This is a genomic window from Mycobacterium sp. NGS45 (assembly GCF_059812645.1).
Genome location: NZ_JCALDB010000029.1, coordinates 1 through 43566 on the forward strand (window position 1 = coordinate 1; position 43566 = coordinate 43566).

Here is a 43566-nt window from a genome sequence, read left to right on the forward strand (position 1 = left end):
CTCAACCCTCTCGCTGCATGATTCGTGCATTAGATACACGATCCGGGTCAAGATAGCAGGTGGGGAGGCTACGTGTAAGGTTTGGAGCGGTTGGAGTTGGTTCCATCGGGACAGGTCACGAACGACCGAATCGTGCATTGGATGCAATTCCGCGTGGTCCACGCCGCTGACCGTGTTCGCCACCGACGAGGGCGTCGCGATCCTGCTGACCTACGGTCCGGACCGGGACTGGTTGAAGAACCTGACCGCGGCCGGTGGCGGCCGGATGACACGGCGCGGCCATACCTTCGAGGTGCGCAACCCGCGGGTGGTCAGCAAGGCCGAGGCAGCCGAGCACGTCACCGGTCGGACCAGCCGGGTGTTCGGCCGACTGCCGTTCGAACAGGCCGTGCTGCTGCAGCGCGGCTGATCCGCCGGCTTCCCGTCGCGCTGCGGGGTCAGTGCGCCGACCAGGTCAGCGGGGTGCCGTTGCCGGCCAGCACGGCGGCCGGTTGCACCCGCAGCCGGTGCGGGCGCAGCCGCCAGCCGGCGAACGCGGGCGCGGTGGGCCCGGTCCATTGCGGGATGATCGCCGGCTCATACCCGACCGGCGCCGGCGCGGACTTGAGCTTGTCCCAGACCGCGGCGCGGCCGTCGTCGTCGAGAATCCACTCGACGTTGGCTTCGGCGCTGCAGGTGTCCTGGCTGGGCGCCCAATAGTTCAGCGAGATCTCGGGGTGCGCGGCAATGTGCCGATGTTTCAGCGGCGTGGGCGCGACACCGATCCAGCCCACCAAGTCGGTGCCGTCCCATTCCCAGAGCGGATGCAGCACCCGGCTGCGGGGGCGTCCGGCGTCGTCGACGGTGGCCACTGAGGCCCACACGATCGAATGCGCCATGTCCAGGAAAGCGGGAGCTACTTCGGCGAGTTCGGCCATCCGGTCATTGTGCCGTCGTCGACCGGCGCGGCGAGCGGAAACCGACGACACCTACCCAGCGGCCGGGCTCAGCCGGCGAAATACCGCTGGCCATCCGCCGGGATCCGGCCGAACCCCGCCTTCAGCACCGGTGCCAGCAGCCGAACCGGTAGCCGCAGTGCCGGTTTGGCGGCGATGGCCAGCGTCCAGGTGAAGCTGGTGCCCGGACCGTCGGCTGCGAGTTGGTAGTCCTCGGCGAATTGCCGGAACAGCGGGGCATTGGATTCGTAGACGTAGAACGAGTATCCGCGGCCTTCATCCCAGCGGAAGAAGCGTTCTCGGAGTTTGGGTCCACCGGGGGCAGCCACTTCGCGGGTCGACCCCACTCCGAACGGTCGCGGTGAGGTCCACGTGACCGACTTGACCGTCGGCCCCCAGGCCGCCAACGAATCGTCGGATTGCAGTGAGTCCCAGACCTGCTCGGGTGGTGCGGCGAAGTGTTTCTGATAGCGGAAGACGTGCGGGGCGGTGTCGAAGGTGCCGGCATCGGCCGAATCCAGGGCATACCAACGCGTCATGAGGCACAAGCATGACGACTCGAGGGCGGCCTGACAACGCTCAGAATCAACCCGCCGGAAAGTTGATGCGCCGCGCCTGATTGCGGCTTTCCCGACTACCTCAATTGAATCGGTGCTGCACCCGAAGCCGATCTGCCGTAACGATCACCCCGTGGGTAGCGGTAACCTCCCTAGCACTACGACTGTCCAAAATGACCGAAAACGGGGTGCTTCGTGTCCTTCAAACACCGATTCAAGACTGCTCTGGTGATCGCCGGCGCAGCAGCCGCATCTTTGACCATGCTCGGCACCACCACGGCTTCGGCGTTCTATCCGCAGGGCCACGACCTGATCACCCGCAACGCACTGCCTGCCGATCAGGTCGACCCCGCCGCCCTGCTGCAGATCGAGGGCGATCTGACCGTCGGCGCCGGCGCCGTCGGCAGCGACTTCTTCGCCAACGACTCGTTCCGGCACTTCGACAACGCCAAGAACCCGGTCGAGATCTGTCAGCGCGCCACCGAGGCGTGGGACTTCTTCACACCGATCATCCTCGACGGCGCCCGCGCGGCGGGTCCCGATGGCACCGAGTTGATCGACGGGCACGCTGCCCGTTCGGCGTTCGGCGGCCTGCTGCACTCGGTCCAGGACTTCTACTCGCACACCAACTGGGTGCTCAACAACGTCGAGGCCAACACGCCGGAGGCGCTGGCCCCGGTGTTCCCCACCTGCAACCCGGCTGATCTGCCCGACAACCTGTACTCCGGGTTCTTCTCGCTGGATTACGGCACCGAGGGCTGCCCGCCGGAGGGCCCGCCGGCCGGATTCCCGCAGTGCCATTCGACGCTGTCGATGGACGGCCCGAACACCCCGCAGGGTGGCCAGTTCTTGCCTGCGGGCGTGGGCGTTCCGGGTGTGCCGCTGCTCAACTACTACGACTTGGCGGCACTGCTGGCCACCCGCGCCAGCACCGACACCTACTACCTGGTGCGCGGCATGGTCGTGGACTCGGTGAACAACAACGGTGGCAACGGAGAGTGCGTGGCCAACAACCTGTTCCAGGCCGATCGTCATGAGGCGTGCGGCGGTTCCGTCGGAGATCCGGCGCCGGCCCCGGCCAAGGCCCTGATCGGCGGCTGATTGCCCGTTTCAAAGGTCCCCGGAGCGCCGCTCCGGGGACCTTCGTCTTGAGTCAGTCGTGTTGCTGCGCCGAGTTTTTCGAAAGTGCGGGGTCAGCCCGGGTCAAACGCCGACGGTGCGCAGCGCGGCCGGCAGACTCGGCAGGAAGTGCGTGGTGGCGAAGGTCCGGATGTCGTCGGCGCTGTCCAGCGGTTGCAGACTGGGCAGCAACAGTGCCATCAGCGAGTAGCGCAGGATCGCGTCGGCGAGCCCGGCCACCGTTGGCGCACCGACACGTTCGGCGAATCCGGCCGGGAAGATGACGTGCAGCGCGGCGACTACCCGATCGACCGCCGCCGCGTAATGCTCATGCGCCAACTCCAGTGCGAGCGCCGGGTCGTCGACGATCAACCGGTTCAGCACCCGATGCTCCCGGAACTGCACGATGGCCGCGGTGAAAGCTTCGACATAGAGATTCGCCGGTGCCGCAGCATCTTTGATATGCGCAGCGATCTCCTGGAACAGGCCGAGGTTCTCCCGGTCGATCACGGCCGCCACCAATTGGTCGCGGTTGGCGAAGCGGCGGTAGATCGTGGTGCGGCTGACCTTGGCCCGTTTGGCGACGTCGTCGAGCGCGACCCGGCGGAAGCCGTGCCGCTCAAACTGCACCACCGCGGCGTCCAGAATCGCGGTGGTGACCGGGTCTGACGTCGCTTCGACTATGGCGTCACGCCCTCTCGGGCGTACGCGGTGCGTGCATACTTGTTGTAACGCACTGACATTGGCAGCCGGTCCCACACCCAGTTGACCGGGCGGGACCGCCAGAACGCGGCGAATCGCTGGTAACGCCGTTCCTGTTTGTCGGACCACGGCAGGCCCAGCAGGTCACGCGCACGCGGCGGCAGCCCGCCGGTGGTGAGGAACGCTGCCACCGGATTGAACACCGGCGCAACGAGTTTCCACACCCACGGCTTGACGGCTTTGGGCTTGGGGAAACCCTTGGTGACGTAGCCGACGCCGTAGGCAGCCGACTTGTGCGGGACCACGACGTCGGCCATCATGCCGTCCCAGTATTCGACGAACTCGGCATAGGTGTTGGGCAGGATCTTGTCGCTGACGCCGTAGCGGCGATACCAGGTCTTGCCCTCCTCCCAGATCTGCTCACGCTCGTCGTCGGTGAGCGGTCTGACGAAGGTGTCGGCGAAGTAGATGATCTGCTCGACGAAGGTGGCGTGCGCCCAGAAGTAGGTCTCGGGGTTCAGCGCGTGGTAGCGGGCACCGTCGGGCATCTCACCCTTGATGTCGACGTGGAAGTCACGAACCTGTCGGCCGGCGTTTTCGTCTTCGGAGCCGTACACCGTCCGGAAGATCGGCGGAATGGTGCGCTTGAGTCGCTCGGCGGTGTCGGCGAAGAACACCGAGTGGTCCAGCACGCCCTGGCCCAGCTCGGCCAGCATGTTCTGCAGCACCGCCGGGCGCGGGCCGATCAGGTACATCCGGTTGTCGCCGAACCAGCGCCAGGTCAGTGAATTGCCGTCCAGAGGCGCACCGTCGGTGCGCGCCGGGGTTTCGGCCAGCTCAGTCATGCCTACAGTGTTACAGATTCTGCACTTTGTTCCAAGGCAGTGTGGGCGGGTTCACTGCGTCCCATCTCGTTCACCTAGCGTCCAGGTAGGCGTTTTGCGCTCAGACACCTACGTCAGTTCTGGATGAACGCGGGGGCGGAGGGTTGTTCATGACGTAGTAGTCGCGCCAGGCGGCGATCTTGCCGTCCGCGATCTCGAAGACGCCCATCAGCGGCTGCGTGACACGGATCCCGTCGTAGTCGAACGAGTCAATGCGTTCGGTCATCACCACATCGCCGTTGACCGCCAGATGGATCACTCGCAGCTCGGCCGAAACCATCCGGGCCACCCAGTCGATGACCGCGGGCCGGATCTGATCCAGACCGTGCAGCGTGGTGGTCGGCGCTGCCACCCACACCGCATCGGGAGCGAAGTGCGTCACGATCTGGTCGACATCCAGCGTCGACCAGGCATCCAGTTCGGCACGTACCACCTGCTCGGGCGTCATGGACATCAAGTAGACCGCGGTCGGCTGACCGGCAGGCCGGTTTCGGCCAACTGCGCACGCCATCCACCTAGCGTCCAGGTAGGCGTTTTGGGCTCAGACACCTACGCCAGTTCTAGATGAACGCGGGGGCGATCAGCGGAAGGACTTGAGCCGCAGGCTGTTTGCGACCACCAGCACCGAGGATGCGGCCATGGCAGCACCGGCGATCATCGGGTTGAGCAAGCCCAGCGCAGCCAGCGGGATGGCGGCCACGTTGTAGAAGAACGCCCAGAACAGGTTCTGCTTGATCACCCGCAGCGTGCGCGCCGACAGCCGCAACGCGGTCGGCACGGTGCGCAGATCACCGCGCACCAGCGTGATGTCGCCGGCCTCGATCGCGGCGTCGGTTCCAGTGCCCATCGCCATGCCGATGTCGGCGGTGGCCAACGCCACGGCGTCGTTCACACCGTCGCCGACCATCGCCACCCGCCGCCCCTTGGCCTGCAGCCCGGCGATCACCTCGGCCTTGCCGGTAGGCAGCACCTCGGCGTACACGTCGGCGTCGGCGATGCCCACGTCGGCGGCGACCCGCCGAGCCACACCCTCGGCGTCGCCGGTGAGCAGCACCGGCGTCATACCCAGGGCCTTCAGTTCGACGATCGCCCCGGCGCTGGACGGCTTGACCGCATCGGCCACCCGCAAGGTGCCCCGCACCTGACCGTCCCATTCGACCGCGACCGTGGTGTCCGCGCCGGATACCGCTGCGCGCGTCACCCGCACCCGGACCCCGTCGACCACACCGGATACCCCGACCCCGGGTTCGTTGGCGAAGTCGACGACGTCGACAACCGGTACGCCCCGTTCGCGGGCCGCGGCCACCACGGCGGCCGCGATCGGATGCTCAGAGGCCGCTTCGACCGCAGCGGCCCGGGCCAACACCCGCTCGGAGTCCTCCCCCGGTTCGGCGATCACCTCCGACAGCGTCATCGCGCCGGTGGTCACGGTGCCGGTCTTGTCCAGCACGACGGTGTCGATGCCGCTGACCGTCTCCAGCACCTGCGGGTTCTTGATCAGCACGCCAAGCTGGGCGCCGCGGCCGGTGCCGACCAGGATCGCGGTCGGCGTCGCCAAACCCAGCGCACACGGGCAGGCGATGATCAACACCGCGACCGCGGCCGTGAAGGCAGCGGCCGCCGAACCGCCGAACAGCAGCCAGCCCAGCAGCGTCAGCGTCGCGATCACCAGGACGACCGGGACGAACACCGACGAGATCCGGTCGGCCAGCCGTTGCACCGCGGCCTTGCCGTTCTGCGCATCGGCCACCATCCGGCCCATCCGGGCCAGCTGGGTGTCCGCGCCGACGCGAGTGGCCCGCACCACCACCCGGCCGTAGGTGTTGACCGCGCCGCCGAGTACCTCAGCACCGGGCCCGACGTCGACGGGCACGGACTCACCGGTCATCGCGGCGAGGTCCAACGCCGATTCACCGGAGACCACCACACCGTCGGTGGCGATCCGCTCACCGGGCCGGATCACGATCTGCTCGCCCACCGCGACCTCGCCGACCGGAACCCGGACCTCAGCGCCGTCGCGCAGCACGACGGCGTCCTTGGCGCCCAGGGACAGCAACTCGCGCAGCGCTGCCCCGGCCGAACGCTTGGCCCGGGCCTCGGCCAGCCGGCCGAACAGCAGGAACACCGTCACCGCGGCGGCCACTTCGAAGTACAGATGCTCATGGAAGTGCGGTTCGCCGACGGCTCGCAGCACCAGGTACGTCGACCACAAGAAGGCGGCCACCGTCCCCAGCGAGACCAGGGTGTCCATCGTCGACGAGAAACGTCGTGCCGAGCGCAGCGCGGCGCGGTGGAACGGGTAGCCGCCCCACACCACGATGGGCGCGGTCAACGCCAGCATCAGCCACTGCCAGCCGGTGAACTGCCAGGCCGGGACCATCGAGATCACCACCACCGGCAGCGCCAGCAGCGCCGATCCGATCAGCCGCGGCCGCAATCCGGCGCCGGAATCGTCGTGCACATGCTCGGCCGGGTCGGCATCGGGCTCGATCACCGCGGCCCGATAACCGGCCGACTCCACCACGCCGACCAGATCGGCGGCCGACACTTCGGGTCCGTGCTCGACATGCGCACGTTCGACCGCGAAGTTCACCGTCGCGGTCACCCCGTCGAGGCCGTTGAGGTCGCGTTCGATCCGGTTCGCACACCCCACGCAACTCATGCCGTCGAGGCGCAGATCGGTCACCGAGGTAGTTTGCATACCTCCAATATACCCCTAGGGGGTATAAACCGCGAGGCTTTCGATCTGCCGGCGGCCCCGTCGCCAGCGGGCCCCGGCCAGCACCACCAGCACACCGGCGACTGTCGCCAGCAGCAGCGCCAACAACAACAGCGGCGGATAGTGCGCGATCGACGTGGTCGACGGCTCCCCCTCGGCGACGGGAGCGACCTCGACCAGCGTCCGTGCCGCGAGCCAGCTGTACACCGCGCCGGCCGTGGCCAGCACGGCCAGCACCAGCTGCACCACGACCACCACACCCGCCGGCTTGGCCATCATGTCCGGGGCTACCGGCTCGCCGGAGCGGGAAATCACCCGCGCTCCTCGAGCAACGCGGTCAGCGCCGTCCGCAGGCCGCGGTGATTGCGGGCCCAGGCCTGGGTGGTCCGGCCGTCGGCCAACTTGATCCCGATCCCGGTCCGGCCGCGCGGCACGCCGGTCAACTCACCCAGCGCGCGCGCCGATTGCCACTTGAGCACCTCGGCTTCGGAGGTGCCGGGCTGCGGGGTGGCTTCGGCCTTGGCCTGCGCCTCGACTTCGGCCGGGTCGATACCGGCCTGCCGCATGGCGCGGTTGGCCAGCGCATTGCGGGCCGGACTGGGACTCTTCCAGGGCCGCGCCGCGGAGTCCGGGGGTTCCGGGTAGATCCGGACGATCTCGTCGACCCCGATCACCTGGGTGCCTTCGCGCAGCGTGGTCGGCGTGAGTTCCACCGAGGTGTGGATGCGCGCGGCCGCGACCTGCATCCACACGAACAACGTCACGAGCACCAGGAATGCCACCGGCACCGCCCACTGCACGCCGGCGCCACTCCAGACCTGGATGCCGAGCATGATCAACGCCGAGATCGGCCCGGACAGCACCCACAGCCAGGACGCCCCGGATTCGTAGAACAGCCGCTCGGGCTGGGGTTCAGTCATTGAATTGCTCCAAACTGGGCAGGCCGAACCACTCCGCAGCAGCCGGCCGGCTCAACAACACGGCACCGACGATGATCGGCAGCAGCGCCAGCACACACAACACATGGGTTCCGATGAACACCGCGGCCGCCGCCACCAAGAACACCAGGACCACCGACAAAACCATGGTGGACCGCCGGAACCGCGGGTCCCCGTTGCGCATCCGGCCGGACAGATACGCCAGCCCGAGTGCGGCCAGCGCGCACAGCACGCCGACCCCGCGGTGCATGCCCAACGCCTGGTGCAGCGCGGCATCGGAGATCGAGCTGGCCGCCACCTCGCGGACCGCGGCGAAACTCAGCGTGGCCGCCAGCAGTCCGCCGAGCAGCAACAGCACGGCACCGACCAACAGCAGCCAGAAGGCGAGGTCGACGACGCGCGGACGCGGCTGGGCGGTCATGATCGGGCCAGCCTAACCCGCACGCTCACCGAGTGAAGTAGACGTGGGCGTCTTTGCGGTGCAGCAGGAAGATCCCGCCGGCGATCAACACCACGCCCAGGATGCCGGTCAGCGCGTAGACCACCGCAGCGGCCGGTTCCCGCTGCCCGGCGAACAGGCTGATCAGGGTCGAGACGATGGACGCCAGCCCGCCGGCGGTCAGGCCGGTGCGGGCGAGTTGGTAGCCACCGCGCAGCAGCATCAAGAAGGTCAGCACCACCGCCGCCAGCACCAACAGGAAGAACACCCCGATCACCTTGATGACCGGGGGCACCGCTGGTGCAGCGACCACGTCGACGATGGACCCGACCGTGAGCAGCACCAGCGCCGTGAGCCACAGGCCGAAACCGGTGCCGACGTCTTCGGGGCGCGTCCCGGGTTCCGCCGGCGGCTGGGTCCCCGACGACTGCGGTCCAGACGGCGGCTGCGGTCCAGGCGGCGGCGCGCTCACGCCAGCCAGCCGGCGGCCTCGGCCGCCCAGTAGGTCAACACGATGTCCGCGCCGGCCCGCCGGATCGAGGTCAGCGACTCGAGCGCAGCCGCCGGCCCGTCGATCCAGCCGTTGGCCGCGGCGGCGCTGATCATCGCGTACTCCCCGGAGACCTGATAGGCCGCCACCGGAACCGGTGAGATCTCGGCGGCAGCGGCCACCACGTCCAGGTAGGCCATCGCCGGTTTGACCATCACCAGGTCGGCCCCCTCGGCGATGTCGAGTTCGAGTTCGCGGCGAGCTTCCCGGGCGTTGCCGGCGTCCTGCTGATAGCTGCGCCGGTCACCGGACAGGCTGGAGGCCACGGCTTCTCGGAACGGCCCGTAGAACGCCGAGGCGAACTTCGCGGCGTAGGCCAGGATCACCACGTCGGTGAAACCGGCGGCGTCCAGGCCATCCCGGATGGCGGCCACCTGACCGTCCATCATGCCGCTCGGGCCCACCACGTGCGCGCCCGATTCCGCTTGGGCCACAGCAAGTTTCACGTACTGCTCGTTGGTGGCGTCGTTGTCCACCCGACCGCGGGAGTCCAGCACGCCGCAATGCCCATGGTCGGTGAACTCGTCCAGACAGGTGTCGGCCATCAAGACGGTGGCGTCACCGAGGTCCTTGTTCAGGTCCCGCAGCGCGACGTTGAGGATGCCGTCGGGGTGGGTGCCGATCGAGCCCGCGGCGTCCTTGTCCTCGTCGCGCGGCACGCCGAACAGCATCAGCCCACCGACACCGGCGGCCACCGCCTCGGCAGCCGCCCGACGCAGCGAATCGCGGGTGTGCTGCACCACGCCGGGCATCGAAGCGATCGGCCGGGGCTCGTCGATGCCGTCGGCGACGAACATCGGCAGCACCAAATGCCTTGGCTGCAACGAGGTTTCCGCGACCAGTCGACGCATCGCCGGGGTGCTGCGCAGCCGACGCGGACGCTGCCTGGGAAATGCCACGAGCGAGCGCCTCCTTCTCCGCGAGCTGCTACCTGCGACGGCTCTTCTTGCGCGGCGGCGGCAACGCGCCCTCGGCGCGCAACCGCGCAGCGTGCTCGGCCAGCGCCTCGACCAACGGCCCGATCGCGGCGGTCTCCGGCTGCACGTCGACCCGCAGACCGAACTCCGCGGCGGTCTCGGCCGTCTTGGGTCCGATGCAGGCCACGATGGTGCGCGCGTGCGGCTTGCCGGCGATGCCGACCAGGTTGCGCACCGTCGAGCTGGACGTGAAGCACACGGCATCGAAACCGCCGGTCTTGATCATCTCGCGGGTGTGCGCCGGCGGCGGTGCGGCCCGCACGGTGCGGTACGCGGTGACGTCCTCGATCTCCCAGCCGCGTTCGCGCAGCCCCTCGGCCAGCGTCTCGGTGGCGATGTCGGCGCGCGGCAGCAGCACCCGGTTCACCGGGTCGAACACGTCGTCGTATGGCGGGAAGTCGGCCAGCAGGCCCAGCGAGGACTGCTCACCGGAGGGCACCAGCTCGGGGCTGATCCCGAAGGCCCGCACCCGATCCGCGGTGGCCTCACCGACACAGGCGATCTTTACGCCGGAGAACGCGCGGGCGTCCAGACCGAATTCGCCGAACTTCTCCCACACCGCGCGCACGGCGTTGGTCGAGGTGAACACCACCCACTGGTAGCGCCCGTCGACCAAACCCTTGACCGCGCGCTCCATCTGGGTTGGGCTGCGCGGCGGCTCGACGGCGATGGTCGGCACCTCGATCGGCAGTGCGCCATGGGTGACCAGCCGATCGCTCATCTCGCCGGCCTGGTCCTTGGTGCGCGGCACCAGCACGGTCCAGCCGTACAGGGCGCGGCTCTCCCACCAGTTCAGCTTGGCGCGGTGCGTCACGGTGCGCCCGATGGTGACCACCAGCGGCCCGGTCAACGGACCGGCCGGGTCGGTGCCGCCGATGGCGGCCCGATCGGTCAGCGCCACCAGCGTGGTCTCGACGCTGCGCTGCGCGCAGGTGGTGCCCTGCGCGGTGACCACGCACGGCGTCGAGTCGACCAAGCCGTGCTCGATCAGAGTGCGCGCCGAATCCGCCAGATGCTGCGGGGTGGCGTGCAGGATCAGTGGGCCGGGGGCGGCGGCCAGCGCCGCCCAGTCGACGTCGCCGCGCACGTCGGCCACGGTGTGCGACGAGCCCAGCGGCAGCCCGGCGTAGGTGGGGACGGCGGTCGAGGCCGGCAGGCCCGGGAGGATCTCGAAGACCAGACCGGCCTTGGCGACCGCGTTGACCTCGGCGAGCACCGAGTCCACCGACAGCGGATCGCCGGCCACCAACCGCACCACGTCGGTGCCCAGCTTGGCTTCGGCGATCAGGTTCTTGGCCACCTCGGCCGGGTCACCCAACGCCGGACGGACGTCGGGACCCATCTCGACCACCGGAGCGGCGGTCTTGTCAGCGTCGTCCTTGCTGCCCGGCTCGGGTGCCGGCGCGGGCCCGGAGGCCGGCGGCAGGTCCGTGCCGATCAAGGTCAGCACCGCTTCGGGGACGTCGGGGTCGACCAACGCCAGTGCGGCATTGGCCAGCACCGCGCGCGCCCGCGTCGTCAACAAACCCGGGTCGCCGGGACCCGAGCCGACGAACATGATGCGCCCCGGCTTTGGCTTACGCCCTCGAGTCATCGTTAACTCCTGCCCTCTGCACCTTGGTGACCCAGCAGTTCGCGCGCACCCAGCTCGAAGAGCTCCGCGGACACCGAGAGCCCCAGCTCTCGAGCCCGATCGGGAGTCCCGATACCGGACGCGCGGATCACGTCGGATCCGTCCACCGCCGCCACGCATGCGCGCAACGACAGTTCGTCGAAGACGTTGCCGTCCTCATCGATCGACTCGACCACTTCCGCGATCGCACCGACCGGTGCGGAACAACCCGCCTCCAGTTCGGCGAGCAGGGTGCGCTCCGCGGTGACCGCGGCCCGGGTGTCGGCGTCGTCGATCGTCGCCAACAGTTCGGCCAGGCCGGTATCCCCGGCACGGCACTCGACCGCCAGTGCGCCCTGCGCCGGTGCCGGCAACATCTGTACCGGCTCCAACGTCTCCGTCACCACGTCGAGGCGTCCGATCCGAGCCAGGCCCGCTCGGGCTACCACGACGGCGTCGAGTTCGCCGCTGCTTACCCTGTTCAACCTGCTGTCTAGGTTGCCTCGTAGGGGGCGGATTTCCAAACCGAGACCCAGTGCTCTAAGCTGTGCCACCCTGCGCACGGCCGACGTGCCGATGGTCGAGCCGGCCGGCAACTCCCCGAGCACCATGCCGTCGCGCGCCACCAGCGCATCTCGGGCATCCACCCGGGTCGGTGTGGCGGCCAGATGGAAGCGCGGATCCGGCGCGGTGGGCAGGTCCTTGAACGAGTGCACGGCGACGTCGGCGCGGCCGTCCACCAGGGCGTCGCGGATCGCGGTGGTGAACACCCCGATGCCGATCTCGGCGATCGGGGCGCTGGATCGATCGCCGGGCGTGGCGATGATGACCAGATCGGCGGAGTAGCCCTGGGCGCGCAAAGCGTCGCGGATGGTTCCGGCCTGTGTGGTGGCCAACAGGCTGCCGCGGGTCGCGATCCGGATGGTCTCGGGAATCGAAGTCAGGGGCAAGAAGTTACTCAGGCTGTTCAGTCGAGGCGTCGAAATCGCCAGCCACCAAAGGCAATTCGCCTGCCGTGGCCACCGCGTCGACTGCCGTGGGATCAAGTTCGAAGAGTTCGCGCAACGCCTCGGCGTAGCTGTCGCCACCCGGGGCGCTGGCCAGCTGCTTGACCCGCACCGTGGGGGCATGCAGCAGTTTGTCGACCACCCGCCGCACGGTCCGCGCGACTTCTTCGCGCTGACCGAGTTCGAGGTCGGGCAGTCGGTTGTCCAGGCGCAACAACTCCGATTCGACGACGTCGGCGGCGCGTTGCCGCAGCGCGGTGACGGTCGGGGTCACCTCGGCCATCCGCTGGCCGGCCAGATAGGTGGCCACCTCGGTGGCGACGATGGTGCGGGCCGCGTCGGCGTCACCGGAGGCCGCGCGCGCCGAGGGCTCGCGCTGGATCCGGTCCATGTCGACGACGTAGACGCCGGGCAAGCCGGCGACCGCGACGTCCACGTCCCGGGGCATGCCCAGATCACAGATCACCAGCGGCCGCGCCCCGGCATCGACCACGGCGCGCTGCGCGAGCACGGTGTGCACGTCGGCCAGCGACACCACCGGACGTACCGCACCGGTGCTGCTGACCACGACGTCGGCGTGGACCAGGGCCTCAGCCACGTCATCGAGATCCCAGGCGGTCGCCTCCACGCCCTGCGCGCGCAGGTTCTCGGCAAGCCGCCGCGCACGCGGCAGCGAGCGGTTGACCACCTGCACCGAGGAGATCCCGGCGCGCACCAGATGCGCCCCGGACAGCGCGCCCATCGAGCCGGCACCGACCAGCGCGGCGTTGCGGCCGGCCAGTCCGGCGAGATTCTTGGCGGCCATGTCCAACGCCACCGACACCACCGAGGCGCCGGCCGCGTCGATGCCGGTCTCGGAGTGCACCCGCTTCCCGACCGACAGCGCACGCTGGGACAACTCGTGCAGGGTGCGCCCCACGGTGCAGTTGGCTTCGGCCGCGGCGTAGGCGCGGCGCACCTGCCCGAGCACCTGCTGTTCGCCGATCACCGCCGAATCCAGGCCCGAGGCCACCGAGAACAGGTGCTCGACGGCGGCCTCGGCGTAGCGCACGTAGGCGTATCTGGTCAGGTCGCCCATCGGCATGCCGGAATGTTCGGCCAGCACCTGCCCGATCACCGACAGACCGCCGTGGAAGGCTTCGACCACCGCGTAGACCTCGACCCGGTTGCAGGTCGAGAGCACCATTGCCTCGGTGACCAGCGGCGACTGCATCAGCTGGTCGATGATCTTGGCCTGCTCGGCCTCATCGGTGGAGAGCTGTTCGAGTACGGAGACGGGCGCACTACGGTGCGAAACCCCAAAGAGCAGAACACTCACGGCGCCGAACCTCTGGCCATCGCCCAGCCCGCTCCCTTGCGTCCGACAAATGACGAAAACTGGCTACAACCGTAGTCGCCTACCATTGTGCCCACCAAATCCTCGAACCGGGTCACGGTTCGCTCCGAGCGGCCAGATCGGCCCGTAATTGCGGCTCATCGACGTCCCAATAGCTGTGCTCGACACCGTCGAGCAGCACCACCGGCAGCCGATCACCGAACTCGGCGCGCAGCGCGGAATCCCCGGCGGCCGCGGCCGCATCGACGTCGGTGCTGGACAGCTCGAAATTCAGTTCGGCGGCCAACTGCTCGAGCCGACCGAAGACCCGCTCGCAGACCGCGCATCCCGCCCGCGTCAACAACTGCACTCGTGCCCGGCTCATCTGCACGATTCTGACATTTAGTTAGGGTTGACGGGCAATCCAGTGCAGGCGTGCTGAAAGGGGGCCCGATGGGCGAGAACGGGTCGGCACCCGAACCCGCGGCCGCGGCGGCCCGCCCGCCCGGCGAGGCCAGCGCCGCACGTGCGCTCGAGGATCTGGCCGGCGCGACGGCACCGCCGTCGCCACCGGCGGACCTGACCGCGGCGGCGTTCTTCGACGTGGACAACACGCTGGTGCACGGCTCGTCGCTGGTGCATTTCGCACGCGGCCTGGCAGCCCGGGAGTACTTCACCTACCGCGACATCCTGGGCGTGATCATCGCGCAGGCGAAGTTCCAGCTGACCGGCCGGGAGAACAGCGACGACGTCGCCGAGGGCAAACGCAAGGCGCTGTCGTTCATCGAGGGCCGCTCGGTGGCCGAGTTGGAGACGCTCGGCGAAGAGATCTACGACGAGATCATCGCCGACAAGATCTGGCCCGGCACCCTGGATCTGGCCCGCATGCACCTCGACGCCGGCCAGCAGGTGTGGCTGGTCACCGCCACGCCGTACGAGCTGGCCGCCACCATCGCGCGCAAGCTCGGGTTGACCGGCGCGCTGGGCACGGTCGCCGAATCGGTCGACGGCGTGTTCACCGGACGGCTGGTCGGCGAGATTCTGCACGGCCCGGGCAAGGCGCACGCGGTGCGTGCCCTGGCCATTCGTGAAGGGCTGAATCTGCGCCGCTGCACGGCCTATTCGGACAGCTTCAACGACGTGCCGATGCTCACCCTGGTCGGCACCGCGGTCGCCATCAACCCGGACGCCGACCTGCGCGACGTCGCCCGCAAGCGGGGCTGGGAGATCCGCGACTTCCGCACCGCACGCAAGGCCGCCCGGATCGGGGTGCCCTCGGCGCTGGCGCTCGGGGCGGCCGGCGGCGCGCTGGCGGCCATCGCTTCGCGGCGGCGCTGATAGGCTGCGGCGCGGGGCGCAGGCGCCCCATCCGCCTGTCACCTCGAGGATGCACCACCAGCCATGGCCATTGCTGAAGAGATCATCGGTACGCACTACCACTACCCGGACAAGTTCGTGGTGGGCCGGGAGAAGGTGCGCGAGTACGCCGAGGCGGTGTTCGACGGACATCCCGCGCACCACCACGAGGACGCCGCAGCCGAGCTGGGTCACGATGCGATCATCGCGCCGTTGACCTTCGCCGCGGTGGCCGGTCGGCGGGTGCAGATGGAGATGTTCAAACGGTTCGACGTCGGGATCAACATCGCCCGCGTCATTCACCGCGACCAGAAGTTCAAGTTCCACCGCCCGGTGAAAGACGGCGACGAGCTCTATTTCGACTCCTACCTGGACTCGGTGACCGAATCGCACGGCGCCGTGATCGTCGAGTTGCGCGCCGAAGTCACCGACGGCGCCGGCCAGCCCGTACTCACCAGCGTGGTCACCATGCTCGGTGAGGCAGCCAGCGACTCGGAGGCCGACGAGCAGGTGGCTGCGATCGCAGCCCGACTCGGGATGTAGTTCGGGCTCAGCCGAAGAACATGTTCCTCCGGCTGGCCAGCATCTGATACAGCGTGTGCTGGATGGTTTCGCGCACGTGGTCGGTGAGCTCGAAGGTGACCATCGGGTCGTCGGCGGCACCGTCGTCGTACTCGGCGGTGGGAATCGGAGTGCCGAACGTGATGTGCCACTTCGACGGCAGCGGGACCAATCCGAGCGGGCCGGCCAGCGGGAACAGCGGCGTGACCGGGAAGTACGGCAGCCCCAGCAGTCGGGCCAGCAGCTTGAGGTCAGCAATCATCGGGTAGATCTCCTCGGACCCGACGATCGAGCACGGGATGATCGGCGCCTTACTGCGCAGCGCGGCCGCGACGAACCCTCCACGGCCGAACCGCTGCAACTTGTACCGGTCCTCGAACTTCTTGCCCAGCCCCTTGTAGCCCTCCGGGAAGACTGCGGTCAGCTCGCCGTTGCTGAGCAACCGGTGGGCGTCGGCGGTGCAGGCCATGGTGTGGCCGGCCTTGCGCGCGGCGTGTCCGAGCACCGGCATGTCGAACACCATGTCGGCAGCCAGCGCGCGCAGATCCCGGTTGGTCGGGTGGTGGTCGTGCACGGCCACCGACAGCATCAGCGCGTCCATCGGCAGCACACCGGCGTGGTTGGCCACCACCAGACCGGCGCCGTCGGTGGGCAGGTTCTCGATGCCGGAGACCTCGACCCGGAACCAGGACCGGAACAGTGTCCTCAGCAAAGGCAGGAAGACCGCTTCGTTGAGGTGTGGATCGAACCCGAAGTCGTCGACGGTGTAATCGCCGGTGAGTCGTCTGCGGGCAAACTCGGCGATCCCGGAGATCCGCTCGGCGAGTTCGTTGGGCGGCTCGGCGTGCGCACCGCCGACGCCGCGGTGCGCGTCGATCTCGCTGACGACGGCGGCTACCTGCTCGGCGGTGTCATGCGCGGACGACTCGGTGTACAGGGAGGGGTGCCGGCGCGCGGCGTCAGCTCGCTGACCAGACCGTCGCGCATTCGCTACACGGGCTGAATTACCGTGTAGCGGAATGACTTTCGCCTTCGATTCACCCGCCACGTTTACTACCTTCTCCCCCTTGGAACTCTTGCGAGACTAACTTCCGCACCGCTGCGCGACCGCCGTCGCCCGACTCTCCACCGAGCGTACCCACCGCGGATCGACTATTGGAGTCAAACCACGGCCACGCACGTAGTCGTCGAACGCCTCAAGCGTGGTCCACTTCGGCTGATAGCCCAACTCGGTGCGCATCCGAGTGGTGTCCATCACCCGGCCGTAGACCATGTAGGCGACCTGGTCGCGATTGACCGCCCCGCCGCCGGTCGCCTTCAGCAGCGAATCCACCAGCCGCACTCCCACCGACGGCAGCGGCAGCGCCAGTCGACCCGACCGGCGGACCGCCTGGGACATCATGATGATGCCGTCGGCGCCGACGTTGAAGGTGCCGGGCTTGCCCACCATGGTGGCGTGTTCCAGGGCACCGAGCGCGTCCTGCTCGTGCAGCAGCTGCAGTCGGGCGTCCCTGCCGAACGTGGTGGGCACCAGCGGCCCGGCCAGATACCGGGACAGTTGGGTGTCCATGGCCGGGCCGATCATGTTGGCCAACCGCAGGATTGTCACGCTGATGTCCGGCCGGCGCCGACCGAGTCCGCGGGCATAGCCCTCGATGTCGATGCTGTCCCGGGCGAAGCTCTCTCCGGGCGGCCGGCGCGCGCTGGTCTCCTCGGTGAACATCACCGGATCGAACGCGCTCGAGCCGTACACCTCGGAGGTGGACTTGAGGATCACCCGACGCACCATGGGCGCCTTCTGGCAGGCGGCGAACAACTGCATCGCGCCCATCACGTTGAGTTCCTTCAACGTGGCCCGGCCGCCACTGCGCGGCGCGTAGGACGCGGCCGCGGCATGCACCACGGTGTCCACGTCGCCGTTGCGGATCACCTTGGCGATGAAGGGGTTACGGATGTCGGCGCGCACGAATTCGGCGCGCCCCATCCGACGCTGCAGATCCTTGCTGGGTGTGACCGCATCCACCGCGATCACGCGTTCGATATCCGGATTGGCCGCCAGCCGGGCCGTCAGGTATCCACCGAGGAACCGACAGGCACCGGTGACGAGAACGACCTTCGGGGTGGCGGGAGCTGCACCGTCGCTTCCCGAGTCCATCGGCTCAGGCTACCGTCGGATGCCCGCGTAGGCATGTCGACGCGAACGCACGGGTGCGCCTACGGCTACTTACCGAGTTTTCTGCGCTGCACCCGGGTGCGCCGAAGCAGCTTGCGATGCTTCTTCTTCGACATGCGCTTGCGCCGCTTCTTGATGACTGAACCCATGTACTCCGCTGCCTACCTACCGATGCGCTGCCCGGACTCAGCTGGTGAATACACCGCGGGTCCGGGGAGACCGTTGACACGACTTAACCCGGCCACCTTACCGAAATGGCCCGGCAAACCGAAAACCGGTGGGGCCATCTCGGCTCGGTACAGCCGCGCACCCCTGCGGTGCGCGGCGCTGCCGTTCGTGCGCCGTCAGCCAGCGTCGAAGTAGGACGTTTCCAACAGATCGTGCACGGCCTTGGCGTGCACCCGGAAGGAACGACCGACGCGGACGGCCGGAAGTTCACCGTTGTGCACCAGCCGGTACACCGTCATCTTCGAAACCCGCATCAGGCTGGCGACTTCGGCCACGGTCAAAAACTGCGTCCGAGCGACGGGTCCGCCGTCGGCGCCTCCACTGTCTTTCTTGTTTCCGGCGGAATCCCGCGCCGATGGCCCGTTCATAGACGTCATCGCAACCCAATCAATCAGGCACGGCCAGTTCCAGCGGCTTCCCCTCCGCTGGCGCGAACACGTGCTTACAAGGTAGGAGAATAGCGGGGCGGGTGTGGTTGCTGCGACGGGTGTGGGGTTTTCGATCGGAAAATTCTGAAACCCCGGCGAACTACTCCGATGTTATTCCGAGCTGCTCTGAGCGCATCCGGGCGGCATTCACCGCTTCGGCCACGGCCGCCCGCAAACCTCCACGTTCGAGTTCGCGCAGGCCGGCCGCGGTGGTCCCGCCCGGCGACGTCACGGTCGCCCGGAGCTGCGCTGGTGTGGTGTCCACGCCGAGACCGCGAGCGCCGTCGGCGGCCGCGCGGCGGCTCTCGTCGATGGTCTCCAGCAACATCGCCGCCGAGCCGGCCATGGTCTGCACGGTGAGGTCGGTGGCGACGGTCCGGGACAGGCCGGCGGCCACGCCGGCGTCGATCAGAGCCTCGACCATCAAGAAGAAGTACGCCGGGCCGGAACCGGACAGCCCGGTCACTGCGTCGAGCTGACTCTCGGTGACCGTGATGGTCGCGCCGACGCTGTCCAGCAGTCCCGCCACATCCTTGAGTTGCTCGGGACTCACGAAGCGACCCGGTGCCAACGCACTGACGCCGGCGCCGACCAGAGACGGCGCGTTGGGCATCACCCGCACCACCGGAGACCCAGCCGGCAGCTTGTTCTCGTAGAAGGCCGACGAGACGCCCGCGGCGATGCTGACGAAGACCTGCTCGGCGCTGTCGGATTCGGCCTGCGCGGCCGCTTCGGCGATGTCGCCGATGACGAGTTCGACGTCGCCGGGCTTGACCGCCACGATCACGAAGTTGGCGTGCTCGGCCGCATCGGCGACCGGGGCGATCTGCACGGCGTACTTGTCAGCCAGATACTTGGCTCGTTCGGGCATGCGTTCGGCGACCACCAGGTCTTTGACGTGGCGGCCCGAGCGCAGAAGTCCGGACAGCAGAGCCTCGCCCATGCTGCCGCCACCGATGATCGCGATTCTGGCCATGCGGGAACACTAGCGGCCGACCGCCGGGACCGAAGAACGCGGCGCGCCTCGGCGGTGTGGGTTGGCTGGCCGGCGCGCCTCGGGGGTTGCGGGTTGGCTGGCCGGCGCGCCGCGTCGTTCTGGCAGACGGCGGTGAGTGGAGCCGCGGCGGTCTCGGCTCGGGCGGTCTGGCAGACCTTCTGCGCACGGGTTCTGCAGGTCAGGCCCGCCGAGTGAGGAATCACGCAGGTCGTGCTGTCCCGAGTGAGGAACCACGTAGATCGACGGCCCCGAGTGAGAAACCACGTACAGTTTCGCCGTCCAGTGAGGAACCAGGTAGGTCGATAGCGCCGAGTGAGGAACCACGCACAGGTCTACTCGCACTTCTTGTACGTAGCTCCTCACTCGACACCCCTGGCGTACATGAGTCCTCACTCGACAGGGAAGACCTGCAGGATTCCTCACTCGGCAGAAACCCACCTACGGCATTCCTCACTCGACGCGAACGCCACCAACATCCGCCCACGGCCCGCAGCACTGCCTGCCATCCACACCCGCGGGTTCGCCCGATCGGCTCCGCCACGCCCGACGCGGGAGCATCATGGCCGCATGCGTTGGTCGGACTCGCTGACGGCGTTCACCGAACGGCTCGCGAACTCGGGACTGGAGCCAACTTCGCTCACCCCGATCGCGTTGGCGCGGGTGGCCGCCGACTGGTATCGCCGAGAACGCGTCGACGGGGTGCTGCCGTTCGACGACTACGGCGACATGCTGCTGCTGCAATGGGGCCGACGAGCTCTCCGCAGCCCGGCACCGGCCCTGTTCACCTTCCAGGTCGCCCGGCAGTTCATCGTTCCGCGCCGCGACCGCAGCACCATCTGGCGGCTGTCGACCACGCTGCACTTCGCGGCAGCGCCGACGCTGACCTGCGATCACGTCTGCTGCGCCAGCCCGGATGAGATCGACGAGGCGATGGCCTTCGTGCTGGCCGCACCGGAGTTGGCCGATGTGCGTGAGCTGCCGGCCGACCGGGTCGACGTCGGCTTGGGCCCGGCCGCCTGACCACAGGCCAAGCAGCCTGACCACGCGGCACGGGCCTAGTTGACCGGCACCAGCGCAAGTTGGCGGGTCTGCACCACGATCCGGCCGGCGGAGTCCAGCACGGTGTGGTCTTCGTCGAACCAGTCCTGCCCGATCTGCGTGGTGGTGCACAGCACCCGCAACCAACCGTCGGCCGGGGCCGCCCGCAGGTACGCGGTCAACTGCACGGTGGGCGCCCACCCGGTGCGCCCGACCGCGAAGGTCACCGGCATCGAGATGTCGCCGCACATCAGCGCGAACAACGAGTCCGGGGCCTCACCGCGGGGCCGCACCCAGATCCGGGCGTGCGGCGGCCCGTCGCCGTGCGGGACCAATCCGGCCAGGTCGGGCCGAATGTCGCACCCGGCCGCCAGGTGGTTGATCTCGGCCAGCCGATGGCCCGGCCCGATCGGCTCCATCTCGGCCGGTGGCTCCGGCGTCATCCCGGCGGCCGGGTCGCCCACCAGCAGCGGCGGCGCGTCGTGCTCGGGACTGCCCAGCGTGACGGCCGCACGCACCGCGGTGCGACCGCCCTGGGTCAGTTCGACGTCCACCAGGCCGATCCGCCGGCCCTGCTTGCGGACCGTGGCGACCAGGTGCACCGGTCCCGGATCCGGCGCCCACAAGAAGTTGGCCGACACCGCAACCGGTTCGGCATCTGCCAACGGACCGGTGGCCCCGGCCAGCCGGGCAGCCTTGGCGCACAACGACAGCATCACCCCGCCATGGATCTTGGGCCCGATGGTCCAGTGCAGGTTGAGCTCACCGGCGAAGACCACCTGGGCCGGATCGGCGGTGTCGGTCTCGACCCGGACCAACTCCATGGCATGCGAAAACGAAACGGGGGCCACCGGGTTCCCTTCAGCGCAGCAGATGGGTGCGCGCGAATTGGAGCGATTCGATCAGCAACGCCTCACGCTCGACTTCCGAGCGTGCCGCCGAGGTGGTCACTTCCAACACCACGTGGCCGTTGAACGAGCCGGCCGCCAGCATCTGGCAGATCTCGACGGTGGGTTGGGTTCCCCGCCCCGGCACCAGGTGCTCGTCGGCCGAGGCGCCCATGCCGTCGCACAGATGCAGATGCACCAGGCCGTCGCCCATCCGGTTGGCCATCTCCAGCGCATCGGTTCCCGCGGTGGCGGTGTGCGACAGGTCCAGGGTGTAGTGCGCGTGGTCGCCGTCCAGCGGGTCGTAGGACGGTGCGAATGCCGAGATGCCCGCCCCGGGACGGCCACCGCGTTTGCGCATCCGTTCGATCGACTGACCCGCCCCGAACAGCCGGTCGGCTCGGAACGGAAACATGTTCTCCACCGCAACCAGCACGTTGCTGCTCTGCTCCAATTCGGCCACCTGAGCACTGAACCCTTCGGCGTAGCGGCGCTGCCAGCGGAACGGCGGATGCACCACCACGGTCTGGGCACCCAACTGCTCGGCGGCGCGCACGCTGCGTTCCAGCTTGGGAATCGGGTTGGACCCCCAGACCCGCTGGGAGATCAGCAGACACGGCGCGTGCACGCTGAGCACCGGCACGCCGTAGTGCTCCGACATCCGCTGCACGGCGTCGATGTCCTGGCTGACCGACTCGGCCCACACCATCAGCTCGACGCCGTCATACCCGAGGCGGGCGGCGTATTCGAAGGCGGCTTCCGTGCGCAGCGGATACACCGAGGCGGTGGACAGACCGACCTTGATTGCGGGGCGCACGAGCGGCTAGTTCGCCTGCTGCAGGGCCAACGGACCGAATGTGACGATCAGACCGACCGCGATCGCGATCAGCGTGCTGCCGATGTCCTCGGTCTTGCGCACGATCCGGACACCGACCACCAGCGCCACGACCACCAGCCCGCCGAGCACCAACGCCACGATCCGCTGCCACTGCCACAGCTGCACGAACGCCAGGAACAGGCCGGCGCCGAACCCGACGGCGAGCAGGCACTGCAACAGCACCAGGGTCCCGTGCCAGACCTTCTGGACTCGGGTGAGGGGCTCGGGTTCCTCGTCGCTGAGCGCTTCGGCGGCTTCGCCTTCCTCGGTGAGCAGGTCGGAGTCGGCGTCCACGTCACCGCGGCGGGCCAAATCGTCGGCGACGGTCTCGCCGCCGAACAGGGTGTCGTCGGCCGAACGCAGATAGCTGGCTTCACCGAGACCGAGTTCATCGGGGACGACGGTGTCGTCGAGGTCGGCCGACCCGCCCAACCCGAGATCCAGTGGCTCCGAGATCGGTGCGTCGAGGTCGATCGGGTCCGGGCTCATCAGCTCGGCGCCGGCCGGCCTACGCACCGGCCGACGCGGCTGGTCGTTCTTGCGGACCGGACGCGGATGGTGGGTGCGCTCCGGGGCACCGCTGCGACCGCGACGCGGCAGCGGGGTGTCGGCCCGGCGCAGCGGGCGGCGACGCTCCGGCTCCGGTTCGGCTTCGGGTTCAGCAGGTGCGGCTGGCGCCTCGGCCTCGGCTTCCGGCGCCGCCGGCTCAGCTGCGACGGGTTCGGGTAACTCGTCGCTCGTGGTCTGCTCGGCGGTTTCCTCGGGGGCCGTTGCGGTGGCTTCGTCGTCGGTCACCACCGGCAGCTCACCGGTGCGCACGATCGGGATTTCACCGGTGAGTTCGGCGACCGTCACCGCATCGCTGTTGCCGCGACGCCGACGTCGTCGGCCGCCACTGACCGGCGCACCGATCGTGCCGTTCTTTGCCAGCAACTCGGCCACCGAAATGGGCCGGGTGGCGTTGCCGTTATCTGGTCCAGTCATGGTCTGTTGCCTCTCGGCCGGTCCGCGAGCCGGTCCACACCGCCGGTGATCAGGGGTCGAGATCCAGAATCCCCCACGGCAGTGGGCACCAAAGCGGTTCCGGCGGCTTCGCTATCGAGCTTGCGCAGAATGAGACCTTCCCGCAATGCCGGCGAGCAAATGTTCCCGGTTCCGATTCCCAGCGCATGCATGCTCGATTCCGCCACCGCGCACCCACCTGCAACTGCAGGGCGCGCTCGGCGCTCACTCCTTCCCATTCCGCACGGTCAGCCGCGGTCATCCTAGAGATGAATGCTATGAGCTGTCTGAGACCGCAGCGTGTGCGTCCGCGCGCGACACGCCCAAGTCCTACCCTCCCCCAACCTAGCGGTCCGGACCGCGCCGGGCCGCACCGGCAGCCGCGGATCGACCGCTGGTCGGTGCGCACCGCAAACCTCGTCTACCGTTGAGCAGGTGACAGCATGGTCGCATCCCGGTGAAGTGGAACTGGACTTCCCCCGCGAGTGGGTCGAGTTCTACGACCCGGACAACCCGGAACATTTGATCGCTGCCGACCTGACCTGGTTGTGCAGTCGCTGGACCTGTGTCTTCGGCACGCCGGCCTGTCAGGGCACGGTGGCCGACCGCCCCGACGATGGTTGCTGCAGCCACGGCGCGTTCCTGTCCGACGACGACGACCGGGCTCACCTCGACGACGTGGTGTCCCAGCTGACCGCCGAGGACTGGCAGTACCGCGACAAGGGGCTGGGCAAGAAGGGCTACCTCGAGCTCGACGAGTACGAGGGCGAGCCGAACTGGCGGACCCGCAAATACAAGGGCGCCTGCATCTTCTTGAACCGGCCCGGATTCGCCGGCGGGATCGGCTGCGCACTGCACAGCAAGGCGCTCAAGCTCGGCGTGCAGCCGTGGACCATGAAACCCGAGGTGTGCTGGCAGCTGCCGGTCCGGCGCACCCAGGAGTGGATCACCCGGCCCGACGACACCGAGATCCTCAAGACCACGATCACCGAGTACGACCGGCGCGGCTGGGGTTCCGGCGGTGCCGACCTGCACTGGTACTGCACCGGCGACCCGGCCGCGCACGTCGGCAGCAAACCGGTGTACGAGTCCTACGCGCCCGAGCTCACCGAACTGCTCGGCGAGAAGGCCTACGCGGAGTTGGCGGCGATGTGCCGGCGCCGGGCCGGACTGGGCTTGATCGCCGTGCACCCGGCCACCCGCGCGGCCGAGTAGCCGGCGCGCGCCGGCAGCCGGCGGGTCAGCCTTCCAGCTTGTAGCCCAGGCCGCGCACCGTGACCAGATGCACCGGATTGGCCGGGTCGGCTTCGATCTTCGAGCGCAGCCGTTTCACGTGCACGTCCAGGGTCTTGGTGTCGCCCACGTAGTCAGCACCCCACACGCGGTCGATCAACTGACCACGGGTGAGCACCCGGCCACTGTTCCGCATCAAATATTCGAGCAGGTCGAACTCCTTGAGCGGCAACGTGACCGGTTCGCCGTTCACACTCACCACGTGCCGTTCCACATCCATCCGCACCGGTCCGGCCTCGAGCACGCCGTCAGCGACGCCGGCTGCTTCGGCGTCGGCGCCGCGGCGCAGCACTGCCCGGATCCGGGCGATCAGCTCGCGCGCCGAGTACGGCTTGGTGACATAGTCGTCGGCACCCAACTCCAGGCCGACCACCTTGTCGATCTCGGAGTCCCGCGCGGTCACCATGATCACCGGGACCCCGGAGCGGGCCCGCAGCTGCTTGCACACGTCGGTACCGGACATACCCGGGAGCATCAGGTCCAACAGCACGATGTCGGCACCGGCCCGATCGAATTCGGCCAGCGCCGACGGGCCGTCGCCGACCACGGTGGTCTCGAAGCCCTCCTTGCGCAACAAGAACGCCAGGGGATCGGCCAGCGACTCCTCGTCCTCAACGATCAGCACACTGGTCATCGACGTAACCATTCCTCTCCCTCACTTACTCGACGCCGCTGCGGCAGCCTGCGTCCTGCTTTGCCGTTCGGCATCACGCCGCCCCGACGTCGTCGTCGATACCCGGTTCTTCCGGGTCGGCGGGAATGACCAAGGTGAACGTCGATCCGGTGCCGGGCTGACTCCACAGCCGGATCGATCCGTTGTGATTGGCGGCGACGTGCTTGACGATCGCCAACCCGAGTCCGGTGCCGCCGGTGGCGCGCGAACGGGCCTTGTCCACCCGGAAGAACCGCTCGAACACACGCTCCTGATCGGCCGGCGCGATGCCGATGCCGCGGTCGGTGACCGCGATCTCCACGGTGTCACCGATGCGACGGCGACTGATCGAGACCGCCGACCCGCGCGGCGAGTAGGCGATCGCGTTGGAGATCAGATTGGCCACCCCGGTCACGAGCAGCGGGCGGTCACCGAGCACCGAGAAACCGGTCGGGTCGTCGGTGACGACTTCGATGTCGGCGTTGTCAGCGGCCACCTTGTAACGTGAAATAGCTTCGGCCACAACGGTATCGACGTCGACACCGGTCAGTTCGGGGAGCCGTTCGGCGCCCTGCAGCCGGGACAGCTCGATCAGCTCGCCGACCATGTTGGCCAGCCGCTTGGATTCCGCGAGCACCTTGGTCCCGAAGTGCCGCACCATCTCGGGGTCGTCGGGTGATTCCAGGATGGCTTCGGCCAGCACGCCCATCGCGCCCACCGGGGTCTTGAGTTCGTGGCTGACGTTGGCGACGAAGTCGCGCCGGGTGGCCTCCATCCGCGCCTGCTCGGACTGGTCGTCGACGAAGACGACGGCGAAGCGACGGTCGTCCTCAGTCAGCAGCCGAACGTGGCCACGCACGGTGGGCGCCGGCCGCGCGCCGGGCGACTCCGCGCTGCGTCGCCGCGGCGTCAACTCGACCTCGGCCGGGGCACCGGTGGACAGCGTGCGCTGCGCGGCCAACCAGGCCTGGTCGTCGAGCAGCCGGTCGCGCACCAGACCCAGTTCGGCAGCCCGCCGATTCAAGAACACCACGTCGCGGTGCGCATCGACCACGACGATGCCCAGCGGCGCGGACATCACCACGTGCTGCAGCAGCTCCGAGACCGTCATCCCGGCCCGCTCAGCGAACCGCCGGCGGCGGCGCGCCTCGATCCGGGGTACGACCCAGGTGCCGAGCGTGAACCCGACCAGCACCGCGACCACCGCCACGAGGCCAGCGACGGTCAGCACCGACACCATGCTCACGGTCGAATAGTAAGCGTGCGGCGAACGTCATCCCAGCAGCGTGCGGCCAAATCGACACAAGTCACACCGCACAGACCAGGTGTTCGGCCGCCGTTCACCCAGGTTCAACCGATGTTCAACCGGTGGTCAGCTCGCTGCTCGGGGCACGCTTTCTACTTGTTGCCCTGGCCGGCCACAGCAGCCGCGCCGGCGGCCGCGGCCTCCGGGTCCAGGTAGCTGCCGCCGGGAACCTTGGGACGCAGATCGGCGTCCAGGTCGTAGCGCAGCGGAATACCGGTCGGGATGTTCAAACCGACGACGTCTTCGTCGCTCATCCCGTCCAGGTACTTCACCAGGGCGCGCAGCGAATTGCCGTGCGCGGCGATCAGCACGGTCTTGCCGGCCGCCAGGTCGGGCACGATGGTCGATTCGTAGTACGGCACGAACCGGGCCACCACGTCGGCCAGGCACTCGGTCAGCGGCCCGCCGTCGATGTCGGCGTAGCGCGGGTCGGAGTCCTGGCTGAACTCGCTGCCCTTCTCGATCGGCGGCGGCGGGGTGTCGTAGCTGCGTCGCCACGCCATGAACTGCTCTTCGCCGTACTTTTCCTTGGTGGCGGCCTTGTCCAGGCCCTGCAGCGCGCCGTAGTGCCGCTCGTTGAGCCGCCAGTCCCGGTGCACCGGGATCCACAGCCGATCGGCCGCATCCAACGCCAGGTGCGCGGTGGTGATGGCGCGGCGCAGCAGCGAGGTGTAGAGCACGTCCGGCAGCAGGTTCTGCTCGGCCATCAGTTCCCCGCCGCGGACCGCCTCGGCGCGGCCGCGCTCGGTCAGGTCGACGTCCACCCAGCCGGTGAACAGGTTCTTCTCATTCCAGTCGCTCTGGCCGTGCCGGAGCAAGATCAGTGTGGCGTCTCCCATGGCAGGCATCTTCTCATGACTGCTCAGGATTGGTCGTCGTCGATCAGGTGCTCGAAGGCACGCAGGTTCTTCAACGATTCACCGCGGGACACCCGCCACTCCCACTCTTTTTGGATGGAGGACCGAAAACCCAACTCCAGCAAGGTGTTGAAGTCGGTGTCGACGGCCTCGAGCACCTGGCCCAGCACCCGGTCGAGTTCGTCGGGCGTCACCGATTCCAGCGCCATCCGCCCGACCAGATAGATGTCGCCGACGTTGTCCAGGGTGTAGGCCACCCCGTAGAGCCGGCGGTTGCGTTTGAGCAGGAAGCGGTAGACCCCTTCGAGGTTCTCATCGGGCCGCCGGCACACGAACGCTTCCACCCGCACCGAATGCTCGCCGATGCTCAGCAGCGTGTTGGTCTTCAGCTTGCGTTCACCGGGCAGTTCGACCACCAGCCCCGGCAGCCCGCCGTGCGCGCCGGGAAACGGTGAATAGCTCAGCCCGTGTTCGTCGAGGGTGGTCGCGATCAGCGTGTGCACGTCCTGACTCACGTACGAACCCCTTTTCGTCGGCCCCACAACCGGCCGTTGCGGCGGGCGGCGGCATCCACGCCCGCCGGACGGCGCAGCCGCGGGTGGGTTTGGCGATAGTCGGCGATGGCCCGCCGGTAGGCGCTGAGCAGCGCGTCCACGGTGTGGTCCCAGGAGAACGTCGCCGCATGCGCCACCGCGGCCTGCTGCAGTTCTGCCCGGCGGTCCGGGTCGGCGCTCAGCAGGCTCTCCAGGGTGGCCGCCCACCGATCCGGGTCGTGGTCGTCGACCAGTGCGCCGCTGACGCCGTCGCGCACCGCGACCGGCAGGCCGCCCACCGCGGCCGCCACCACCGGGGTGCCGCAGGCCTGCGCCTCGACGGCCACCAGACCGAAGGACTCCGAATAGCTCGGCACCGCAACCAGATCGGCGGCCCGGTAGACCTGCACCAAGCGTTCCCGCGGCTGCGGCGGCAGGAACGTGACCCGGTCGGTGATGCCGAGTTCGTCGGCCAGCCCGATCAGACCGTCGGGAGCAGCCAGCCCGTTGCCGGACGGACCGCCGGCGATCAGCACCCGCACCCCGGGCAGCTTGGCCGCGGCCCGCAGCAGCACATCGGGCGCCTTGAGCGGCTGGATGCGCCCGACGAACGCCACGGTGGGTTCATCGGGCAGCCCCAATGCCGCACGCGCGGCACGCCGATCGCCCGGCGTGAAGGTGGCCAGGTCCACCCCCGGGTGCACCACGTCGATCCGGTTCGGGTCGGCACCGTGCAGCGAAACCAATTGGCCGGCTTCATCTTCGGTGTTGACGATCAGCCGGTCGGCTTCGTCGACCACCTGTTGTTCACCGACGGCGCGCAGCGCCGGCTCGGGGATGTCCCCCTCGGCCAGCGCCGCATTCTTGACCGCGGCCAGGGTGTGCGCGGTATGCACCAGCGGCACCGCCCACCGGTCGGCGGCCAACCAGCCCACCTGACCGGACAGCCAGTAGTGCGAATGCACGATGTCGTAGTAGCCGGGTTCGTGGGTGGCCTCGGCGCGCAACACACCGGCGGTGAACGCACACAGCTGGGTGGGCAGGTCGTACTTGTCCAGGCCTTCGAACGGGCCGGCCACCACGTTGCGCACCAGCACGCCGGGCGCCACCGGCACCACCGGGGCGTCCGAGGACGACGTGGCGCGGGTGAAGATCTCCACCTCCACCCCGCGACGTGCCAGATGCAACGCGGTCTGCAGGACGTAGACGTTCATTCCCCCGGCATCACCGGTGCCCGGTTGGGCCAGCGGCGAGGTATGAACCGACAACACGGCAACGCGCACCGCTCCATCCTTGCACCACCGCAACGCGGTGGGCATCGGTGGTGGTCAGGCGATCGCGCGTGGCCGGGTCGCACGCCGCATAGAGCCCAGCGGGTCGTTGTAGAGCGCGCTGAGCGAGGCCACCCCGGCCCCGGCTTCTTGCACCCGGTTGCCGAACCCGGTGACCCGCAGCTCGCGCGGACCGAGCGCCGAGTGCGCCGCGATCGCAGCCTCGACGTGCGGAAAGCCTTCCGGGTATTCGGTGAACGCCTGCCCACCGACCACCAGATCGTCGGGGTTGAGCAGGTCGCCCAGCAGTGCCACCGCCTCACCGAGCACCCGGGCCCGTTCGGCCAGCAGTTGCGTGGCGACGGTGTCGCCACGGCGCGCGGCGGTCACCACGGCGGCCGTGGTGGCCGGCTCGGAGTTCAGCACGGCGAGCCGGCGGGCCGCCGAGACGACCGCCTCGTCACTCACGGTGGTCTCCAATTGGCCTGTGCCGCCCAGCAATTCGGAGTGTGCCGGTAGGTTGGCGATGGTGCCCGGGCCGCCGGACGGGCTGTGCACCCGACCGTCGATCACCAGGGCGTAGCCGACCGTTTCGCGGGCGTAGACGTACAGCCCGGTGGCCGGGGCGTCGGGGCGGCGCAGGCCGAGCAGCAGCTCGGCGCCGGCGACGGCGTCGACGTGCGCGGCCACCGACACCGGCAGCCCCAAGGTGGCGGCCAGCACCGGCCCGACCGGGGCCTGCGACCAACCCAGCCGCGGGTGGTCGACGTAGCCGCGGCTGGTGTCCACCACACCGCCGATCGCCACGCCCACCCACAGCGGGCGGCGGCGATGCCAGCGGCTCAGATAGCGCTGCGCGCTGGCGGCCAGCGCGTTCAGGGCCGCGCCCTGATCCCCGCGCGGCGTCGGGGTCTCCACCGCATCCAGGGTGCGACCGAACAGATCGGCGGCCACGATGCTGGTCGAGCGTGCCCCGATGTGGATGCCGAGGGTGACGAACGGCTCGTGGTTGACCTCGACCGGCACCCGGGGCCGGCCGATCGCGCCGGACGGCGCCAGGTCGGCGCGCTCGCGCACCAGACCTGCCTCCAGCAGGGCGGTGACCTGGCGGTTCACCGTGGCAATCGACAGTTTGGTCAGGCCCGCGATGGCGTCGCGGGCGACCGGGCCGCGTTGGCGCACCGCAGCGAACACCGCACCGGCGGCGTTGTCGGGCAGCCGCAGTGCCGGGGCCAGCACCTGGTGCCCGGCGCGCAGCGGGTGCGGCGGTCGGGGGCGGCCACTGCCCAACGTGGCGACGTGCGAAGCGGCGGGGCCGGCAACCGAACCCGGGATGGAATTGGGGGCAGAAATGACAGAAGAGCTGGCTGTACGCACGGAAGTGTCCTCACAGGAGAGAGAGCCGGAAAAGGGCGGGACTCGGGCCGCGCTGCCGAGGAGTCGCTCAGTCGAAAACGAAAGCGCTCAGGCGCGGCAAGAACTGGGACAACAACACAGCCACGACGCACACATCATGGCGTGCGGCGCAGTCGCGTATTCCAGCTGCCGTTCGGACACGAACGAGAATTTAGCACGGTTACTAGACTTCGTCTGATGACCCAGGGTGCAAAGCAGTCCAACAGCAAGCTGGCGGTGGTCACCGGAGCCAGCTCCGGAATCGGCGAGGCCACCGCGAAAACCCTTGCCGCGCAAGGTTTCCATGTCATCGTGGCGGCCCGCAGAACCGACCGGATCGAAGCCCTGGCGGCCCAGATCTCGGGCACCGCGGTGCCGCTGGACGTGACCGACGACGCATCGGTGGAAGCGCTGGTCGACCGGGTCGCCGAGCTGGGGGGCACGGTGTCGGTGCTGGTGAACAATGCCGGCGGCGCCAAGGGCCTGGAAACGGTGTCCGACGCCGACCTGGACAACTGGCGCTGGATGTGGGAGACCAACGTGCTGGGCACGCTGCGGGTCACCCGCGCGCTGCTGCCGGCCTTGGTGGCCTCCGGGGACGGCCTGATCGTCACGGTGACCTCGATCGCGGCGTTCGAAACCTACGACGGCGGCTCCGGCTACACCGCCGCCAAGCACGCCCAGGGCGCGTTGCACCGCACGCTGCGCGGCGAGCTGCTGGGCCAGCCGGTGCGGCTGACCGAGATCGCCCCGGGTGCAGTGGAGACCGAGTTCTCGCTGGTCCGATTCGCCGGGGACGAGCAGCGCGCCGATCAGGTGTACGCCGGCATCACACCGCTGGTCGCCGAGGACGTCGCCGAGGTGATCGGTTTCGCCGCGTCGCGGCCGGCACACGTGAACTTGGATCAGATCGTGCTGCGCCCGCGGGATCAGGCCCCGCACGGCCGGTTCAACCGCCAGGCGCCGTAGCCGACGGGGTCGGCGCGTCGGTCGGGGTGGCCGGCGCGGTCGACGGCAGTCCGGCCGGCGCGTCCTGGTCGGTCAGCGCCGACATGGCGCGCCATTCCGACCAGTCCACCGCCCAGTCCCAGATGTCGCCGTCGGCGTAGGACAGCTGGATGCGGGTACCGCTGACCTCGACCGGGTCGCCGTAGATCGCCGAGTAGAAGTACTGCTCGGCATCCCCGGGTGCGAGGTTGATGCAGCCGTTGGTGACGTTGGTGTTGCCTTGCGCGTCCAGGCTGGCCGGGTTGGCATGGATGAACTCGCCGTTGTTCGAGATCCGCACCGCCCAGCGCTCGTGGATGTTGGCGTAGCCGGCCGCCGGGTTGGTCATCCAGAAGTCCTCGTACTTCTCGGTGACCACGTGGATGCCGCTGCGGGTCACGTTGCGGTCCAGGTCGCCTTCGCCGTAGCTGCACGGGAAGTCCATGATCACGCCCTCGTCGGTGATCACCTGGATGCGGTGACTGGACGCCTCGGCCCGCACCACCTGGCGGCGTCCGATCGCGAAGTCCAGGGTGGAATCGGCTGCGCCGTAGGCGCCGTCACCGAACGGCAGGCCGTAGAAGGTGGCCTGCACGTGCACCGTGGTGCCGGCCGGGTAGTACTCGCGGGTGCGCCAGTGCACCCGCGAACCTGCGGCCTCGTCGGGCAGCCAGGCCCAGCTGCCCTGCACGGGCGGTTCGGTGCGCACCGTCAGGGCCCGCTCGACAGCGGCCTTGTCGGCGACCGGGGCGTCGAACTGCAAGATGATCGGCGCTGCCACCCCGACGGTTTGGCCGTCGGCGAGCTGGAATTGGGCGCTGACCACCTGGGTCGGGGCCAACGTGGTGAAGCCGCCCTGCACCGCGAGCGGGTTGCCGTCGGTACCGACCACCTGCCCGGTCCAGGTGTAGCGCGCGCCGTAACCCAACGGTTCGGTGGTGGTGAACACGGTGCGGTCCGGGCTGAGCGCCCCGGCGACCGGTTGGCCCTGCGGGTTGGTCAACGCGATCCGCTGGAAGAACCCGTCGCGCACCTCGGCGCGCACCGGCTCGATCGGTGAGAACCCCGCGGTGTCGGGTTCCGGGTGCAAGCTCAGCGTCGGGGCCGGTGGCGGGCTGCCGGCCGGGTTGCCGGAGTCGGCGAAGCAGGCGGCCAGCGCCCCGGGCGCGACGACGCCGAGGGCGACCGCGCCCAATGCCTGCCGACGGCTCAGCGCCGGGGACGCGACGCGCTTGGAGCTCACGTCAACCGAGGATACGGGGCGAACCGCGCGTGCCGCGTTACAGCGCGGCGCCGAGCAGGACGGGTTCCGGATGCAACTGCACCCCGAAGGCCGCGCGCACACCGTCGCGCACCGTGCGGGCCAGCGCCAGCACGTCGGCGCTGGTGGCGGCGCCGCGGTTGGTGATGGCCAACGCGTGCTTGGTGGACAGCCGGGCCGGGGCGTCGGGGCCGGGGAACCCCTTGCCGAAGCCGGCCTGTTCGATCAACCAGCCAGCGGCCAGTTTGATCTGAGCACCGGCCGGATAGTGCGGGACCGGTCCGGCGCTGCGCCGCTGCAGCGCCTCGAAGGCGGCCCGGTCGACCACCGGGTTGGTGAAGAACGAACCCACGCTCCAGGTGTCGTGGTCCTCGGCGTCGAGCACCATGGCCTTGCCGCGGCGCAGCCCCAGCACGGCGTCGCGGACCCGGGCCGGGTCGGCGCGCTGCCCGGGTTCGACGCCGAGCGCCGCGGACAGTTCGCCGTAACGCAGTGGCGCGCTGCGACCGGATTCGTCGAGCTCGAACTCCACCTCCAGCACCACCTGCCTGCCGGCTTCGGGGCCGTGTTTGAGTGCGCTGGTGCGGTAGCCGAACCGCAGCCGTTCCGGTCCGACCCAGCCGACCTCCCCGGTGTCGCGGTGCAGCAGCCGCACCCGGCGCAGCGTGTCGGCCACCTCGGCGCCGTAGGCGCCCACGTTCTGTACCGGGGTGGCGCCGGCCGAGCCCGGTATCCCGGACAGGCATTCCAGCCCGCCCAGTCCGGCCGCCACCGCGGTGGCCACCACGTCGTCCCACACCGCACCGGCTTCGGCGCGTACCCGGTTGCCCTCGACGACGACGCCGGTGGTGCCGATGTGCAGCACGCTCAGATCGGTCAGATCGTCGGCGATCACCAGGTTGGATCCACCGGCCAGCAACAGCGGCTGCTCGGCGCGCAGTTCGGCCAGCGCAGCGATGATCTGCTCGGTGCGCACACACCAGACGACCCGGCGCGCAACGGGTCCCACGCGCAGGGTGGTCAGCGGTGCCAGCGGCTCCTGCTCGGAAACCACGGCGCCCGCAAATCGCGAACCGGTCACGGCCGCTAACGGTAGCCTCACTAGCCATGTCGCGTTCATTCGACGTCGCGGTCGACTACCAGGGCACTGTCGCCTCGGTGCACCGGGCGTTCGGCGACCAGCAGTACTGGCGGGACCGGCTGGCCGCATCCGGGGCCGACGCGGCCACGCTGGATGCCCTGGAGGTGGGCGCCGACGGCAGCATCGTGGTGGTCACCACCACGGTCCTGGTGCGGGAACGGTTGCCCGGGCTGGTCACCCAGTTTCACCGCGGCGACCTCGAGATCGAGCGCCGGGAGATGTGGGGTCCGGTCAGCGCCGGGCAGACCGCGGCCAAACTCGATGCCAGCATCCCGAATGCGCCGGTGAACGTCGTCGGTGACGCAACATTGGCTCCGGGTGATACCCCGGGCCGCTCCAAGTTGCAGCTGCGCGCCGCGGTGGAAGTGGCGATTCCGTTGGTGGGCGGCAAGATCGAATCGATCATCGGCGGATACCTCAGTGACGTGATGATCGCCGAGCAGCGGTTCACCGCAGCCTGGCTGGCCGGCAACCACTAGGGTCCGGTTCCTACTCGCATGGATCAGCGACCGCTGGGTTCGGTCACGCGCGGCACCACCGGACACAACCGGTTGCGCCGCGCCGACCGCTGGCTGATGCATGCACCGCAGGTGCGCACCCTGCTGGGATCGGCCGCCGACCCGCTGGTGGTCGACCTGGGTTACGGCGCGCTGCCGGTGACCACCTTGGAGTTGGCCGGCCGGTTGCGCACGCTGCGCGCCGACGTCGAACTGGTCGGACTCGAAATCGACCGTGCCCGGGTGGAATCCGCGCAATCGGCCAGCCAAGCCGGGGTCCGGTTCGCGCACGGCGGGTTCGAGCTCGCCGGTCTGCACCCGGTGCTGATCCGAGCGTTCAACGTGCTGCGGCAGTATCCGGTCGAGCAGGTGCCGACCGCGTGGGCGACCCTGCGCGCCGGCCTGGCCGACGGCGGTTTGATCATCGACGGCACCTGCGATGAGCTGGGCCGGCGGTGCGCCTGGGTGTTGTTGGACCAGACCGGACCGGTCAGCTTGACCCTGGCCTGCGACCCGGCGCACATCGAACGACCTTCGGATTTGGCCGAGCGGTTACCGAAAGTGCTGATCCACCACAATGTTTCGGGTCAACCCATCCACGAGCTGCTGCTGGCCGCGGACCGGGCCTGGGCCACGGTGTCGGGGCAAGGCGTGTTCGGCCCGCGGGTGCGCTGGCGCGCGATGCTGACCGTGCTGCACCACGCCGGTGTGCCGGTGGCCCCACAGCGCCGGCGACTGCGCGATGCGGTGCTGACCGTGCCGTGGCAGGCGGTGGCTCCGCGCTGACCCGCGCGCGGTCCACGTACCCTGAACCGCATGCGCCTCGCGCTGGCTCAGATCCGCAGCGGCATCGACCCGGCCGCCAACCTGGAGTTGGTGGCCGAGCAGGCGCAGCGCGCCGCCGACCGCGGCGCCGCGCTGGTGGTCTTCCCCGAGGCCACCATGTGCCGGTTCGGGGTGTCGCTGCGCAAGGTCGCCGAACCGATCGACGGTGCCTGGGCCGACGCGGTGCGCGGTATCGCCGAACGCGCCGGATTGACCGTCGTGGTCGGGATGTTCTGCCCGGCCGGCGACGGGCGGGTGACCAACACGCTGCTGGCCACCGGCGCGGGCGTGGAGGCCCGCTACGACAAGATCCACCTCTACGACGCGTTCGGGTTCGCCGAATCCAAGACCGTCGCGCCCGGGCACGCCCCGGTCCTGATCGAGGTCGACGGCGTCAGCGTCGGACTGACCACGTGCTATGACATCCGTTTCCCCGAGCTCTACGTCGAGTTGGCCGGCCGCGGCGCGACGGTGCTCACGGCCAGCGCCTCCTGGGGTTCGGGACCGGGCAAGCTCGACCAGTGGACATTGCTGGCCCGGGCCCGGGCGTTGGACACCGCCGGGTTCGTGGTGGCCGTCGATCAGGCCTACCCGGGCGACGAGGTGGCCGCGGTCGGACCGACCGGCGTCGGCGGCAGCCTGCTGGCCTCCCCGTACGGCGACGTCCTGGCCGCGGCGGGTGCCGATCCGGAACTGCTGATCTGCGACCTGGACCTCGATCAGGTCACCGCGGCCCGGGACAGCTTGGCGGTGCTGCGCAACCGCCGCATCGAGAGCTTCGGCCGATAGGGCAGAATCAGCAGAGTGACGAATCCGCCACAGGGCACTGACCCCTGGTCGCGCCCACCTCAGCAGAACCAACCCACCGAGCGACTGCACAACGCGCCGGGCGCTGAAGCCCGACCCACCGAGCGGATCGAACTCCCCAACCCGGCGCCGTCCGATGCCGGCCGCGGTGGGTCCGAGTCGCCGACCGTGGCGGTGCCGGCCGCGTCGGCGCCGCCGCCACCGTCCGGATCTGCTCCGCCGCCGCCGCCCCCACCGAACGGCGGGCCGCCGCCGCCGGCTCCGGGCACCGAGGCGAAGGTCCGGCGCTGGTTCCGCGACCCCATGTCGATCGCTTTGGTGCTGGTCATCGTGGTCGCGCTGGCGATCGCGGGCCTGCTCGGCACCGAACTGTATGCCCGCAACAAGGCCAACAGCATCGTGGCTGGCATCGCCAAGTGCGTCGTCGAGGACGACGTCGAGGTCTCGTTCGGGGTGACCCCGCCGGTGCTGTGGCAGCACCTCACCGACCACTACAGCGACATCTCGGTACGCACCGCGGGTAACAACATCCGCGAGGCCCAGGGCATGACCGTGGACCTGGACATCGAGGATGTCCGGTTGGAGGACACCGGCGACTCACGCGGCACGCTGGGCTCGCTGGTGGCGCGCATCGACTGGACCACCGAGGGCATCAAGACGACCGTGCAGGACGCCATCCCGGTGTTCGGCGGCGTGGTCTCCGGGGTGCAGACCAACCCGTCGGACGGCACCATCTCGTTCGACGCCGGGTTGGGCGGTGTGACGGTCAAGCCGGTGGTCTCCGACGGCGGGCTGGCACTCGAGGTCACCGAGCTGACCGGGCTGGGTTTCATCCTGCCCCGGGAGACCGTCCAGCCGGCGCTGGATGCCTTCACCGACCGGCTGACCAAGGGCTACCCGCTGGGCATCAAAGCCGACAGCGTGCAGGTCACCGAAAGCGGTGTGGTGAGCCAGTTCTCGACGCAGGACGCAACCATCCCGTCCAGCGGCAGCAACCCCTGCTTCCAGGGGCTGTGAGCTGAGGTCTGCCCGACTCAGTCGGGCAGACCGTCGAGCACCGTGCGCGAACCGGACAACCCGAGCCGGGTGGCGCCGGCGTCCAGCAGCGCCACCGCATCTTCCGCGGTGCGGATGCCGCCGCTGGCCTTGATCCCGAGCCGTCCGCCGACGGCGTCGGCCAGCGCGGTGACCGCGACCACCGAGGCCCCGCCGGCCGGGTGGAATCCGGTGGAGGTCTTGACGTAGTCCGCGCCGGCATCACCTGCCGCCTGACACGTGGCGACCAGGATGTCCGGGCCGCCGAGCGCCAGTAGCGCGGCCGACTCCAGGATCACCTTGAGCTGCGCGTCCGGCACTGCGGCGCGGACGGCGGCGACCTCGTCGCGCACCGCGGTGAAATCACCGGCCAGTGCCGTCCCGACGTCGATCACCAGGTCCACCTCGCGGGCGCCATCGGCGACCGCGAGTGCGGCCTCCTGCGCCTTGACCGCCGGTAGGTGCTTACCGGACGGGAAGCCGGCCACGGTGGCCACGGTCAGCCCGTCGGGCGCGACCGCCGCCGCGGCGGCGACCAACGGCGGGGACACGCACACCGCGCCGACACCCAGCTCGGCGGCCTCGGCCACCAGCGCGCGCACATCGTCGGCGGTGGCTTCCGGTTTGAGCAGGGTGTGGTCGATCAGCGCGGCAACCCGCGCACGCGTCCAGCTCATCAGAAGGGCTCCTCGGTGCCGCCGGGATTACAGCCGGCGGTGAGCATGGTGGCGCCGTCCACGAGCGGCCGCCAGGGTTCCAGGTTCCAGCTCGTCTTGCCCGGCTCGACCAGCTCGGCCCACTCCCAGTGGCAGATGAACTGTTCACGCATACCGGGCAGGTCGGCGTCGGGGGCAGCGATCAGCACCTCGGCCCAGGCCTGTTCGGCTTGCGCCACGCTGCCCAACCGAGCGGCCTCGGCACGTCCGGTCGCCGTGGGATAGACCCGCAGGCTGGACAGACCGCCCCAGTGCACCCACTGGGTGCGTTCGACGAACACCGGCTCGACCGGCTGCGGCTCGGGCTCGGCGGCCGCGGGTGCCGAACTCAACAGCGCCAACCCGGCCGCCGCGGCGGCCACACCCCAACGCAACATCGCTCAGCGCGACTTTCCCTGAACTTCGAGCAGTTTCGGCCGGACGTCGACCAGGTACACGCCGGCCGCGCCGGCGCAGATCGCGGCCGCGATGATGTGTCCCCACAGCACCAACAGCAACAGTAGTGACAGACCCAGGATCGCCAGCCAGACCGGCTTGGTCAGCTTGTCGGCAGCCGGGTAGGCGTCGGCCCGCTGCAGTGCGGCGTGCACGAACGCGTACAGGACGGCAATGCCCGCAGCGGCGGTGACGACCAACAGGATGTAGGCCATGAGGTTGGGGATGAGCACGAGCACCCAGCCAGGGTATGCGGGAACCAGCCCTACAGTCGACTGTGGGCCGCCCGATGACCGGGCGGCCCACTGCCGAACTGTGTTGCGAACCTACTTCTGGGTGACCTTCTTGGCCGGAGCCTTCTTGGCCGGGGCCTTCTTGGCAGCCGGAGCCTTCTTGGCCGGAGCCTTCTTGGCGGGCGCCTTCTTGGCGACGTTCTCCACGGCCACCTCGGCGTCCAGCACGGCCTCGTCGACCCGCTTGGGGATGTCGACACCGACCAGCTTGGCGGCGCGCTCACCGACGGCGCGGGTCTGGCTGGCCACGCTGCCCAGAGCTTCCTGGGTCAGCTCGACGGCCTGCTCGACGTAGCCCTCGGCGCGGTCGGTGGCACCTTCCAGGGCCGGCTGGGTGCGCAGCCGCTCCAGGGCGGCCTCGCCGCGCTCGACCAGCTTGTTGTAGGTGGCCTGAGCCTGCTCGGCGTAGCTCTCGGCCAGCTTGCGCAGCTCCTCGCTGGACAGCTTGTCGCGCAGGTCGTTGAGGTCCTTGGGCAGGTCCTCCTGCAGCTTGGTGAGCCGCTCGCGGGCCTCGTCGACGCGCTCGTTCAGCTTGGCGCGGCTCTCATCGACTCGCTCGGTGAACTTGGCGCGACCTTCCTCGGCACGGGAGGTGGCGTCGGTACGGGCCTCTTCGGCACGCTCACGCAGGGTGGCGACGATCTCGTTGACGGTAGCCAGGGCGAGATCGGCGGCGCCGATCGCGGCGAACAGCGGGGCCTTGAGTTCTTCCACAGTCTGGTTCTCGGCCATGGTGACTTCCTTTCATGGGGGGTTCTGTTGGCTAGTGGGTAAACGGGTGCGGGATGTCAGTCAGATGTCGACTCCTCACCCGCAGCGTCCTCGGAGGTCGAGGTTGCTGCTTCGTTCTGCTGAACGAACGTGGCATAGATGTCGAGCAAGACCTGCCGCTGCCGTTCGGTGATCGCGGTGTCGGTGACGAGGGCGTCCCGCACCGCGCTGGTTTCACCGGGTTCGAGGATTCCGGCACGGACGTAGAGCACTTCGGCCGACACCCGCAACGCCTTGGCGATCTGGTTGAGCACCTCGGCGGACGGCTTGCGCAGCCCACGCTCGATCTGGCTCAGGTAGGGATTGCTGACACCAGCCTTCTCGGCGAGCTGCCGCACCGAGACCTGCGCAGCCTCGCGCTGGGCCCGGATGAAGCTGCCGATGTCGGATGCGGCGGTGCTGACAACGGTCGCCAGGTTCTCGTCCTGCGACATGGCTGTCCCCTTTCCGCGGTGTTGATTCGGGCTCCCCATCGGACGTCTCAGGGGTGCCCGACGACGCCAAAATTCACACTACGCGGCAGTGCTAACAATTGCAAGCACTTGTTAGCGCAGTTCAGAATATGATTTGCGCCACTGTGTAGATGACCAGACCGGCCAGCGCGCCCACCACGGTGCCATTGATCCGGATGAACTGCAGATCTCGTCCGACATGCAGTTCGATGCGCCGACTGGCGTCGTCGGCGTCCCACCGCTCGATGGTCTCGGTGATGATCGAGGTGATCTCCACGCCGTACTGACCCACCAGGTGCTGGGCGCCGCGCACCAGCCACTCCTCGACCTTGTCGCGCAGTTCACCGTCGTCGCGCAGCGACTCCCCGATCGTCACCACCGAATCGGAGATCCGGGTGCGCAGCGCCGAGTCGGGGTCGTCGACGCCGTCGAGCACCAGGCGCTTGAGTGTCTTCCATGCGGTTTCGGCGGCCCGGGCCACCTCGTCGCGGGCCATCAGCTGTTCCTTGACGTTCTCGGCCTTGGCGATGGTGGCCGGGTCACGCTGCAGGTCGTCGGCGAACTCGAACAGGAACCGGGTGGCCGACTGGCGCAGCTCGTGGTGCGGGTTGCGCCGCACCTTGTCGGTGAAGTCCATCAGCTCGCGGTGGATCCGGTCGCCGACCAGTTGGTCGACGAACCGCGGCGACCAACTCGGCGAGTCCCGGGTGACGACGCGTTCGATGGTGTCCCCGGCGTTCAGCGCCCACTGAAAGGCCCGGTCGGCCAGCAGCTGGATCAGCGCCTCCTGCCGGTGCTCGGCCAGCAGCTGCGCCAACACCCGGCCCACCGGCGGACCCCACTGTGGTTCGGCGACCCGCCGCACGATCATCTTGTCGATCACCTGCTGCAGGTCCTCGTCGTTGAGCAGTTCCACCACCACCCGCAGCACGGTGGCCGCCTCACCGGCCACCCGGTCGGCGTTGCGCGGCTCGCACAGCCATTTGCCCAACCGGCCCGGGATCTCGGCGTCGCGCAGCTTGGTCTCGACCACGTCGGCGGACAGGAAGTTCTCCCGCACGAAGGTGCCCAGTCCCTGCCCGAGCTGGTCCTTCTTGCGCCGGATGATCGCGGTGTGCGGGATCGGGATGCCGAGCGGGTGCTTGAACAGCGCGGTGACGGCGAACCAGTCGGCCAGCGCGCCGACCATGCCGGCCTCGGCCGCGGCCCGCACGTAGCCCACCCAGGCCGGCGCGTCGGCGGTCTTCTGCGCCCAGGTGCAGACCAGGAAGATCACCGTGGCTGCCACCAGGAAACTGAGCGCCACGAGTTTCATCCGGCGCAGTGACCGGCGCCGCTCGGCGTCGGCGGCGGCGTCGGCTCCGGCAAAGGATTGGGCAAGTGAGGCCGTCCGCTCGGCAAGCGACGGCGTGTGGGTCAGACTCACTTGCGACGGCGGGCGCACGGGGGCGCCGGGCGGGGTCTGGCCACCTGGGGGAGCTACCACTCCTTCATCATCCGCCATCCCGGTGGCAAACCGGTCGCGGACCGCCGCGCCAGTTACTGTGACCGTCGCCGCGACAACCTCGATCCGACCCGTATGATTTATCTGTAACTAGCGAACGGAATTCGGTGACGGTCAGTCAAAATTCGCAGCCCTCCGTACCCAAGGTCGACGGTCGGAAGCGGCGCTGGCACCAGCACAAGGTGGAGCGACGCAACGAGTTGGTCGACGGCACCCTGGACGCCATCCGGCGCCGCGGCCGAGACGTCAGCATGGACGAAATAGCTGCTGAGATCGGTGTCTCGAAGACCGTGCTGTACCGATACTTCGTCGACAAGAACGACCTCACCACAGCCGTGATGATGCGCTTCGCGCAGACCACGCTGATCCCCAACATGGCCGCCGCGCTGTCCTCCGATCTGGACGGCTACGACCTGACCCGAGAGATCATCCGGGTCTATGTCGAGACCGTGGCCGCCGAGCCGGAGATCTACCCGTTCGTGTTCGCCAACAGCTCGGCCAGCAAAAGCAAAGTGATCGCTGACAGCGAACGGATCATCGCCGGCATGCTGGCCGTGATGTTCCGTCGCCGCATGCAACGGGCCGGGATGAGCACCAAGGGTGTCGAGCCGTGGGCGTACATGATCGTCGGCGGGGTGCAGTTGGCCACGCACTCCTGGATGTCGCATCGGCGGATGGATTCCGATGAGCTGATCGATTACCTGACCATGCTGGCCTGGAGCGCGCTGTGCGGCATCGTCGAGGTCGGTGGCTCGTTGGAGACCTTCCGGACCCAGCCGCATCCACAGCCGGAGTTGCCCGACAGCGAAACGCACACCTAACCCGGTTGCCGTCGGCCACAGCAGCCGCGCCCGCACGTGAACCACAGGGCCGCCCCCACAGCAGCCGCGCCCGCACGTGAACCGCCGGGCCGCCCCCACAGCAGCCGCGCCCCCGCGTGAACCGTGAATTGTTAACGCATCTACTCGGGAAATGCGTACACAATTAACGGTTCACGCAGGGAGTAGCCCAGCACATCCCGGTAGGGTCGCGCACTATGTCGCTGCCGTCACTGTGGACCCATCGCCCGCACGAGAAACTTCGATTTCAGCCCGGCCATTCGATCTCCGAGCTGGACACCAACTCCAGTCCCGGCTTCGACGGTGAGAAGGACGACGCCCCCCAGATCCAGGCCGAGCGCAACGAGCGGTTCGCCGAGTTGCAGGAGATGCTGTACGCCAACGGCCGCAAGGGCGACCACCGCTCGGTGCTACTGGTGCTGCAGGGTATGGACACCGCAGGCAAGGGCGGGATCGTCCGGCACGTGGTCGGCGCCGGCAGCCCGATGGGCATCCAGTACACCGGGTTCGGCAAACCCACCGAAGAGGAGCTGGCCCACCACTACCTGTGGCGGATCCGCAAAGCGCTGCCGACCGGCGGGCAGATCGCGGTCTTCGACCGGTCCCACTACGAGGACGTGCTGGTGGTGCGGGTGCACAACCTGGTCCCGCCGGACGTGTGGGGGCAACGCTACGACGAGATCAACGCCTTCGAACGTGAACTGGTCGACGGCGGCATGACCATCGTGAAAGTCGCGATGTTCATCTCGCTCGAGGAGCAGAAGGGTCGGCTGGCCGAACGTCTGGAGCGACCGGACAAGTACTGGAAGCACAACCCCGGCGATCTGGACGAGCGAGCGCTGTGGCCGGCCTACCAAGAGGCCTATCAGGCGATGTTGGAGAAGACCTCGACCGATTACGCGCCGTGGCACGTGATCCCGTGCGACAAGAAGTGGTACAGCCGGCTGGCGGTCACCGAACTGCTGATCGAGGCGCTCAAGGGGCTCGACCTGCAGTGGCCGCCGGCCGACTTCGACGTCGAAGCCGAAAAGGCCCGCCTCGCCGAAGCCTGATCCTGATTGGGACGAGCCCCGGGTCAGGTGAGCGGACGAAGACGGGCCTGCGGCTGCAACCCGGCGCGTGGCGGGTTGCGGCGGTCGGTTATTTGACCAGGGTGAATTGGCCGACGTTGGTGATGCCGCGTTTGAAGAAGTCCGCACAGCCGGTGAGGTAGTGCATGTAGCGGTTGTAGACCTCTTCGGACTGGATCGCGATGGCCTGGTCGCGGTTGGCTTGCAGGTTCTCGGCCCACAGGTCCAGGGTGCGCGCGTAGTGCGGTTGCAGCAGGTGGGTGCGTTCCAGGGTGAACCCGGAATCGGCGGCGAGCTTTTCGATGTCCTCGACGGCGGGCAGCTG

51 protein-coding genes and 1 pseudogene are annotated in these 43566 nt (G+C 68.9%); 13 read left to right on the forward strand and 39 right to left on the reverse strand.

Going from position 1 to position 43566, the window contains the following annotated elements; all coding sequences use genetic code 11:
• The first annotated feature begins 28 nt into the window (after positions 1-28).
• On the forward strand, positions 29-409 hold the full coding sequence (locus AC5Y3P_RS20430; RefSeq protein ID WP_500047808.1) for a nitroreductase family deazaflavin-dependent oxidoreductase: 381 nt from the start codon (positions 29-31) through the stop codon (positions 407-409).
• A gap of 28 nt (positions 410-437) precedes the next feature.
• Here the strand turns inward: AC5Y3P_RS20430 and AC5Y3P_RS20435 are convergent, their stop codons facing one another.
• Positions 438-917: a pyridoxamine 5'-phosphate oxidase family protein gene (locus tag AC5Y3P_RS20435; RefSeq protein ID WP_500047764.1), complete on the reverse strand. Its 480-nt coding sequence runs from the start codon at positions 915-917 to the stop codon at positions 438-440.
• 68 nt (positions 918-985) lie between these two features.
• A complete protein-coding gene (locus AC5Y3P_RS20440) occupies positions 986-1474 on the reverse strand; it encodes an SRPBCC family protein (RefSeq protein WP_500047765.1) in 489 nt (162 codons plus the stop codon).
• A 213-nt stretch (positions 1475-1687) separates the two neighbouring features.
• Between AC5Y3P_RS20440 and AC5Y3P_RS20445 the strand changes: the two genes are divergently transcribed.
• Positions 1688-2593, forward strand: a complete 906-nt coding sequence (locus AC5Y3P_RS20445; protein ID WP_500047766.1) for a hypothetical protein — start codon at positions 1688-1690, stop codon at positions 2591-2593.
• A 102-nt stretch (positions 2594-2695) separates the two neighbouring features.
• Here AC5Y3P_RS20445 and AC5Y3P_RS20450 read toward each other — a convergent pair whose 3' ends face one another.
• The 13 genes from AC5Y3P_RS20450 to AC5Y3P_RS20510 form a co-directional block, all read right to left on the reverse strand.
• Positions 2696-3295, reverse strand: a complete 600-nt coding sequence (locus AC5Y3P_RS20450) for a TetR/AcrR family transcriptional regulator (RefSeq protein ID WP_500047809.1) — start codon at positions 3293-3295, stop codon at positions 2696-2698.
• Positions 3292-4158: an oxygenase MpaB family protein gene (locus AC5Y3P_RS20455; RefSeq protein ID WP_500047767.1), complete on the reverse strand. Its 867-nt coding sequence runs from the start codon at positions 4156-4158 to the stop codon at positions 3292-3294. Before AC5Y3P_RS20455 ends, AC5Y3P_RS20450 begins: the two co-directional genes overlap by 4 nt.
• A gap of 100 nt (positions 4159-4258) precedes the next feature.
• The gene (locus tag AC5Y3P_RS20460; protein WP_500047768.1) at positions 4259-4645 is read right to left on the reverse strand and encodes a limonene-1,2-epoxide hydrolase family protein; all 387 of its coding nucleotides are present in this window, start codon (positions 4643-4645) and stop codon (positions 4259-4261) included.
• A 132-nt stretch (positions 4646-4777) separates the two neighbouring features.
• On the reverse strand, positions 4778-6898 hold the full coding sequence (locus AC5Y3P_RS20465; RefSeq protein WP_500047769.1) for a heavy metal translocating P-type ATPase: 2121 nt from the start codon (positions 6896-6898) through the stop codon (positions 4778-4780).
• Between the two features lie 15 nt (positions 6899-6913).
• A complete protein-coding gene (locus tag AC5Y3P_RS20470; RefSeq protein WP_500047770.1) occupies positions 6914-7231 on the reverse strand; it encodes a hypothetical protein in 318 nt (105 codons plus the stop codon).
• The gene (mce1N, locus tag AC5Y3P_RS20475; RefSeq protein WP_500047771.1) at positions 7228-7836 is read right to left on the reverse strand and encodes a transport-regulating membrane protein Mce1N; all 609 of its coding nucleotides are present in this window, start codon (positions 7834-7836) and stop codon (positions 7228-7230) included. The genes AC5Y3P_RS20470 and mce1N overlap by 4 nt, the downstream gene beginning before the upstream one ends.
• Positions 7829-8275, reverse strand: a complete 447-nt coding sequence (locus AC5Y3P_RS20480) for a hypothetical protein (RefSeq protein ID WP_500047772.1) — start codon at positions 8273-8275, stop codon at positions 7829-7831. The genes mce1N and AC5Y3P_RS20480 overlap by 8 nt, the downstream gene beginning before the upstream one ends.
• 25 nt (positions 8276-8300) lie before the next feature.
• Positions 8301-8765 carry a hypothetical protein gene (locus AC5Y3P_RS20485; protein ID WP_500047773.1) on the reverse strand — a complete coding sequence of 155 codons (465 nt, stop codon included), beginning with the start codon at positions 8763-8765 and terminating at the stop codon, positions 8301-8303.
• On the reverse strand, positions 8762-9742 hold the full coding sequence (hemB, locus tag AC5Y3P_RS20490) for a porphobilinogen synthase (protein WP_500047774.1): 981 nt from the start codon (positions 9740-9742) through the stop codon (positions 8762-8764). Before hemB ends, AC5Y3P_RS20485 begins: the two co-directional genes overlap by 4 nt.
• A 28-nt stretch (positions 9743-9770) precedes the next feature.
• Complete coding sequence (locus tag AC5Y3P_RS20495) at positions 9771-11414, reverse strand: bifunctional uroporphyrinogen-III C-methyltransferase/uroporphyrinogen-III synthase (protein ID WP_500047775.1); 1644 nt, start codon at positions 11412-11414, stop codon at positions 9771-9773.
• Positions 11415-11416: 2 nt separating this feature from the next.
• Positions 11417-12355, reverse strand: a complete 939-nt coding sequence (gene hemC / locus AC5Y3P_RS20500; RefSeq protein WP_500047810.1) for a hydroxymethylbilane synthase — start codon at positions 12353-12355, stop codon at positions 11417-11419.
• 31 nt (positions 12356-12386) lie between these two features.
• Entirely contained in the window at positions 12387-13757 is a 1371-nt protein-coding gene (locus AC5Y3P_RS20505; protein WP_500047776.1) for a glutamyl-tRNA reductase, read from the reverse strand.
• Between the two features lie 112 nt (positions 13758-13869).
• A complete protein-coding gene (locus AC5Y3P_RS20510) occupies positions 13870-14139 on the reverse strand; it encodes a glutaredoxin family protein (RefSeq protein ID WP_500047777.1) in 270 nt (89 codons plus the stop codon).
• Between the two features lie 68 nt (positions 14140-14207).
• On the opposite strand from AC5Y3P_RS20510, the gene AC5Y3P_RS20515 reads away from it, so the two are divergent.
• Both AC5Y3P_RS20515 and AC5Y3P_RS20520 read left to right on the forward strand, forming a co-directional pair.
• Positions 14208-15092 carry an HAD family hydrolase gene (locus AC5Y3P_RS20515; RefSeq protein WP_500047778.1) on the forward strand — a complete coding sequence of 295 codons (885 nt, stop codon included), beginning with the start codon at positions 14208-14210 and terminating at the stop codon, positions 15090-15092.
• A gap of 63 nt (positions 15093-15155) precedes the next feature.
• Entirely contained in the window at positions 15156-15653 is a 498-nt protein-coding gene (locus AC5Y3P_RS20520) for an FAS1-like dehydratase domain-containing protein (protein WP_500047779.1), read from the forward strand.
• A 7-nt stretch (positions 15654-15660) separates the two neighbouring features.
• On the opposite strand, the gene AC5Y3P_RS20525 is transcribed toward AC5Y3P_RS20520, so the two are convergent.
• From AC5Y3P_RS20525 to proC, 5 genes are all read right to left on the reverse strand, one after another.
• Positions 15661-16719 (reverse strand): lysophospholipid acyltransferase family protein, encoded by a 1059-nt coding sequence (locus tag AC5Y3P_RS20525; RefSeq protein WP_500047780.1) that lies wholly within the window; start codon positions 16717-16719, stop codon positions 15661-15663.
• A 36-nt stretch (positions 16720-16755) separates the two neighbouring features.
• Positions 16756-17826 (reverse strand): SDR family oxidoreductase, encoded by a 1071-nt coding sequence (locus AC5Y3P_RS20530; RefSeq protein WP_500047781.1) that lies wholly within the window; start codon positions 17824-17826, stop codon positions 16756-16758.
• 65 nt (positions 17827-17891) lie between these two features.
• Entirely contained in the window at positions 17892-17993 is a 102-nt protein-coding gene (locus tag AC5Y3P_RS20535) for a 30S ribosomal protein bS22 (protein WP_003402602.1), read from the reverse strand.
• A gap of 195 nt (positions 17994-18188) precedes the next feature.
• Entirely contained in the window at positions 18189-18449 is a 261-nt protein-coding gene (locus AC5Y3P_RS20540; RefSeq protein ID WP_500047782.1) for a helix-turn-helix domain-containing protein, read from the reverse strand.
• Between the two features lie 151 nt (positions 18450-18600).
• Positions 18601-19476, reverse strand: a complete 876-nt coding sequence (proC, locus tag AC5Y3P_RS20545; protein WP_500047783.1) for a pyrroline-5-carboxylate reductase — start codon at positions 19474-19476, stop codon at positions 18601-18603.
• A 588-nt stretch (positions 19477-20064) separates the two neighbouring features.
• Between proC and AC5Y3P_RS20550 the strand changes: the two genes are divergently transcribed.
• Positions 20065-20517 (forward strand): hypothetical protein, encoded by a 453-nt coding sequence (locus AC5Y3P_RS20550; protein ID WP_500047784.1) that lies wholly within the window; start codon positions 20065-20067, stop codon positions 20515-20517.
• 35 nt (positions 20518-20552) lie between these two features.
• Here the strand turns inward: AC5Y3P_RS20550 and AC5Y3P_RS20555 are convergent, their stop codons facing one another.
• The 4 genes and pseudogenes from AC5Y3P_RS20555 to AC5Y3P_RS20570 all read right to left on the reverse strand — a co-directional run.
• Positions 20553-21359: a thioesterase family protein gene (locus AC5Y3P_RS20555; protein WP_500047811.1), complete on the reverse strand. Its 807-nt coding sequence runs from the start codon at positions 21357-21359 to the stop codon at positions 20553-20555.
• 37 nt (positions 21360-21396) lie between these two features.
• Complete coding sequence (locus AC5Y3P_RS20560; RefSeq protein WP_500047785.1) at positions 21397-22239, reverse strand: sugar phosphate isomerase/epimerase family protein; 843 nt, start codon at positions 22237-22239, stop codon at positions 21397-21399.
• Positions 22240-22245: 6 nt separating this feature from the next.
• Complete coding sequence (locus AC5Y3P_RS20565; protein WP_500047786.1) at positions 22246-23283, reverse strand: Rv0497 family membrane protein; 1038 nt, start codon at positions 23281-23283, stop codon at positions 22246-22248.
• Positions 23280-23668 (reverse strand): annotated as a pseudogene (locus AC5Y3P_RS20570) (Ppx/GppA phosphatase family protein); the annotation flags it as partial. The pseudogene AC5Y3P_RS20570 and the gene AC5Y3P_RS20565, both read right to left, overlap by 4 nt.
• A 68-nt stretch (positions 23669-23736) precedes the next feature.
• On the opposite strand from AC5Y3P_RS20570, the gene AC5Y3P_RS20575 reads away from it, so the two are divergent.
• On the forward strand, positions 23737-24516 hold the full coding sequence (locus tag AC5Y3P_RS20575) for a DUF3109 family protein (RefSeq protein WP_500047787.1): 780 nt from the start codon (positions 23737-23739) through the stop codon (positions 24514-24516).
• Between the two features lie 25 nt (positions 24517-24541).
• Here the strand turns inward: AC5Y3P_RS20575 and regX are convergent, their stop codons facing one another.
• The 6 genes from regX to AC5Y3P_RS20605 all read right to left on the reverse strand — a co-directional run bounded on the left by regX (position 24542) and on the right by AC5Y3P_RS20605 (position 30503).
• Positions 24542-25228: a two-component sensory transduction protein RegX gene (gene regX, locus AC5Y3P_RS20580; RefSeq protein ID WP_500047788.1), complete on the reverse strand. Its 687-nt coding sequence runs from the start codon at positions 25226-25228 to the stop codon at positions 24542-24544.
• 73 nt (positions 25229-25301) lie between these two features.
• A complete protein-coding gene (locus AC5Y3P_RS20585; RefSeq protein WP_500047789.1) occupies positions 25302-26492 on the reverse strand; it encodes a sensor histidine kinase in 1191 nt (396 codons plus the stop codon).
• 152 nt (positions 26493-26644) lie between these two features.
• On the reverse strand, positions 26645-27391 hold the full coding sequence (locus tag AC5Y3P_RS20590; protein WP_500047790.1) for a phosphoglyceromutase: 747 nt from the start codon (positions 27389-27391) through the stop codon (positions 26645-26647).
• A gap of 23 nt (positions 27392-27414) precedes the next feature.
• Positions 27415-27924 (reverse strand): type III secretion system chaperone family protein, encoded by a 510-nt coding sequence (locus AC5Y3P_RS20595; RefSeq protein WP_500047791.1) that lies wholly within the window; start codon positions 27922-27924, stop codon positions 27415-27417.
• Complete coding sequence (gene mshA, locus AC5Y3P_RS20600) at positions 27921-29261, reverse strand: D-inositol-3-phosphate glycosyltransferase (protein WP_500047792.1); 1341 nt, start codon at positions 29259-29261, stop codon at positions 27921-27923. Before mshA ends, AC5Y3P_RS20595 begins: the two co-directional genes overlap by 4 nt.
• A 9-nt stretch (positions 29262-29270) precedes the next feature.
• Positions 29271-30503 (reverse strand): ROK family protein, encoded by a 1233-nt coding sequence (locus AC5Y3P_RS20605; RefSeq protein WP_500047812.1) that lies wholly within the window; start codon positions 30501-30503, stop codon positions 29271-29273.
• Positions 30504-30806: 303 nt separating this feature from the next.
• On the opposite strand from AC5Y3P_RS20605, the gene AC5Y3P_RS20610 reads away from it, so the two are divergent.
• The gene (locus AC5Y3P_RS20610; RefSeq protein ID WP_500047793.1) at positions 30807-31577 is read left to right on the forward strand and encodes an SDR family oxidoreductase; all 771 of its coding nucleotides are present in this window, start codon (positions 30807-30809) and stop codon (positions 31575-31577) included.
• Here AC5Y3P_RS20610 and AC5Y3P_RS20615 read toward each other — a convergent pair.
• Together AC5Y3P_RS20615 and AC5Y3P_RS20620 are read right to left on the reverse strand one after the other, a co-directional pair.
• On the reverse strand, positions 31558-32838 hold the full coding sequence (locus AC5Y3P_RS20615) for a L,D-transpeptidase (protein WP_500047794.1): 1281 nt from the start codon (positions 32836-32838) through the stop codon (positions 31558-31560). The genes AC5Y3P_RS20610 and AC5Y3P_RS20615 overlap by 20 nt on opposite strands.
• A 37-nt stretch (positions 32839-32875) precedes the next feature.
• Complete coding sequence (locus tag AC5Y3P_RS20620; protein ID WP_500047795.1) at positions 32876-33937, reverse strand: UDP-N-acetylmuramate dehydrogenase; 1062 nt, start codon at positions 33935-33937, stop codon at positions 32876-32878.
• Positions 33938-33963: 26 nt separating this feature from the next.
• On the opposite strand from AC5Y3P_RS20620, the gene AC5Y3P_RS20625 reads away from it, so the two are divergent.
• From AC5Y3P_RS20625 to AC5Y3P_RS20640, 4 genes are read left to right on the forward strand one after another with little or no spacing between them, the layout of a single operon-like run.
• A complete protein-coding gene (locus AC5Y3P_RS20625; RefSeq protein ID WP_500047796.1) occupies positions 33964-34476 on the forward strand; it encodes a DUF2505 domain-containing protein in 513 nt (170 codons plus the stop codon).
• Positions 34477-34494: 18 nt separating this feature from the next.
• A complete protein-coding gene (locus tag AC5Y3P_RS20630; RefSeq protein ID WP_500047797.1) occupies positions 34495-35280 on the forward strand; it encodes a class I SAM-dependent methyltransferase in 786 nt (261 codons plus the stop codon).
• Positions 35281-35310: 30 nt separating this feature from the next.
• On the forward strand, positions 35311-36108 hold the full coding sequence (locus tag AC5Y3P_RS20635) for a carbon-nitrogen hydrolase family protein (protein ID WP_500047798.1): 798 nt from the start codon (positions 35311-35313) through the stop codon (positions 36106-36108).
• A 15-nt stretch (positions 36109-36123) separates the two neighbouring features.
• The gene (locus AC5Y3P_RS20640) at positions 36124-37143 is read left to right on the forward strand and encodes an LmeA family phospholipid-binding protein (RefSeq protein ID WP_500047799.1); all 1020 of its coding nucleotides are present in this window, start codon (positions 36124-36126) and stop codon (positions 37141-37143) included.
• A 17-nt stretch (positions 37144-37160) separates the two neighbouring features.
• On the opposite strand, the gene deoC is transcribed toward AC5Y3P_RS20640, so the two are convergent.
• The 6 genes from deoC to AC5Y3P_RS20670 all read right to left on the reverse strand — a co-directional run bounded on the left by deoC (position 37161) and on the right by AC5Y3P_RS20670 (position 41332).
• Positions 37161-37838 carry a deoxyribose-phosphate aldolase gene (gene deoC / locus AC5Y3P_RS20645; protein WP_500047800.1) on the reverse strand — a complete coding sequence of 226 codons (678 nt, stop codon included), beginning with the start codon at positions 37836-37838 and terminating at the stop codon, positions 37161-37163.
• Positions 37838-38254, reverse strand: coding sequence for a DUF2599 domain-containing protein (locus tag AC5Y3P_RS20650; protein ID WP_500047801.1), 417 nt, complete (start codon positions 38252-38254; stop codon positions 37838-37840). The genes deoC and AC5Y3P_RS20650 overlap by 1 nt, the downstream gene beginning before the upstream one ends.
• Before the next feature lie 3 nt (positions 38255-38257).
• Positions 38258-38539 carry a DUF2516 family protein gene (locus AC5Y3P_RS20655; RefSeq protein WP_500047813.1) on the reverse strand — a complete coding sequence of 94 codons (282 nt, stop codon included), beginning with the start codon at positions 38537-38539 and terminating at the stop codon, positions 38258-38260.
• Positions 38540-38638: 99 nt separating this feature from the next.
• Positions 38639-39337 (reverse strand): heparin-binding hemagglutinin, encoded by a 699-nt coding sequence (locus tag AC5Y3P_RS20660; protein WP_500047802.1) that lies wholly within the window; start codon positions 39335-39337, stop codon positions 38639-38641.
• 56 nt (positions 39338-39393) lie between these two features.
• Entirely contained in the window at positions 39394-39810 is a 417-nt protein-coding gene (locus tag AC5Y3P_RS20665) for a helix-turn-helix domain-containing protein (RefSeq protein ID WP_500047803.1), read from the reverse strand.
• A gap of 121 nt (positions 39811-39931) precedes the next feature.
• Entirely contained in the window at positions 39932-41332 is a 1401-nt protein-coding gene (locus AC5Y3P_RS20670; protein ID WP_500047804.1) for a DUF445 domain-containing protein, read from the reverse strand.
• 107 nt (positions 41333-41439) lie between these two features.
• Between AC5Y3P_RS20670 and AC5Y3P_RS20675 the strand changes: the two genes are divergently transcribed.
• Positions 41440-42153: a TetR/AcrR family transcriptional regulator gene (locus tag AC5Y3P_RS20675; RefSeq protein WP_500047805.1), complete on the forward strand. Its 714-nt coding sequence runs from the start codon at positions 41440-41442 to the stop codon at positions 42151-42153.
• A 215-nt stretch (positions 42154-42368) separates the two neighbouring features.
• Positions 42369-43223 (forward strand): polyphosphate kinase 2 family protein, encoded by an 855-nt coding sequence (locus tag AC5Y3P_RS20680; RefSeq protein ID WP_500047806.1) that lies wholly within the window; start codon positions 42369-42371, stop codon positions 43221-43223.
• Between the two features lie 88 nt (positions 43224-43311).
• Here AC5Y3P_RS20680 and AC5Y3P_RS20685 read toward each other — a convergent pair.
• A partial coding sequence (locus AC5Y3P_RS20685; protein ID WP_500047807.1) for a class I SAM-dependent methyltransferase occupies positions 43312-43566 on the reverse strand: 255 nt, incomplete at its 5' end.

Excerpts from the sequence above, each read along its gene's own strand:
- AC5Y3P_RS20515 (WP_500047778.1), top strand. The coding sequence starts at position 14,208 with ATGGGCGAGAACGGGTCGGCACCCGAACCCGCGGCCGCGGCGGCCCGC.
- AC5Y3P_RS20520 (WP_500047779.1), top strand. The coding sequence starts at position 15,156 with ATGGCCATTGCTGAAGAGATCATCGGTACGCACTACCACTACCCGGAC.
- deoC (WP_500047800.1), bottom strand. The coding sequence starts at position 37,838 with ATGAGCTGGACGCGTGCGCGGGTTGCCGCGCTGATCGACCACACCCTG.
- AC5Y3P_RS20495 (WP_500047775.1), bottom strand. The coding sequence starts at position 11,414 with ATGACTCGAGGGCGTAAGCCAAAGCCGGGGCGCATCATGTTCGTCGGC.
- AC5Y3P_RS20565 (WP_500047786.1), bottom strand. The coding sequence starts at position 23,283 with ATGACTGGACCAGATAACGGCAACGCCACCCGGCCCATTTCGGTGGCC.
- AC5Y3P_RS20435 (WP_500047764.1), bottom strand. The coding sequence starts at position 917 with ATGGCCGAACTCGCCGAAGTAGCTCCCGCTTTCCTGGACATGGCGCAT.
- AC5Y3P_RS20530 (WP_500047781.1), bottom strand. The coding sequence starts at position 17,826 with ATGGACTCGGGAAGCGACGGTGCAGCTCCCGCCACCCCGAAGGTCGTT.
- mshA (WP_500047792.1), bottom strand. The coding sequence starts at position 29,261 with ATGCCCACCGCGTTGCGGTGGTGCAAGGATGGAGCGGTGCGCGTTGCC.
- AC5Y3P_RS20480 (WP_500047772.1), bottom strand. The coding sequence starts at position 8,275 with ATGACCGCCCAGCCGCGTCCGCGCGTCGTCGACCTCGCCTTCTGGCTG.
- AC5Y3P_RS20440 (WP_500047765.1), bottom strand. The coding sequence starts at position 1,474 with ATGACGCGTTGGTATGCCCTGGATTCGGCCGATGCCGGCACCTTCGAC.
- AC5Y3P_RS20455 (WP_500047767.1), bottom strand. The coding sequence starts at position 4,158 with ATGACTGAGCTGGCCGAAACCCCGGCGCGCACCGACGGTGCGCCTCTG.
- AC5Y3P_RS20535 (WP_003402602.1), bottom strand. The coding sequence starts at position 17,993 with ATGGGTTCAGTCATCAAGAAGCGGCGCAAGCGCATGTCGAAGAAGAAG.
- AC5Y3P_RS20670 (WP_500047804.1), bottom strand. The coding sequence starts at position 41,332 with ATGGCGGATGATGAAGGAGTGGTAGCTCCCCCAGGTGGCCAGACCCCG.
- AC5Y3P_RS20650 (WP_500047801.1), bottom strand. The coding sequence starts at position 38,254 with ATGTTGCGTTGGGGTGTGGCCGCCGCGGCGGCCGGGTTGGCGCTGTTG.
- proC (WP_500047783.1), bottom strand. The coding sequence starts at position 19,476 with ATGGCCAGAATCGCGATCATCGGTGGCGGCAGCATGGGCGAGGCTCTG.
- AC5Y3P_RS20465 (WP_500047769.1), bottom strand. The coding sequence starts at position 6,898 with ATGCAAACTACCTCGGTGACCGATCTGCGCCTCGACGGCATGAGTTGC.
- AC5Y3P_RS20460 (WP_500047768.1), bottom strand. The coding sequence starts at position 4,645 with ATGACGCCCGAGCAGGTGGTACGTGCCGAACTGGATGCCTGGTCGACG.
- AC5Y3P_RS20630 (WP_500047797.1), top strand. The coding sequence starts at position 34,495 with ATGGATCAGCGACCGCTGGGTTCGGTCACGCGCGGCACCACCGGACAC.
- AC5Y3P_RS20555 (WP_500047811.1), bottom strand. The coding sequence starts at position 21,359 with ATGGAGTTGGTCCGGGTCGAGACCGACACCGCCGATCCGGCCCAGGTG.
- AC5Y3P_RS20590 (WP_500047790.1), bottom strand. The coding sequence starts at position 27,391 with ATGGGAGACGCCACACTGATCTTGCTCCGGCACGGCCAGAGCGACTGG.
- AC5Y3P_RS20610 (WP_500047793.1), top strand. The coding sequence starts at position 30,807 with ATGACCCAGGGTGCAAAGCAGTCCAACAGCAAGCTGGCGGTGGTCACC.
- AC5Y3P_RS20550 (WP_500047784.1), top strand. The coding sequence starts at position 20,065 with ATGCGTTGGTCGGACTCGCTGACGGCGTTCACCGAACGGCTCGCGAAC.
- AC5Y3P_RS20680 (WP_500047806.1), top strand. The coding sequence starts at position 42,369 with ATGTCGCTGCCGTCACTGTGGACCCATCGCCCGCACGAGAAACTTCGA.
- AC5Y3P_RS20660 (WP_500047802.1), bottom strand. The coding sequence starts at position 39,337 with ATGGCCGAGAACCAGACTGTGGAAGAACTCAAGGCCCCGCTGTTCGCC.
- AC5Y3P_RS20625 (WP_500047796.1), top strand. The coding sequence starts at position 33,964 with ATGTCGCGTTCATTCGACGTCGCGGTCGACTACCAGGGCACTGTCGCC.
- mce1N (WP_500047771.1), bottom strand. The coding sequence starts at position 7,836 with ATGACTGAACCCCAGCCCGAGCGGCTGTTCTACGAATCCGGGGCGTCC.
- AC5Y3P_RS20635 (WP_500047798.1), top strand. The coding sequence starts at position 35,311 with ATGCGCCTCGCGCTGGCTCAGATCCGCAGCGGCATCGACCCGGCCGCC.
- regX (WP_500047788.1), bottom strand. The coding sequence starts at position 25,228 with ATGACCAGTGTGCTGATCGTTGAGGACGAGGAGTCGCTGGCCGATCCC.
- AC5Y3P_RS20665 (WP_500047803.1), bottom strand. The coding sequence starts at position 39,810 with ATGTCGCAGGACGAGAACCTGGCGACCGTTGTCAGCACCGCCGCATCC.
- AC5Y3P_RS20510 (WP_500047777.1), bottom strand. The coding sequence starts at position 14,139 with ATGAGCCGGGCACGAGTGCAGTTGTTGACGCGGGCGGGATGCGCGGTC.
- AC5Y3P_RS20540 (WP_500047782.1), bottom strand. The coding sequence starts at position 18,449 with ATGACGTCTATGAACGGGCCATCGGCGCGGGATTCCGCCGGAAACAAG.